Origin of the sequence: Pseudomonas sp. (genome assembly GCF_035512415.1) — a bacterium.
Taxonomy (GTDB): Bacteria; Pseudomonadota; Gammaproteobacteria; order Pseudomonadales; family Pseudomonadaceae; genus Aquipseudomonas.
Genome location: NZ_DATKDZ010000005.1, coordinates 1 through 56589, shown reverse-complemented (window position 1 = coordinate 56589; position 56589 = coordinate 1). Strand labels below are relative to the sequence as shown.

Annotated in this window: 52 protein-coding genes and 2 pseudogenes (1 of these 54 only partly in view); 27 read left to right on the top strand and 27 right to left on the bottom strand. The window is 62.8% G+C overall.

Annotated features, from left to right (window positions below):
* The 4 genes from VMP31_RS01585 to rpsU all read right to left on the bottom strand — a co-directional run.
* Positions 1-236, bottom strand: the beginning of a protein-coding gene (locus tag VMP31_RS01585) for an EAL domain-containing protein (RefSeq protein ID WP_325503384.1). It extends 3499 nt beyond the left edge of the window; 236 of the gene's 3735 nt are visible here — the first part of the coding sequence; the start codon lies at positions 234-236; its stop codon lies beyond the left edge, outside the window.
* Positions 237-343: 107 nt separating this feature from the next.
* Positions 344-2191, bottom strand: a complete 1848-nt coding sequence (gene rpoD, locus VMP31_RS01580) for an RNA polymerase sigma factor RpoD (RefSeq protein WP_325503382.1) — start codon at positions 2189-2191, stop codon at positions 344-346.
* 67 nt (positions 2192-2258) lie between these two features.
* Positions 2259-4247 (bottom strand): DNA primase, encoded by a 1989-nt coding sequence (dnaG, locus tag VMP31_RS01575; RefSeq protein WP_325503380.1) that lies wholly within the window; start codon positions 4245-4247, stop codon positions 2259-2261.
* A 141-nt stretch (positions 4248-4388) separates the two neighbouring features.
* A complete protein-coding gene (gene rpsU, locus VMP31_RS01570; RefSeq protein ID WP_003296736.1) occupies positions 4389-4604 on the bottom strand; it encodes a 30S ribosomal protein S21 in 216 nt (71 codons plus the stop codon).
* Between the two features lie 206 nt (positions 4605-4810).
* Between rpsU and tsaD the strand changes: the two genes are divergently transcribed.
* The gene (tsaD, locus tag VMP31_RS01565; protein ID WP_325503378.1) at positions 4811-5836 is read left to right on the top strand and encodes a tRNA (adenosine(37)-N6)-threonylcarbamoyltransferase complex transferase subunit TsaD; all 1026 of its coding nucleotides are present in this window, start codon (positions 4811-4813) and stop codon (positions 5834-5836) included.
* Positions 5837-5861: 25 nt separating this feature from the next.
* On the opposite strand, the gene plsY is transcribed toward tsaD, so the two are convergent.
* Positions 5862-6431 carry a glycerol-3-phosphate 1-O-acyltransferase PlsY gene (gene plsY, locus VMP31_RS01560; protein ID WP_325503376.1) on the bottom strand — a complete coding sequence of 190 codons (570 nt, stop codon included), beginning with the start codon at positions 6429-6431 and terminating at the stop codon, positions 5862-5864.
* Between the two features lie 74 nt (positions 6432-6505).
* On the opposite strand from plsY, the gene folB reads away from it, so the two are divergent.
* Together folB and folK are read left to right on the top strand one after the other, a co-directional pair.
* Positions 6506-6862 carry a dihydroneopterin aldolase gene (folB, locus tag VMP31_RS01555; protein WP_325503374.1) on the top strand — a complete coding sequence of 119 codons (357 nt, stop codon included), beginning with the start codon at positions 6506-6508 and terminating at the stop codon, positions 6860-6862.
* On the top strand, positions 6853-7392 hold the full coding sequence (gene folK / locus VMP31_RS01550) for a 2-amino-4-hydroxy-6-hydroxymethyldihydropteridine diphosphokinase (RefSeq protein WP_325503372.1): 540 nt from the start codon (positions 6853-6855) through the stop codon (positions 7390-7392). Before folB ends, folK begins: the two co-directional genes overlap by 10 nt.
* 33 nt (positions 7393-7425) lie before the next feature.
* On the opposite strand, the gene VMP31_RS01545 is transcribed toward folK, so the two are convergent.
* From VMP31_RS01545 to VMP31_RS01490, 12 genes are all read right to left on the bottom strand, one after another.
* A complete protein-coding gene (locus tag VMP31_RS01545; RefSeq protein ID WP_325503370.1) occupies positions 7426-8694 on the bottom strand; it encodes a multifunctional CCA addition/repair protein in 1269 nt (422 codons plus the stop codon).
* A 118-nt stretch (positions 8695-8812) separates the two neighbouring features.
* Positions 8813-9325, bottom strand: coding sequence for a hypothetical protein (locus VMP31_RS01540; protein WP_325503368.1), 513 nt, complete (start codon positions 9323-9325; stop codon positions 8813-8815).
* 113 nt (positions 9326-9438) lie between these two features.
* A complete protein-coding gene (locus tag VMP31_RS01535) occupies positions 9439-11004 on the bottom strand; it encodes a SpoVR family protein (RefSeq protein ID WP_325503366.1) in 1566 nt (521 codons plus the stop codon).
* Positions 11005-11014: 10 nt separating this feature from the next.
* Positions 11015-12286 carry a YeaH/YhbH family protein gene (locus VMP31_RS01530; RefSeq protein ID WP_325503364.1) on the bottom strand — a complete coding sequence of 424 codons (1272 nt, stop codon included), beginning with the start codon at positions 12284-12286 and terminating at the stop codon, positions 11015-11017.
* A 101-nt stretch (positions 12287-12387) separates the two neighbouring features.
* Positions 12388-14310, bottom strand: a complete 1923-nt coding sequence (locus VMP31_RS01525; RefSeq protein WP_325503362.1) for a PrkA family serine protein kinase — start codon at positions 14308-14310, stop codon at positions 12388-12390.
* Between the two features lie 352 nt (positions 14311-14662).
* On the bottom strand, positions 14663-14992 hold the full coding sequence (glpE, locus tag VMP31_RS01520; protein ID WP_325503360.1) for a thiosulfate sulfurtransferase GlpE: 330 nt from the start codon (positions 14990-14992) through the stop codon (positions 14663-14665).
* Positions 14989-15810, bottom strand: a complete 822-nt coding sequence (locus tag VMP31_RS01515; protein ID WP_325503358.1) for a symmetrical bis(5'-nucleosyl)-tetraphosphatase — start codon at positions 15808-15810, stop codon at positions 14989-14991. Before VMP31_RS01515 ends, glpE begins: the two co-directional genes overlap by 4 nt.
* Positions 15810-16190, bottom strand: a complete 381-nt coding sequence (apaG, locus tag VMP31_RS01510; protein WP_325503356.1) for a Co2+/Mg2+ efflux protein ApaG — start codon at positions 16188-16190, stop codon at positions 15810-15812. Before apaG ends, VMP31_RS01515 begins: the two co-directional genes overlap by 1 nt.
* Positions 16191-16207: 17 nt before the next feature.
* Positions 16208-17026 (bottom strand): 16S rRNA (adenine(1518)-N(6)/adenine(1519)-N(6))-dimethyltransferase RsmA, encoded by an 819-nt coding sequence (rsmA, locus tag VMP31_RS01505; protein ID WP_325503354.1) that lies wholly within the window; start codon positions 17024-17026, stop codon positions 16208-16210.
* Positions 17027-17123: 97 nt separating this feature from the next.
* On the bottom strand, positions 17124-18116 hold the full coding sequence (pdxA, locus tag VMP31_RS01500; protein WP_325503352.1) for a 4-hydroxythreonine-4-phosphate dehydrogenase PdxA: 993 nt from the start codon (positions 18114-18116) through the stop codon (positions 17124-17126).
* A gap of 138 nt (positions 18117-18254) precedes the next feature.
* Positions 18255-19523 carry a peptidylprolyl isomerase gene (locus VMP31_RS01495; RefSeq protein ID WP_414705416.1) on the bottom strand — a complete coding sequence of 423 codons (1269 nt, stop codon included), beginning with the start codon at positions 19521-19523 and terminating at the stop codon, positions 18255-18257.
* 4 nt (positions 19524-19527) lie between these two features.
* Positions 19528-22278 carry an LPS-assembly protein LptD gene (locus VMP31_RS01490; protein ID WP_325503348.1) on the bottom strand — a complete coding sequence of 917 codons (2751 nt, stop codon included), beginning with the start codon at positions 22276-22278 and terminating at the stop codon, positions 19528-19530.
* A 126-nt stretch (positions 22279-22404) separates the two neighbouring features.
* Here VMP31_RS01490 and VMP31_RS01485 point away from each other — a divergent pair, with 126 nt between their 5' ends.
* The 3 genes from VMP31_RS01485 to VMP31_RS01475 are packed head-to-tail and all read left to right on the top strand — an operon-like array spanning position 22405 to position 24870.
* On the top strand, positions 22405-23430 hold the full coding sequence (locus VMP31_RS01485; RefSeq protein WP_325503346.1) for an aminoglycoside phosphotransferase family protein: 1026 nt from the start codon (positions 22405-22407) through the stop codon (positions 23428-23430).
* Positions 23427-24104 (top strand): N-acetylmuramate alpha-1-phosphate uridylyltransferase MurU, encoded by a 678-nt coding sequence (gene murU, locus VMP31_RS01480; protein WP_325503344.1) that lies wholly within the window; start codon positions 23427-23429, stop codon positions 24102-24104. Before VMP31_RS01485 ends, murU begins: the two co-directional genes overlap by 4 nt.
* A 1-nt stretch (position 24105) precedes the next feature.
* Positions 24106-24870 carry a DnaJ domain-containing protein gene (locus VMP31_RS01475; protein ID WP_325503989.1) on the top strand — a complete coding sequence of 255 codons (765 nt, stop codon included), beginning with the start codon at positions 24106-24108 and terminating at the stop codon, positions 24868-24870.
* Between the two features lie 214 nt (positions 24871-25084).
* On the opposite strand, the gene VMP31_RS01470 is transcribed toward VMP31_RS01475, so the two are convergent.
* A complete protein-coding gene (locus tag VMP31_RS01470; RefSeq protein WP_325503342.1) occupies positions 25085-26083 on the bottom strand; it encodes an alpha/beta hydrolase family protein in 999 nt (332 codons plus the stop codon).
* 214 nt (positions 26084-26297) lie between these two features.
* Here VMP31_RS01470 and VMP31_RS01465 point away from each other — a divergent pair, with 214 nt between their 5' ends.
* From VMP31_RS01465 to trpC, 14 genes and pseudogenes are all read left to right on the top strand, one after another.
* On the top strand, positions 26298-28634 hold the full coding sequence (locus tag VMP31_RS01465; RefSeq protein WP_414705415.1) for a PAS domain-containing sensor histidine kinase: 2337 nt from the start codon (positions 26298-26300) through the stop codon (positions 28632-28634).
* On the top strand, positions 28631-29260 hold the full coding sequence (locus VMP31_RS01460) for a response regulator transcription factor (RefSeq protein WP_325503340.1): 630 nt from the start codon (positions 28631-28633) through the stop codon (positions 29258-29260). The genes VMP31_RS01465 and VMP31_RS01460 overlap by 4 nt, the downstream gene beginning before the upstream one ends.
* Positions 29261-29422: 162 nt before the next feature.
* The gene (locus VMP31_RS01455) at positions 29423-30532 is read left to right on the top strand and encodes an ABC transporter ATP-binding protein (RefSeq protein WP_325503338.1); all 1110 of its coding nucleotides are present in this window, start codon (positions 29423-29425) and stop codon (positions 30530-30532) included.
* 44 nt (positions 30533-30576) lie between these two features.
* Complete coding sequence (locus VMP31_RS01450; protein ID WP_414705414.1) at positions 30577-31611, top strand: ABC transporter substrate-binding protein; 1035 nt, start codon at positions 30577-30579, stop codon at positions 31609-31611.
* Positions 31612-31730: 119 nt separating this feature from the next.
* Complete coding sequence (locus VMP31_RS01445; protein WP_325503336.1) at positions 31731-32990, top strand: ABC transporter permease; 1260 nt, start codon at positions 31731-31733, stop codon at positions 32988-32990.
* A gap of 194 nt (positions 32991-33184) precedes the next feature.
* Entirely contained in the window at positions 33185-34012 is an 828-nt protein-coding gene (locus tag VMP31_RS01440) for an ABC transporter permease (protein ID WP_325503334.1), read from the top strand.
* 30 nt (positions 34013-34042) lie between these two features.
* Complete coding sequence (gene gabD, locus VMP31_RS01435; protein ID WP_325503983.1) at positions 34043-35494, top strand: NADP-dependent succinate-semialdehyde dehydrogenase; 1452 nt, start codon at positions 34043-34045, stop codon at positions 35492-35494.
* 98 nt (positions 35495-35592) lie between these two features.
* Positions 35593-36873, top strand: coding sequence for a 4-aminobutyrate--2-oxoglutarate transaminase (gabT, locus tag VMP31_RS01430; RefSeq protein ID WP_325503332.1), 1281 nt, complete (start codon positions 35593-35595; stop codon positions 36871-36873).
* A gap of 128 nt (positions 36874-37001) precedes the next feature.
* A complete protein-coding gene (gene rpe / locus VMP31_RS01425; RefSeq protein WP_325503330.1) occupies positions 37002-37676 on the top strand; it encodes a ribulose-phosphate 3-epimerase in 675 nt (224 codons plus the stop codon).
* A pseudogene (locus VMP31_RS01420) lies at positions 37673-38554 on the top strand (phosphoglycolate phosphatase). The gene rpe and the pseudogene VMP31_RS01420 overlap by 4 nt, the downstream one beginning before the upstream one ends.
* A 67-nt stretch (positions 38555-38621) precedes the next feature.
* Positions 38622-40115, top strand: a complete 1494-nt coding sequence (gene trpE, locus VMP31_RS01415) for an anthranilate synthase component I (protein ID WP_325503326.1) — start codon at positions 38622-38624, stop codon at positions 40113-40115.
* An 11-nt stretch (positions 40116-40126) separates the two neighbouring features.
* On the top strand, positions 40127-40723 hold the full coding sequence (locus tag VMP31_RS01410; RefSeq protein ID WP_325503324.1) for an aminodeoxychorismate/anthranilate synthase component II: 597 nt from the start codon (positions 40127-40129) through the stop codon (positions 40721-40723).
* Positions 40720-41766, top strand: coding sequence for an anthranilate phosphoribosyltransferase (trpD, locus tag VMP31_RS01405; protein ID WP_325503322.1), 1047 nt, complete (start codon positions 40720-40722; stop codon positions 41764-41766). The genes VMP31_RS01410 and trpD overlap by 4 nt, the downstream gene beginning before the upstream one ends.
* A complete protein-coding gene (trpC, locus tag VMP31_RS01400) occupies positions 41763-42599 on the top strand; it encodes an indole-3-glycerol phosphate synthase TrpC (protein WP_325503320.1) in 837 nt (278 codons plus the stop codon). The genes trpD and trpC overlap by 4 nt, the downstream gene beginning before the upstream one ends.
* Positions 42600-42658: 59 nt before the next feature.
* Here the strand turns inward: trpC and crp are convergent, their stop codons facing one another.
* On the bottom strand, positions 42659-43303 hold the full coding sequence (gene crp / locus VMP31_RS01395; protein WP_136664372.1) for a cAMP-activated global transcriptional regulator CRP: 645 nt from the start codon (positions 43301-43303) through the stop codon (positions 42659-42661).
* A 234-nt stretch (positions 43304-43537) separates the two neighbouring features.
* On the opposite strand from crp, the gene VMP31_RS01390 reads away from it, so the two are divergent.
* Positions 43538-43963 (top strand): OsmC family protein, encoded by a 426-nt coding sequence (locus VMP31_RS01390; protein ID WP_325503316.1) that lies wholly within the window; start codon positions 43538-43540, stop codon positions 43961-43963.
* A 71-nt stretch (positions 43964-44034) separates the two neighbouring features.
* Here VMP31_RS01390 and coq7 read toward each other — a convergent pair whose 3' ends face one another.
* Together coq7 and VMP31_RS01380 are read right to left on the bottom strand one after the other, a co-directional pair.
* The gene (gene coq7, locus VMP31_RS01385) at positions 44035-44682 is read right to left on the bottom strand and encodes a 2-polyprenyl-3-methyl-6-methoxy-1,4-benzoquinone monooxygenase (RefSeq protein WP_325503314.1); all 648 of its coding nucleotides are present in this window, start codon (positions 44680-44682) and stop codon (positions 44035-44037) included.
* Between the two features lie 94 nt (positions 44683-44776).
* Positions 44777-45115 carry a histidine triad nucleotide-binding protein gene (locus VMP31_RS01380; protein ID WP_325503312.1) on the bottom strand — a complete coding sequence of 113 codons (339 nt, stop codon included), beginning with the start codon at positions 45113-45115 and terminating at the stop codon, positions 44777-44779.
* Between the two features lie 79 nt (positions 45116-45194).
* Between VMP31_RS01380 and VMP31_RS01375 the strand changes: the two genes are divergently transcribed.
* Positions 45195-46676, top strand: a complete 1482-nt coding sequence (locus VMP31_RS01375) for an AAA family ATPase (RefSeq protein WP_325503310.1) — start codon at positions 45195-45197, stop codon at positions 46674-46676.
* 96 nt (positions 46677-46772) lie between these two features.
* Here the strand turns inward: VMP31_RS01375 and VMP31_RS01370 are convergent, their stop codons facing one another.
* From VMP31_RS01370 to hemJ, 3 genes are all read right to left on the bottom strand, one after another.
* Positions 46773-47729, bottom strand: coding sequence for a DUF805 domain-containing protein (locus VMP31_RS01370; RefSeq protein ID WP_325503308.1), 957 nt, complete (start codon positions 47727-47729; stop codon positions 46773-46775).
* 207 nt (positions 47730-47936) lie between these two features.
* On the bottom strand, positions 47937-48899 hold the full coding sequence (locus VMP31_RS01365) for a nitronate monooxygenase family protein (RefSeq protein WP_325503306.1): 963 nt from the start codon (positions 48897-48899) through the stop codon (positions 47937-47939).
* Positions 48900-48971: 72 nt separating this feature from the next.
* Complete coding sequence (gene hemJ / locus VMP31_RS01360) at positions 48972-49400, bottom strand: protoporphyrinogen oxidase HemJ (protein ID WP_325503304.1); 429 nt, start codon at positions 49398-49400, stop codon at positions 48972-48974.
* Positions 49401-49535: 135 nt separating this feature from the next.
* On the opposite strand from hemJ, the gene argC reads away from it, so the two are divergent.
* From argC to erpA, 4 genes are all read left to right on the top strand, one after another.
* Complete coding sequence (argC, locus tag VMP31_RS01355) at positions 49536-50570, top strand: N-acetyl-gamma-glutamyl-phosphate reductase (protein ID WP_325503302.1); 1035 nt, start codon at positions 49536-49538, stop codon at positions 50568-50570.
* Positions 50571-50629: 59 nt separating this feature from the next.
* Positions 50630-51304, top strand: a complete 675-nt coding sequence (locus VMP31_RS01350; RefSeq protein WP_325503300.1) for a DUF6776 family protein — start codon at positions 50630-50632, stop codon at positions 51302-51304.
* Between the two features lie 9 nt (positions 51305-51313).
* A complete protein-coding gene (locus VMP31_RS01345) occupies positions 51314-51724 on the top strand; it encodes a polymer-forming cytoskeletal protein (RefSeq protein ID WP_325503298.1) in 411 nt (136 codons plus the stop codon).
* A gap of 82 nt (positions 51725-51806) precedes the next feature.
* Positions 51807-52157: an iron-sulfur cluster insertion protein ErpA gene (gene erpA / locus VMP31_RS01340; RefSeq protein ID WP_325503296.1), complete on the top strand. Its 351-nt coding sequence runs from the start codon at positions 51807-51809 to the stop codon at positions 52155-52157.
* Positions 52158-52215: 58 nt separating this feature from the next.
* On the opposite strand, the gene VMP31_RS01335 is transcribed toward erpA, so the two are convergent.
* Together VMP31_RS01335 and VMP31_RS01330 are read right to left on the bottom strand one after the other, a co-directional pair.
* Positions 52216-53307 carry an anhydro-N-acetylmuramic acid kinase gene (locus tag VMP31_RS01335; RefSeq protein WP_325503294.1) on the bottom strand — a complete coding sequence of 364 codons (1092 nt, stop codon included), beginning with the start codon at positions 53305-53307 and terminating at the stop codon, positions 52216-52218.
* Positions 53308-53312: 5 nt separating this feature from the next.
* Complete coding sequence (locus VMP31_RS01330) at positions 53313-54731, bottom strand: peptidoglycan DD-metalloendopeptidase family protein (protein WP_325503292.1); 1419 nt, start codon at positions 54729-54731, stop codon at positions 53313-53315.
* Between the two features lie 213 nt (positions 54732-54944).
* Here VMP31_RS01330 and tyrS point away from each other — a divergent pair, with 213 nt between their 5' ends.
* Positions 54945-56144, top strand: coding sequence for a tyrosine--tRNA ligase (gene tyrS, locus VMP31_RS01325; RefSeq protein ID WP_325503290.1), 1200 nt, complete (start codon positions 54945-54947; stop codon positions 56142-56144).
* Between the two features lie 225 nt (positions 56145-56369).
* Here the strand turns inward: tyrS and VMP31_RS01320 are convergent.
* Positions 56370-56589 (bottom strand): annotated as a pseudogene (locus VMP31_RS01320) (hypothetical protein); the annotation flags it as partial.

Below are 56589 nucleotides of genomic sequence, written 5' to 3'. Positions count from 1 at the left end.
GGCTGCAGTTTGATCTGCAGGCGCTGTTCGATCAGCCGTACATAGTCGGCGGAGAGGCCCAGGTAGCGGCCTTGCTCATCCCGAAACTCGAAGGGTGGCCAGGCCCCGTCGACGCCCAGGCGCAGCTCGGGGTTGGCCGCGAGCCAGGCCTGTTCTTCGGCACTCAGTTCAAGGCCGACGGCGGGCGCAGCCCATAGAGCCAGACACAACAAGAGGGTGGCCGCAACGCGCTGCATGGGCGTGCTCGTTTTCAGGGACGATATGCAGCAGTGTAGACCGGCAAATGGGGCTTGGTAGCGTCGCCATAACGCAAAACCCCCGGTAGGGCCGGGGGTTTTGTGTGTTACTCGTCGAGGAAGGAGCGTAGGTGCTCGCTTCTCGTCGGGTGGCGCAGCTTGCGCAGCGCCTTGGCTTCGATCTGACGAATCCGCTCGCGGGTGACATCGAACTGCTTACCGACTTCCTCGAGGGTGTGGTCGGTATTCATGTCGATGCCGAAGCGCATGCGCAGTACCTTGGCTTCCCTTGCGGTGAGGCCGGAGAGTACTTCGCGGGTGGCTTCCTTGAGGCTTTCCACGGTCGCCACGTCGATCGGCGATTGCATGGTGGAGTCCTCGATGAAGTCGCCCAGGTGCGAATCTTCGTCGTCGCCGATCGGGGTTTCCATGGAGATCGGCTCTTTGGCGATCTTCAATACCTTGCGGATCTTGTCCTCGGGCATCTCCATGCGCTCACCCAGCTCTTCCGGGGTCGGTTCGCGACCCATTTCCTGCAACATCTGCCGGGAAATGCGGTTGAGCTTGTTGATCGTCTCGATCATGTGCACCGGAATACGGATGGTGCGCGCCTGGTCGGCGATGGAGCGAGTAATCGCCTGACGAATCCACCAGGTGGCATAGGTCGAGAACTTGTAGCCGCGACGGTATTCGAACTTGTCCACCGCCTTCATCAGGCCGATGTTGCCTTCCTGAATCAGGTCGAGGAACTGCAGGCCGCGGTTGGTGTACTTCTTGGCGATCGAGATCACCAGACGCAGGTTGGCTTCAACCATCTCTTTCTTCGCGCGGCGGGCCTTGGCCTCACCGATCGACATGCGACGGTTGATGTCCTTGATTTCAGCCAGGGTCAGCTCGCACTCGGCTTCCAGGGCAGACAGCTTCTGCTGGCAGCGCTGGATGTCGCCTTGCAGGGTGCCGATGGCTTCGGCGTACTTGGCCTTGCCTTTGGCCAGGCCAACAGACCACTCGACATCGATTTCATTGCCCGGGAACAGGCGCAGGAAATCGGCACGTGGCATACGTGCATCACGCACGCAGAGCTGCATAATGGCGCGTTCCTGGGCACGCAGACGCTCAAGGGACCCACGTACGCGCACCACCAGGGCTTCGTACTGCTTGGGCACCAGCTTGATCGGCATAAACAGCTCGGCCATTTCTTTCAGCGCGGCAATGCCTTGCTTGCTGTTACGGCCGTGCTTTTTGAGGGCTTTCTTGGCCAGGTCGAGCGCGTCGCCAATCGCGGTGAAGCGGCGCAGGGCCTCTTCAGGATCCGGACCGCCGTCGCCTTCCTCTTCCTCGTCGTCGCTGTCGTCACCGTCTTCTTCATCGTCCTTGTCGTCAGCGGCGTCGCCGTCCTTTGCAGGGACGGGGGCGGCGGCTTCGGCAGGTACGATGCCGTCATCCGGATCGATATAGCCACTGAGCACTTCAACCAGGCGGCCACCTTCGGTGGTCACACGGGTGTATTCGCCGAGAATGCTGTCGACCGTGCCGGGGAAATGAGCGATAGCGCCCATAACCTCACGAATGCCTTCCTCTATGCGTTTGGCGATTTCGATCTCGCCTTCGCGGGTCAGCAATTCCACGGTGCCCATTTCACGCATATACATGCGCACTGGGTCCGTCGTGCGGCCGATATCGGTCTCCACCGCTGCCAGCGCTGCAGCGGCTTCTTCAGCGGCTGCCTCGTCGGTATCGGCGTCGGCCAACATAAGGGCGTCCGCATCCGGAGCACTCTCGTGTACGGGGATCCCCATGTCGTTGATCATGCGGATGATGTCTTCCACCTGCTCCGGATCAGAAATATCTTCCGGCAGGTGGTCGTTGACCTCTGCGTAAGTCAGATACTTCTGCTCACGACCCAGGGTGATCAACTCTTTGATACGAGACTGCTGTTGCGCTTTTCCGGACATAACACCCTATCCACTGAAGGTCTTGGCGGGCAAAAAACAAGCCGCGGATTATACCCGAGTAACACCCCTAAGCGCCAGTTGGACTCGGGATTACCGGTGATGCATTACGGCTCAGCAAGCTGCGCAGCTGATCTTTCTCTTCTGCGCTTAACTCACTTTGACGGGCTTTGCGCAGCAAATGTTCCAAACTGCGCTCGCGTTGGCGGGCTACTAGACTAGTTATAGTGTCGAAAAACTGTTGTTCAAGGTTGTCGGCCGAAATCAGCCACTCCTTTTCCGCCAGGGCGCGTAGTAGACGGCCCTGTTCGGTGCCATGCCAGCGTGCGATCAGTTGCAGTGAGCGCAGGTTGGGGTTTTTCTGCAGGGCACCAAGCAGGGCGACCAGCAGCTGGGCGTAGGTGTCGTCTTCGGCGGCGAAGTGGCTGACATCTTCGACCTTCTGCGCCAGTTGCGGATGGTGCAAAAGGGTGCGCAGGGCGCTCAGATGTGGCGATTCGACGCTGACAGCGGTGCGTGGCGCGCGCGGGGCGAACTCGCCCTGGCCCTTCTTGTTCCACTTGCCGCCTTCTTTCTTCCAGTTGCCTTTGCCTTTTCCGCTGTTGTGTTCGAATTGCGGCGCGGGGCTGGGGTTTTCGTATTCGTTGCGGCTCGGCTCGACATCGTAGTAAGCGCTGTCGGGGATATCTGAATAGTCCGGGTAATGGCTGGGCGCGGATGGCGCGCTGCTTGCCGGGGCGCTGCTGCTGCGGCTGGCTGGCGCGGCCTGGCTGGGAGCTTCGCCGGCCAGGCCGGTGATTTCGCTGAGGCGCTGGCGCATCAGGGCGCGCAGGTTGTTGCCGGGGATCTTGTCGATCAGCGGCGCGGCCAGGGTCATCAGGTGCGCCTTGCCTTCCAGAGAGCGTGGGTCGGCTTCTTCACAGAGTTGCTGGAAGAAGTAGTCAGCCAGTGGCTGCGCGTGCTGGTTGATGCGGGCGCGGAAGGCGTCGGTGCCTTCGCTGCGTACCAGGGTGTCCGGGTCTTCGCCGTCGGGCAGAAACAGAAAGCGCGCGCGGCGACCGTCCTGCAAGCTCGATAGGGTCGCCTCCAGGGCGCGCCAGGCAGCGTTGCGACCGGCGGCGTCGCCATCGAAGCAGAACAATACGCTGGGTACCACGCGAAACAGGCGCTTGAGGTGTTCTTCGCTGGTGGCGGTGCCGAGGGTGGCGACGGCGTTGCGCAGGCCTTGTTGGGCGAGGGCGATGACGTCCATATAGCCTTCGACCACCATGATCTCGTCGAGGTCGCGGTTGTGCTTGCGGGCTTCGAACAGGCCGTAGAGTTCCTGGCCCTTGTGGAATACCGGGGTTTCCGGGGAGTTCAGGTATTTTGGCTTCTCGTCACCGAGCACCCGGCCGCCAAAGGCAATCACCCGGCCGCGGCTGTCACGGATGGGGAACATGATGCGGTCGCGGAAGCGGTCGTAGCGCTTGCCGGTTTCGGCGTTTTCCACCAGCAGACCGGCGTCGATCATGGCCTTCTGTTGCAGGCTGTCGCTGGCCAGGTGCTTGTGCAGGTTGTCCCAGCCGGGCGGGGCGAAGCCCATGCCGAAGTCGCGGGCGATCTCGCCGGACAGGCCGCGGCCCTTGAGGTAGTCGATGGCGGCCTTGCGCTGCGGGTGGCTCTTCAGGGCCTGCTTGTAGAATTCGGCGGCGGCGGTCAGCAGTGGGTAAAGCGGCGAATCTGTGGGTTGGCGCGGCTTGTTGTTGCGTCCGCCTTCCTCGCGCGGCACTTCCATGCCGGCGCGCTTGGCCAGGTCCTCGATTGCCTGGGGAAAATCCAGTTGGTCGTGGTCCATGACAAAACCCAGGGCGTTGCCGCCGGCCCCGCAGCCAAAACAGTAATAGAACTGTTTGTCCGGGCTGACGCTGAACGAGGGGGTCTTTTCTTTATGGAAGGGGCAGCAGGCGGTGTAGTTCTTGCCAGCCTTTTTCAGCTGGATGCGCGAACTGACCACGTCGACGATATCGGTGCGGTTGAGCAGATCATCGATAAAAGACTGTGGGATCAGGCCGGCCATAGGTGCTCAGGGTACTGCCATGCAGGTGTGCGCGACAGGTATGGGCGGAAACTAAAAGACTCCGATCGTCACCCGAAGGTGGCGCGGAGTCTTAAAGCGAAACCCGGCCGAGGCCGGATGTCGGGCGTTGCTTGTACTGAATTAGTACAGGCGAACGCTGCGGCGCTGTTCGCGCTGTACTTTCTTGGCGTGACGCTTAACAGCGGCTGCTGCTTTGCGCTTACGCTCGGAAGTCGGCTTTTCGTAGAATTCACGGCTGCGAACTTCAGCCAGAACACCGGCTTTTTCGCAGGAGCGCTTGAAACGACGCAGAGCTACGTCGAAGGGTTCGTTCTCTTTAACTTTGACGGCTGGCATCCAGGGCTTACCTTCTTTATTACCGGGGGTAACGTTACTCCGGGCAGATGGCGCTGGAGAACGTAGGTTTTTAAGGGTTGCGGATGTTACCGTCTCATCGCGCGGAATGCAAAGCCTCTGATCGAAAAGCGCTGGTCGGCTCGCCTCGGGGCCTATTATTATGCGCGCCTTCTGCTGTTTAGCCCCTCGAAATCAAGGCGTTGCCCATGCTGGTACTGGGATTGGAAACCTCCTGCGACGAGACCGGTGTCGCGCTCTACGACAGCGAGCGCGGCCTGCTGGCCGATGCCCTGTTTAGCCAGATCGATCTGCACCGGGTGTACGGCGGCGTGGTGCCCGAGCTGGCCTCGCGTGACCACGTCAAACGCATGCTGCCGTTGATCCGCCAGGTGTTGAGCGAGGCCGGCAAGAGCAAATCCGATATCGATGCGATTGCCTATACCGCCGGTCCCGGTCTGGTTGGCGCGCTGCTGGTGGGGGCGTCCTGTGCCCAGGCCCTGGCCTTTGCCTGGGACATTCCGGCCCTGGGTGTACACCATATGGAAGGCCACCTGCTGGCCCCCATGCTGGAAGAAAATCCGCCGGCGTTTCCGTTCGTCGCTTTGTTGGTCTCTGGTGGCCATACCCAGCTGGTGCGCGTCGATGGTATCGGCCAGTACCAACTGCTCGGCGAGTCCCTGGACGACGCTGCAGGCGAGGCATTCGACAAGACCGCCAAGCTGATGGGCCTGCAGTATCCGGGCGGCCCGGAAATCGCGCGGCTGGCGGAAAACGGCACGCCGGGGCGCTTCAAGTTCCCCCGGCCGATGACCGACCGGCCGGGGCTGGAGTTCAGCTTCAGCGGCCTCAAGACCTTTACCTTGAATACCTGGCAGCAGTGCCGCGCCGCGGGTGACGAGGGCGAGCAGACCCGTTGCGATGTCGCCCTGGCCTTTCAGCAGGCGGTGGTCGACACCCTGACCATCAAGTGCAAGCGCGCCCTCAAGCAAACCGGTTTGCGCAACCTGGTGATCGCTGGCGGCGTGAGCGCCAACAAGGCGCTGCGCCTGTCGCTGGAAAGCATGCTCGGCGAACTGAAGGGGGAGGTGTTCTATGCCCGCCCGGCCTTCTGCACCGACAATGGCGCGATGATCGCCTATGCCGGCTGCCAGCGGCTGCTGGCCGGGCAGCATGAGGACCTGAGCATCAAGGTGCAGGCGCGTTGGCCGATGGAGCAGTTGCCGGCGCTTTAGCATGAGCCTGGCTCAGCCTGGCTATTTAAAAATGCCGCTCACGGCCGGCGAACAGATCGCGTAAGTTGCTCCGGTGCCGCCAGACGATCAGGCCAGTGAGTACGCTGACCGGTACCAGTGCCGCGGGTTGTTGCCAGGCCAGCAGGGGCAGGGTCAGGGGCGTAGCTATTAGCGCCGCCAGCGAGCTAGTGCGCGTCATGGAGAAGGTCAGCAGCCAGGCGCAGATGGCCAGCAGCGCAGCGGGCGGGTAGAGTCCCAGCAGCATGCCTGCGGCGGTGGCGACACCCTTGCCGCCGCGGAAGCGAAAGTACACCGGGTAGAGGTGGCCGATGATGGCTGCCAGACCTATCCAGGCCTGCTGTTGCAGGTCGAAGCCGAGCAGGGCGGCGATCAGCACGGGCAGCAGGCCCTTGAGCAGATCGCCGAGCAGGGTCAGCAGGGCTGCGCGTTTGCCCGCCAGCCGCAACATATTGGTGGCACCCGGGTTGCCCGAACCACTGGCGCGCGGGTCCGGTCCGCCGGCCAGGCGGCTGAGCAGTATGGCGAAGGACAACGAGCCGAGCAGGTAGGCGAGGAGCGCCAACAGCCAAAACATGGTATCCATTCCGGGGCAAGGGAGCCCCGATTCTAACTAGGTGCGCCAGTATTGTCGTGCCGCGGAGAGCGTGCTTGGACACAGTTTTTATCGAGGGGCTGGAAGTCGATACGGTGATTGGTGCCTACGACTGGGAGCGCACCATTCGCCAGTGTTTGCGCCTGGACCTGTACCTGGGTTGGGACAATCGCCCGGCAGCGGCCGGCGATGAGCTGGACAAGGCGCTGGACTATGCGGCCGTGGCCACGCGGGTGCAGGCCTTTGCCAGTGAGGCGCAGTTTATTCTGGTGGAAACCTTCGCCGAGCGCCTGGCCGAGCTGCTGATGGCGGAGTTCCAGATTCCCTGGCTGCGGATCAAGCTGACCAAGCCCGGCGCGGTGCCGGCAGCCAGCGGTGGGGTCGGTGTGGAGATCGAGCGCGGATGTCGCTAACGCCAGTTCTGTTGGGCCTGGGCAGCAATGTCGAGCGCGAAGTGCACCTGCGTGCTGGCCTCGAAGCGCTCGCCGGCCTGCTCAGTGAGATGCGCTGCTCGCCGGTGTTCGAAAGCCAGGCGGTGGGTATCAAGAGCGGGCCGTTCTTCAATCTGGTAGTTGCTGGTTACAGCGACTTGCCGCTGGGTGAGCTGGACCGTCGATTGAAGTTTATCGAAGCCGACAATGGCCGCTATGCGCCGGAGCGCAAAGGTTTACCGCTGGATATCGACGTGCTGCTGTATGGCGATCTGGTCGGCAACTTCGATGGCCTGATCCTGCCTCGGGCTGAAATCCTCAAGAACGCCTTCGTGCTCTGGCCGCTTTCGCTATTGGTGCCGGCGCGTTTGCACCCGGGCGAGCAGCGCAGTTTCGCCGATCTGTGGCAGACGGCGCAGATCGAGCAGCAGTTGCAGCCGGTGGCGTTCCAATGGCGTGACGCCGAGTTGACGCCTGCCGAACTGATCCAGGCCTTCCAGCCACAGGCGTAGGGTGGACATGCCGCGGCGCGGCTTGTCCACCGATTAGCCTGTGGATGGTGGACAAGGCTGCGCCATGTCCACTCTACCCTCCATTGCTTTTTTGTAGGCCTTCAGCGCGTTTAAGCGTTCGAGTTTTAGCGCTTCGCCCAACTCTGGGCCTGTGAACCCCTGCTCCAGCAGCGGCTGCACCGCCACCGCGCGGGCCGCGTGCATGGCTCCGCGCAGGTAGTCGGCTTGCGGGTAGTCGCGCTGTTCCAGGCCCAGGCGGCCGCGGGCGTCCATCTCGCAGGCGGCGATAAATTCCTCGAAGCGCTGCGGACGGCGGAATACGTCGAAGCCTTGCAGCAGTTGGAGCAGGGTCGAGGCCTTCAGCTCCAGGGCGCGATGGCCGTGGGTATGGAATTCGCCGACCTGCAGGGCCAGCTCCTGGCAATCCTTGGGCACCTTGCAGCGCTGGTTGATCGCGCGGATCAGCTTGAGGCCCTTGTGCTCATGGGCTATATGTCGCGGCCACTCGGCCTCGGGCGTCAGGCCCTTGCCGACATCGTGCAGCAAGCAGGCCCAGCGTACAGTCAGCGGTTGCTGGTGTTCGGCGCACTGGCGCAGCACGCTGAGCACATGCACGCCGGTATCGATTTCCGGGTGATGGGCGGCCGGCTGCGGAATGCCGAACAGCGTGTCGACTTCCGGCAGCAGAACTGCGAGCGCGCCGCAGTCGCGCAGCACCTGGATAAATACATCCGGGCGCGGCTCCAGCAGGGCGCGGGAGATTTCCTTCCAGCTGCGTTCGGGCGTCAATGCGCTTAACTCGCCGGACTCGCTCAGTTCGCGCATCAGCGCCATGGTTTCTGCCGCGACGGTGAAACCCAGTGGCGCGTAACGGGCAGCGAAGCGGGCGACGCGCAGCACCCGCAGCGGGTCTTCGGCAAAGGCCGGGGACACATGGCGCAGCACCTTGGCCGCCAGGTCGCGCTGACCGCCATAGGGGTCGATCAACTGGCCGTGGTCGTCTTCAGCCATGGCGTTGACGGTCAGGTCGCGGCGGATCAGGTCTTCTTCGAGGGTCACCTCCGGGTTGGCGAAGAAGGTGAAACCGCCATAGCCGCGGCCGCTCTTGCGCTCGGTGCGGGCCAGTGCATATTCCTCGCCGCTTTGTGGATGCAGAAACACCGGAAAGTCCGCCCCCACCGGGCGATAGCCCTGCCCCAGCATCTGCTCGGCGCTGCCACCGACCACTACCCAATCGATCTCGCTGACCTCGCGGCCCAACAGGCGATCACGTACTGCGCCGCCCACTTTGTAAATCTGCATCATTGTTCCTCCGCTAAGTGGGGAGGATAGCGGCTGGCCGCTAACGAGGGGTAGCCTGGATGCAGTTCTGGGGATTTTCAGCGTGACCCCGGATTGCATCCGGGCTGCGGACTGTCTGTCAGATGGCCGCTTCGGGGATCTGCTGCAGTAGCGCCTGGGTGGCGCGCTCGAGCAGTTCGGCGCTGTCTTTGGCGGGGCTCAGGCCGGTGCTGATCAGGCCTTCCCAGAGGGTTTTCTGCTCTGGGGTGGTCAGGCGGATACGCAGGGTGCCGGTGCTGTCGCGCAGGCGATGGAGCGCCTGGTAGGGGCCGAGCGGTGTCGGCGGGGCGGCTTCGACGTGGAAGTCCAGGGGGCTGTCCTGCACGGCCAGCCAGTAATAGACCAGGATCTGTGCCTCATGGCTGGCGTGATAGCCGCGCTGGGTAAGGCCTTCGCGCAGCAGCTGGTCGAGCTGGCGGTAGCGATTGGCGAAGGGTAACGGGCCGTTGACCGCCTGTTCGGCGGCGATCAGTTCGAAGCCGCGGCTTTGCGTCAGCTCGGGGCTGGCCAGGGTGATCACCTGGACGTGGGGCGGCTGGCTGCTGCAGGTGGCCAGGGCCAGGCACAGCAGTAGAACGATAAACAGACGCATAAGGACATTCCCAGGGAGACAAGAGGCTGTTGCCGTTTCGTTCGCGGTTCGCGATGAAACGGCAGCAGACCCTGTCGTTCATGCTGGGTGGCGTGGGCATGGGGCGCAACCGATCAAATGGGCGGGATGATCAGGTCCAGGCGCGGGTAATCGCCCTCATGTTCCACTTCGTTCTTCGGTGGCACGTGCTGGGTGTTGATCAGCTTGTCGTCTTGCATGATCTGCAGGTGGATATCGAAGCCCCACAGGCGGTGCAGGTGCTTGAGTACTTCGTCGGTGGAGTTGCCCAGGGGTTTGCGGTCGTGCTGCTGGTGGCGCAGGGTCAGGGAGCGGTCGCCGCGCCGATCGATACTCCAGATCTGCACATTGGGCTCGCGGTTGCCCAGGTTGTACTGCGCGGCCAGGGTTTCACGAATCTGCTGGTAGCCGGGCTCGTCGTGGATCGCCGGGACATACAGCTCGTCCTTCTGGTCGTCATCGAGAATGCTGAACAGTTTGAGGTCGCGGATCACCTTGGGCGACAGGTACTGCAGGATAAAACTCTCGTCCTTGAAGCTCTTCATGGCGAACTTGAGGGTGCTTAGCCAGTCGCTGCCGGCGATATCGGGGAACCAGCGGCGGTCTTCATCGGTGGGCTCCTCGCAGATACGGCGCAGGTCGCGGTACATGGCAAAGCCCAGGGTGTAGGGGTTGATGCCGCTGTAATAGGGGCTGTCGAACGGCGGCTGATAGACCACGCTGGTGTGCGACTGGAGGAACTCGATCATAAAGCCGTCGGTGACCAGGCCCTCGTCGTACAGGTCGTTCATCAGGGTGTAGTGCCAGAAGGTGGCCCAGCCCTCGTTCATCACCTGGGTCTGGCGTTGCGGGTAGAAGTACTGGGCGATCTTGCGCACGATGCGGATCACCTCGCGCTGCCAGGGCTCTAGCAGCGGGGCATGTTTTTCCAGGAAGTAGAGGATGTTTTCCTGCGGTTCTGCGGGGAAACGCTTGTTGTCCTTGTCACCGCCCTTGCTGGCGTTCTTGGGGATGGTGCGCCAGAGGTCGTTGATCTGTTTCTGCAGGTGCTCCTCGCGGTCCTTCATGCGCCGCCGCTCTTCCTCGGCGGAGATCGGGTAGGGACGCTTGTAGCGGTCGACGCCGTAGTTCATCAGCGCATGGCAGGAGTCGAGCAGGTCTTCCACCGCGTCGATGCCGTGGCGTTCTTCGCATTGCATGATGTACTGCTTGGCGAACACCAGGTAATCGATAATCGAGCTGGCATCGGTCCAGGTGCGGAACAGGTAGTTGCCCTTGAAGAAGCTGTTGTGGCCGTAGCAGGCGTGGGCGATCACCAGCGCCTGCATGCAGATGGTGTTCTCTTCCATCAGGTAGGCGATGCACGGGTCGGAGTTGATCACGATCTCGTAGGCCAGGCCCATCTGTCCGCGCTTGTAACCTTTCTCGGTAGCGAGAAAGTGCTTACCGTAGGACCAGTGGTGATAGCCCAGGGGCATGCCCACCGAGGCGTAGGCGTCCATCATCTGCTCGGCGGTGATCACCTCGATCTGGTTGGGGTAGGTGTCCAGCGCATAGCGTTCGGCGATACGGCCGATTTCGCGGTCGTAGGCGCGGACCAGTTCGAAGGTCCACTCCGAGCCGGTGGACAGCGGCAGGCGCTTTTTCTCGGTTGCGGTCATGGCACGGCCCTCAGGTCGTCATTCGGCGCTGGAACAGTTCGCGGAACACCGGGTAGATATCGCCGGCCGATACCAGCTGTTGCTGGGCAAAGGTATCGGCGAAGCTCTCGGCCACCTGTTCGTACTCGTACCACAGCGCCTGGTGCTCGCGCGGGGTGATCTCGACGTAGGTGAAGTACTGCACGAACGGCATGATCTGCTTGATCAATATATCGCGGCACACGGGCGAGTCATCATTCCAGTTGTCGCCATCCGATGCCTGGGCGGCGTAGATATTCCACTCGTTGAGCGGGTAGCGCGTGGTCATGATCTCCTGCATCAGCTTGAGTGCGCTGGAGACGATGGTGCCGCCGGTCTCGCGGGAGTAGAAGAACTCCTCCTCATCCACCTCGCGGGCGCTGGTGTGATGGCGGATAAACACCACCTCGATCTTGTCGTAATTACGTTTGAGGAACAGGTACAGGAGGATAAAGAAGCGCTTGGCGATGTCCTTGGTCGACTGGGTCATGGAGCCGGAGACGTCCATCAGGCAGAACATCACCGCCTTGGAGCTGGGGTTGGGCTGCTTGACCAGCAGGTTGTACTTGAGGTCGAAGGTGTCGAGGAAGGGCACCCGCTTGACCCGCGCGCGCAGCTTGACGAGTTCCTCTTCGAGGGCCTGGATATCGCCGAAGTTGTCCGGCTGTTCCACGCGCAGGCGTTGCAGTTCGCTTTCCGCGGTTTTCAGCCTGGCCCGGCTGCTGCCGGACAGGGCGATGCGCCGGGCGTGGGCCGAGCGCAGGGTGCGGACGATATTGATCCGTGACGGGTTGCCCTCGTTGCTGATGCCGGCGCGTACATGCTTGAAGGTGTCGCTGCCGGTCAGGTGGCGTTTGACCAGGTTGGGCAGCTCCAGGTCCTCGAACATAAAGTCGAGGAATTCCTCCTGGGTGATCTGAAACACGAACTCGTCCATACCTTCGCCGGAGTTGCTCGCCTTGCCTGCACCCTGACCGCCGCCACCGCCTTGCGGGCGGGCAATCTTCTCGCCGGTAGTGAATTCGCGGTTGCCGGGGTGCACGGTGGTCTGGCGGCCGCCGCGGCCGTGGTGCAGCACCGGCTCGTCGATATCGCGGCCGGGAATGCTGATCTGTTCGCCGTGCTCCATATCGGTGATGGAGCGGCGGCTGACGGCTTCCTCCACCGCCTTCTTGATATGGTCACGGTAGCGCCGCAGAAAGCGTTGGCGGTTGACCGTGCTCTTGTTCTTGCCATTCAGACGTCGATCGATCACATGGCTCATGGGCCCCTCCGGGGAGCTGCAAGCCACAAGCCGCAAGCTGCAAGGGCGACCACGAGTGGCCGCGTCTATTTGCAGCTTAAAGCTTGCTGCTTATGGCTGCTTTACTGCGATTTACGAACCCGTAGATACCACTCGGACAGCAGGCGCACCTGCTTGTCGGTGTAGCCGCGTTCGACCATGCGAGTGACGAAGTCGTTGTGTTTCTGTTGGTCCTCCTTGCTGGCCTTGGCGTTGAAGCTGATAACCGGCAGCAGGTCTTCGGTGTTGGAGAACATCTTCTTCTCGATGACCACGCGCAGCTTCTCGTAGCTGAGCCAGGTGGGGTTCTTGCCGTTGTTGTTGGCCCGGGCGCGCAGCACGAAGTTGACGATTTCGTTGCGGAAATCCTTGGGGTTGCTGATGCCGGCCGGTTTTTCGATCTTCTCCAGCTCTTCGTTGAGCGCCACGCGGTTGAGGATTTCGCCGGTTTCCGGGTCGCGGTATTCCTGATCCTGAATCCAGAAGTCGGCGTACAGCACATAGCGGTCGAAGATGTTCTGCCCGTATTCGCTGTAGGACTCCAGGTAGGCGGTCTGGATTTCCTTGCCGATAAACTCGATATAGCGTGGTGCCAGGTACTCCTTGATAAAGCGCAGGTAGCGCTCGCGCACCTCGGCGGGGAACTGTTCCTGCTCGATCTGCTGCTCCAGCACATAGAGCAGGTGCACCGGGTTGGCGGCGATTTCGTGGGGGTCGAAGTTGAACACCTTGGACAGAATCTTGAAGGCGAAGCGGGTCGACAGACCGTTCATACCCTCGTCGACGCCAGCCGTATCGCGGTATTCCTGAATCGACTTGGCCTTGGGGTCGGTGTCCTTGAGGTTTTCGCCGTCATACACGCGCATCTTCGAGTAAACGTTGGAGTTTTCCGGCTCCTTGAGGCGGCTCAGCACCGAGAACTGGGCGAGCATCTTCAGGGTGTCCGGGGCGCAGTGGGCCTTGGACAGGGAGCTGTTGGCCAGCAGCTTGTCGTAGATCTTGATCTCGTCGGTCACGCGCAGGCAGTAGGGCACCTTGACGATATAGATACGGTCGATAAAGGCTTCGTTGTTCTTGTTGTTGCGGAAGCTGTGCCACTCCGATTCGTTGGAGTGGGCCAGGAGGATGCCGTTGTAGGGAATCGCGCCGAGGCCTTCGGTGCTGTTGTAGTTGCCTTCCTGGGTGGCGGTCAGCAGCGGATGCAGCACCTTGATCGGGGCCTTGAACATCTCGACGAATTCCATCAGGCCCTGGTTGGCCCGGCACAGCGCACCCGAGTAGCTATAGGCGTCGGCGTCGTTCTGCGGGAATTCCTCCAGCTTGCGGATATCCACCTTGCCCACCAGCGAGGAAATGTCCTGGTTGTTCTCATCGCCCGGCTCGGTCTTGGCCACGGCAATCTGGTTGAGGATCGAGGGGTACAGTTTGACCACGCGGAAATGGCTGATATCGCCGCCGTATTCCTGCAGGCGCTTGGTTGCCCAGGGCGACATGATGCTGCTCAGGTAGCGCCGCGAAATGCCGTACTCCTCTTCGAGGATGGCACCGTCCTCGGCGTCGCTGAACAGCCCCAGAGGCGACTCGAACACCGGCGAGTCCTTGATCGCATAGAAGGGCACCTTCTCCATCAGGTGCTTGAGTTTTTCCGCCAGGGAGGACTTGCCGCCGCCGACCGGGCCGAGCAGATAGAGGATCTGTTTCTTCTCTTCCAGGCCCTGGGCGGCATGGCGGAAGTAGGAAACGATCTGGTCGATGCACTCTTCCATACCATGGAAGTCGGCGAAGGCCGGGTAACGGCGGATCACCTTGTTGGAGAAGATTCTGGAAAGCCGCGGATCGGTCGAGGTGTCGAGCAGTTCTGCCTCGCCAATGGCCAGCAGCAGGCGTTCGGCTGCCGAGGCATAGGCGCTGCGATCCTGCTTGCACAGTTCGAGGTACTCCTGGAGGGTGAGTTCCTCCTGTCGAGTCGCTTCGAAACGTTGCTGGAAGTGGCTGAAAATGCTCATGACTTCACCTCGCTCGATGCTGGGAGCCGGTGCCATATCGGTTGTACGGGGCTATTGATCAGCTGACGCGTCAGCCGAGAAGAGTCCCCCAGTACAGCAAAAGTCTACCGATGGCCCGGGTGCCGGTTGGCCGGCGCTACCTTTTTTTGGATGGCCTGAGCTAAAGGATAGTTCGGTTTCAGCGAGAGAAAGGCGCGCTTAACGATAACAGGATATTACCGTTGGTCGGGATGCCCGGCAGGCCAGGGCGGGCGCGGCCTGCCGGGGGTGGAAAAAAATCCCTGGGAGCCATTTTTAACGTCGCGCAGCGACGGCCCGCTGGGTGGCCGCCAGGGATGGCAGGCTATTAAAATTATTCCGCGCCGCCCTGGGCGGTGTCCGCGGGGAAGGTGGCGCGCCACAGTTCAAAACCGCCGTCCAGGCTGTAGACCTCGCTGAAGCCCTGGCCCACCAGATAGGCCGCTGCACTCTGGCTGGAGTTGCCGTGGTAACAGGCGACGATCAGCGGCGCGTCGAGATCGGCCTTGGCGATAAAGTCGTGCAGCGAGTGGTTGTCCAGGTGCAGCGAGCCGCTGATATGGCCGGCGGCAAAGCTCTGCGGATCGCGGATGTCGACCACTACCGCGCCATGTTGGCGCAGAGCCTGGGCCTGCTCGGGGGGAATGCGTTTGAACTCGCTCATGCTTGCTCCTTACAGTCGCAGCGCTGTTGTTCGCCGCTGTCGATATTCACCAGGGTCATCTGGCCGCCCCAGACGCAGCCGGTATCCAGGGCTAGCACCTTGGGCTCCGAGCATTGGCCTTCCAGCGCTGCCCAGTGGCCGAAGATGATGCGGTGGTTGCGGGTCTTGCGCTGCTTGTAGCTAAACCAGGGCGCGTAGCCCGCGGGGGCGCTGCCGACGCCTTCCTTGCTGCTCAGGTCGAGGGTGCCGTCGGCCTTGCAGAAGCGCATGCGGGTGAAATAGTTGGTGATCACCCGCAGGCGAGCCACGCCGTTCAGGTCCTTGTCCCACTTGGCCGGCTCGTTGCCGTACATGCCATCGAGAAACAGCGGGAAGCGCGCGTCGTCGCGCAGCGCTTCCTCGACTTCGGCCGCGCGCCTGAGGGCTTTATGCAGTGTCCACTGCGGCGGGATGCCGGCATGCACCAGGGCGGTGTCGCGTTCGGCATCGTAATGCAGCAGCTTCTGCCGGCGCAGCCAGTCGAGCAGATCGGCGGCATCCGGAGCCTCGATGATCTCGCGCAGGGTGTCGCCCTTTTTCAGGCGCTCGATATTGTGCGCCACGGCCAGCAGGTGCAGGTCGTGGTTGCCCAGCACGCAGGTCAGGGCGTCGCGCATGCCATAGAGAAAGCGCAGGGTTTCCAGGGACTGCGGCCCGCGGTTGACCAGATCGCCGACCAGCCACAGTTTGTCCTGCGCCGGGTCAAAGGCCACGCGCTCAAGCAGGCATTGCAGGGGTTTCAGGCAGCCTTGCAGATCGCCAACGGCATAAGTGGCCATCAGTGCAGCGAGCCCGGCACCGCCAGGCGGAAGGGGGCGATGGTGGCGTCGAAGCGTTTGCCGTCTTCAGCGAGCATCTGGTAGCTGCCCTGCATGGTGCCGACACGGCTGCTCATCACCGTGCCGCTGCTGTAGGTGTGGCTGTGGCCCGGTTCGATCAGCGGTTGCTGGCCAATCACGCCGGAGCCGCGCACTTCCTGCACGCGGCCGTCGCCGTTGGTGATGATCCAGTGGCGCGAGAGCAGCTTGGCCGGCACCTGACCGTTGTTGCTCACCGTCACTGTGTAGGCGAAGGCGAAGCGGTTCTGTTCCGGCTGCGACTGCTCTGGCAGGTAGCGGGTGACGACGCTGACGTCGACCTGATAACGGGGATCACTCATAAGAGGGGCTCGCTGGGCTACTGCTCATTTTGGTCCGCACTGCTGGGTTGTATGGCCAATTGGTCCGCGAGGCGGACAAAGGCGGCCAGGTCCAGTTGTTCGGGGCGCAGGCTGCCGTCTACTTCGGCGGCTTCGATGGCGCTGGCTGGCAGCAGGGCCTTGAGGGTGTTGCGCAAGGTTTTGCGGCGCTGGTTGAAGGCTTCGCGCACCACGCGTTCGAGCAGGTGATGGTCCTTGGCCGGGTGCGGCAGCACCTCGTGGGGTACCAGGCGGACGATCGCCGAGTCGACCTTGGGCGGTGGGTTGAAGGCACCGGGGCCGACGTTGAACAGATGTTCCACGCGGCAGTGGTACTGCACCATGATCGACAGGCGGCCCCAGTCACCACCACCCGGTGTGGCGGCCAGGCGTTCGACAACTTCTTTCTGCAGCATAAAGTGCATGTCGCGGATCAGCGCGGCATTGCTCAACAGGTGGAAGATCAGCGGCGTGGAGATGTTGTACGGCAGGTTGCCCACTACCCGCAGGCTGCGCGGTGCGGCCTGCAACTGGTTGAAGTCGAATTTGAGCGCGTCGCCCTGGTTCAGGCGAAAGCGCGGGTTGTTGCCGAACTGGTGCTGCAGGATCGGGATCAGGTCGCGGTCCAGTTCGATCACATCGAGCTGCGCGCCGCTATCGAGCAGGCCCTCGGTCAGTGCGCCCTGGCCCGGGCCGATCTCCAGCATATGCTCGCCTTCGCGGGCATGGATGGCGCGCAGGATGCGGTGGATCACCCCGGCGTCATGCAGGAAGTTCTGGCCAAAGCGCTTGCGCGCGCGGTGTTGGTATTCGGACATCAAGGGCAGCTCCAGGCCTCAAGCTGCAAGCTTAAAGCGTAAACAAAGAGCGGCAGTTTAACAGCATTGGCGGCGCAAGCCGTAGCGCCGCCAATGCTCAGGCGCGGCTGGCAGCCATCTGGTAGGCGGTTTCCAGGGCCACCTGCAGGCTGCCGCTGTCGATCCGGCCGCTGCTGGCCAAGTCCAGGGCGGTGCCGTGATCCACAGACGTGCGGATGATCGGCAGGCCCAGGGTGACATTGACCGCCGCGCCGAAACCCTTGTACTTGAGCACCGGCAGGCCCTGGTCGTGATACATGGCCAGCACCGCATCGCAGTGCTCCAGGTGCTTGGGGGTGAACAGGGTGTCGGCTGGCAGCGGACCGATCAGCTCGATACCTTCGCCGCGAAGCTGCTCGAGGGTCGGTTCGATGATCTCGATTTCCTCGCGGCCCAGATGGCCGCCTTCGCCAGCATGGGGGTTGAGGCCGCAGACCAGAATGCGTGGTCGGGCGATGCCGAATTTCGTGCGCAGGTCATGGTCGAGAATGCGTGTGACCCGCGCCAGGCGCTCGGGGGTGATGGCGGCGGCGACGTCCTTGAGCGGCAGGTGGGTGGTCACCAGGGCCACGCGCAGACCGTGGGTGGCGAGCATCATGACTACCTGTTCGGTGGCGGTCAGCTCGGCGAGAAACTCGGTATGCCCGGAGAAGGCAATCCCGGCCTGGTTGATCACACCCTTGTGCACCGGGGCGGTGATCATCCCGGCGAAGTGCCCGTCGAGGCAGCCCTGGCCGGCGCGGCTCAGGGTTGCCAGCACATAGGCGGCGTTGCCCTGGTCCAGTTGCCCGGCCTGCACCGGCGTGCCCAGCGGGGTATCCCAGACATACAGGCTGCCGGCGGGGGCGGGTTGCTGCGGCCAATTGCCGGGGCCGACGTCCAGCAGCTGAATTCTCAGGTCCAGCTGCTGCGCGCGTTCGGCCAGTAGGGCGGTGCTGGCGATGGCGACAAGTGCGTGCGGCTGGGCTGCGCGAGCCAGCAGCAGGCACAGGTCGGGGCCAATGCCGGCGGGCTCGCCGGGGGTTAATGCGAAAAGGCGGGAAGTGGTCATCGGCTGGCTCTCGCGGGTAATCCGTCAACGGGGTTGGGGCGACGCTTGATGGTAGCGTCGGGGCGCTAATAAAGGACGAAAAAAAGCCCGACTCGCGCAGTGCGCTGAGTCGGGCTGGGTCACCTGAGAGCTGGCCGCTTAGAGCTTGCTCTCGACATAGGCTTCATCGCGGATCTGACGCAGCCAGACCTGCAGCTCTTCGTCGTACTTGCGGTTACGCAGCAGGGTCAGGGCCTGTTGCTCGCGGTACTGGGCGCTGCTGTCAGTGGCGCGGCGACCCATGACTTCCAGGACGTGCCAGCCGAAGGGGCTCTGGAACGGCTTGGACAGCTCGCCCGCCGGGGTGTTGTTCATCACTTCGCGGAACTCGGGAACCAGAGCGTTGGGGTCGATCCAGTTAAGCACACCGCCGTTAAGGGCCGAGCCCGGATCTTCGGAGAAGCTCTTCGCCAGCTCGCTGAAATCTTCGCCGGCCTGGATGCGCTGATACAGGCGCTCAATCAGGCGTTTGGTTTCGGCTTCGCTGCGGATCTCACTGGGCTTGATCAGGATATGTCGGACATTGACCTCGTCGCGTACCTGGCTGTCGCCGCCGCGCTTCTCCAGCACCTTGAGCAGGATAAAACCGCCCGGGGTGCGCATCGGTTCGGTGACATCACCCGCCGACAGGCTGGTCAGCATGGTGTCGAACGGCGGTGGTAGCTGGCCAGCTTTGCGCCAGCCCATTTCGCCGCCTTCCAGTGCGGTTTCGCTGGCCGAACGGGCAATGGCCAGCTGGGCGAAGTCGGCACCTTGCTGCAATTGCTCGTACAGCTCGCGGGCCTGGCGCTCGGCGGCCTGGATGTCCTGCGAGGACGCGCCTTCGCTGACCGGGATCAGGATATTGGCCAGTCGGTACTCTTCCGACAGCTGCATCTTGCCCATGTCCGAGGCGAGGAAGTTCTGCACTTCCTGATCGGTCACCTGGATGCGCTCGGCGACGCGGCGCTGACGCACACGGCTGATGATCATCTCGCGGCGCACCTGGTCGCGGGCATCAACATAGGACAGACCGTCGGCCGCCAGGGCCGCGCGGAACTGGTCGATATTCATGCCGTTGCGCTGGGCAATGGTGCCGATGGCTTGGTTGAGCTCTTCATCGGTGATGCGAATGCCGGAGCGATCACCGATCTGCAGCTGGATATTCTCGATGATCAGGCGTTCCAGCACCTGCTGGCTGAGCACGTGCTCAGGGGGCAAGGCCGCGCCGCGCTTGGCGATGGTTTGCTGCACCTCGCGCAGGCGGGAGTCGAGCTGGCTCTGCATCACCACGTCGTTGTCGACAATCGCTACCACGCGGTTGAGCGGTTGTACTTCGGCTTGCGCCGCAGCACCCAGAAACAGCGCGCCCAACAGCAGCGGGCGCATGCAATCAGAAAGCTTTGTCTTCACGTTCACGATAACCTTGAATGCCTTCGTCGAGGAAAGTCTCGACCTTATTACCCACTACACCGCCCAGACCCTTGAGTACGATCTGCAGGAAGATGCCACGATCCGGCTCGTCGTTGAGCGAGGGATTCAGGCTGACTTCGTCGTAGTCGATCCAGTAACGGTTGATCAGGCGCAGTTTCCAGCAGCAGCTGTCGTACTCGAAGCCGGCGAAGGCCTCCAGGGTACGGTCGCGGCCGTAGTCATACTGCCAGCGGGAAATCACGCTCCACTGCGGCACGATCGGCCAGATGACCGAGAAATCGTGCTGACTGATCTTGTAGTAGTCCTTGATGTAGTTGGGAGAGCCTTCGGTGCCATAGTCCGGATTGTTGGTCCAGGTGGCGCTGTCGCGGTCATAGCGCATGGTGTCGTTTTTATAACGATACCCGGCGTTGACCACCTTGTTCGGATTGTCTTCGGGCTGGTAGTGGAACATCGCGCTACCCGAACGAGTCCTGTGAGTATCCGGGTCCCAGTTGAAGTCCGAGCTCAGGCGCCAGTCGCGGTTGAAGCGATACATATACTGCAGCGCATAAGGCGACTGCGAGGTCTGTGCGTCCGGGCGGGTACGGTAGTCGATGCCCGGCATCTGTACCTTGCGGTCTTCGAAGTAGAAGGCCTGGCCGATGCTGAAGCGCTGGCGCTCGAAGCCGTTGCTTTCGATCCAGCGGTTGGTTACGCCCAGCGACAGTTTGTTCTCGTCGCCGATACGGTCCTTGCCGGAGAAACGGTTCTCGCGGAACAGCGAGGCGTAGTTGAAGGTGCTTTCGCTGGTGTCGAACACCGGGATATCGGTCTGGTCTTCCTCGGGAACATTAAGGTAGAACAGGCGCGGTTCCAGGGTCTGGCGGTAGTTTTTGCCGAACCATTGGGTGTCGCGGTCGAAGTACAGGCCGCTGTCCAGGCTAAACATGCCAACGCCACGCGTCTGGCTGCTCTTGTAGCTCTGTTCGGCCAGCAGGCTGTTCTTGCCCTGGCTATCCAGACTCAGGTCGTAGTTGGTGTGCAGGTATTTGACCTTGGGCGTAAGGAAGCCCCAACTCCAGTTCAGCGGCAGGCTGACAGCGGGCTCAACATGCAGGCGCTCACCATTGGCGCGGGCCAGGCCGCGCAGGCGAGTGTCGTACCAAGGCTCGTCATCTGGCTGGTAATTACCCGAGCGCAGGTTGCGATCGAAATGCACATACTCGGTGCCGTAGCTGATATTCAGCCCCGCCGGCTCGAAGGGCAGCTTGCCGTCCAGAGTCAGCTGCGGCAGACGGTTGTACGGCGTGACGTCGGTGATATTGGCCAGTTCGTAGGCGTGAGCATTGAGACGCGCCGTGTAGCCGTTGCCGCGATAGGTCAGGGTGCCGCGCTGATCGACATAGCTGGTGGAGCCGATGCCGAGGTCGCTGTCCAGATCCTGGAAGTAATAAGGATCGCTGATGTCGGTGTAGTCGACCTCGGCCAGCAGGCGCGAGTCCAGACCGGTCTTGTGCTGCCAGCTGTACATCCAGCGCTGGTCTTCATACTCGGACTGCAGCTTGCGATCGTCGTTGCTGTCGTCGAGGTAGGCCGCGCCGAACTGACCTTCGCTGCTTTTGGTCAGGTAGCGGAACTCGCCTTCCATCAACAGACCACGGTCGGTCATATAGGTCGGGTAGAGCGTGGCATCGTAGTTCGGTGCCAGGTTGAAGTAATACGGCGTTTGCAGGCTCAGGCCATTGTCACTGGAGCTGCTGAGGCTCGGTGGCAAGAAGCCGGACTGGCGGCGATCGTCGATCGGGAAATAGATATAGGGGGTGTAGAACACCGGAATGTTCTTCACCCGTAGGGTCACGTTGGTCGCGGTGCCGAAACCGGTAGCCGGGTTCAGGGTGACGTTGTTGCCCTTCAGGTGCCAGGCATTGCTGCCCGGTTCACAGCTGGTATAGGTGCCGTCTTTCAGGCGGATAACAGCGCTTTCTTCACGCTTGGCGTAGAGCGCGCTACCGCGGGTATGGCTCTTGTGCAGCACATACTCGGCGTTCTCGACCTTGGCTTCGCCGTTGTCCAGTTGCAGCTCGGCGCGGTCGCCGACCACCAGCATGCCCTGGTCGCGCAGGCGCACGTTGCCGATCAGCTCGCCGCGGTTTTCCGCCTGATGCAGGTTGGCTTCGTCGGCTTCGATCTGCATACCGGCCTGGCGCAACACCACATCGCCGGCCAGAGTGGCGACTTGCTCTTCCTGCTCATAGCGCGAAGCCTTGGCCGAAACGAACATCGGCGATTCGTCCATCGGCGTGGTGTCGTCCATGCCGGGCCGCTGCGGCTCGACATAGGCACCGGCGCAGTACGGACCGGCCTCGGCCAGCTGCGCCGCGCTGAGGTTTTCTCGCGGCACCCAGTCAAGGTGGCTATAGTCGGCACTGCGCGAGGCCAGACCTTTGCCACGGCTTTCGGTGACCAGGGTCGTTTTAGCGACTTCTTCCTGGGCCTGGCCGCCGCTACTGGCGTCAGCACCGGCTACCGTCGCACGCGGCGCTGGTCGTGCCGGCAAGGCTGCCGCACTGGCTTTAGGCGCGCACGCCCAACCGCCAGAGGCGGAAACCTGGCAGTCATACTGCTCGGCCGCGAATGCGAAAGGAACGGCTACGGGCTGCAGCGCCAGAAGGCTGCCAGTGACCAGTAGAGGGAATTTTTTACGAAACGCGGGGTATTTTACTGCCATCTTATTTTTTCCGGGCTTCCTGCGCGCCATTGGCCCTGAGGCCGCACGCCTCTCGATGGGCTTGAAAAGATGCTGGATAATAAAGCATGACCCGCGCAACGGCTAGCGCCGTCGGAGACCCTTGTAATGCCTGATCAAGATGTACGCCTGAAACACCTGGAAAACTGGCTCCAACCACAACTGGCTGCGCTGTTTGCGGCACACGGCTGGGGCGCTGTACCCGCGGCCACGCTGACCTCTGCCAGCAGCGACGCGAGCTTTCGGCGTTATTTCCGCTGGCAGGCTGGCGAGCGCAGCCTGATCGTGATGGATGCGCCACCGCCGCAGGAAAACTGCGCGCCCTTCGTCAATATCGCCGCCTTGCTGGCCGAGGCGAGCCTTAATGTGCCGCAGATTCTCGCTGCCGACCTGGAACATGGCTTTCTCTTGCTTAACGATCTGGGCCGGCAAACCTATCTGGATGTGATTACCGCGGAGAATGCCGACCCCCTGTTCGCCGATGCTCTGCAGGCGCTGCTGGCCCTGCAGCAGTTGCCGCTGGACCGCGGGCTGCCGAGTTACGACGAGGCCTTGCTACGCCGCGAACTGCAGCTGTTCCCCGAGTGGTATGTGCAGCGCCATCTGGGTATCGAGTTCGACGCGACTCAGCAGGCGGCGTGGCAGCGGGTCAGCCAATTGCTGATCGACAGCGCCCTGGCTCAGCCCAAGGTGCTGGTGCATCGCGACTATATGCCGCGCAATCTGATGCACAGCGCGCCCAACCCGGGCGTGCTGGATTTTCAGGATGCGGTCTACGGCCCAGTGACCTATGACGTCACCAGCCTGTTCAAGGATGCCTTCTTGAGCTGGCCCGAGGCGCGGGTACGCGGCTGGCTGGAAAATTACTGGCAACAGGCGCGGGCCGCGGGTGTCCCGGTGCAGGCTGAGTTTGAGGGTTTCTTGCGCGCCAGCGATCTGATGGGGGTACAGCGCCACCTCAAGGTCATCGGGATATTCGCGCGCATCTGCCATCGCGATGGCAAACCCAGATACCTGGGCGATGTGCCGCGTTTCTTTACCTATATAGAAGCAGTGTTGGCGCGGCGGCCGGAACTGGCTGAGTTGGGTGAGTTGCTGGCCAGCCTGCCGCGCGTCGCCCAGGTGCCAGCATGAAGGCGATGATCCTGGCGGCAGGCAAAGGCGAGCGCCTGCGCCCACTGACCCTGCATACGCCCAAACCGCTGGTGAAAGCCGGCGGTGTGCCACTGATCGAGTACCACCTGCGTGGCCTGGCTGCCGCCGGTTTTACCGAGGTGGTGATCAACCATGCCTGGCTTGGCCAGCAGATCGAGGACCATCTGGGGGATGGCGTACGCTTGGGCTTGAGCATTGCCTATTCGGCCGAGGGCGAGCCGTTGGAGACCGGCGGCGGTATTTTTCAGGCCCTGCCGCTGCTGGGCGATCAACCGTTTGTACTGGTCAATGGCGATATCTTTACTGACTACCCCTTCGCCGAGTTGCGCCTCCCGCTCGCCGGTCTGGCCCATCTGGTGCTGGTGGATAACCCGGGGCATCACCAGGCGGGGGATTTCTGCCTGCGCGATGGTCAGGTTGACGATGCTCAGTCAGGCCAGGACCAACCGTGTCTGACCTACAGCGGTATCGCCGTGCTCTCGCCTGCCTTGTTTGATGGTTGCCAGGCCGGTGCCTTCAAGTTGGCACCGCTGCTGCGTGCAGCCATGGCCCGTGGGCAGGTCAGTGGTGAACGCTTTGCCGGCTGCTGGGTGGATGTTGGCACCCACGAGCGGCTTGCCGAAGTCGAGCAACTGCTCGCGGCGAGGCACTGAGGTGCTCTGGCCGGTCACCGTGCTGGGGGCTGTCACGGGCCTGGCGATCGCCAGCATTCCCGGGGCTCTGCTGGGCGGTTTGCTCGGCCAGGTGCTGGACCGGCGCCTGCGCCTGAGCAACTGGGCAGCCCTGCGCGAGCGACTCGGCGGCAAGGCCGCGCCGCGTGATGACGAGCTGCTGTTTATCCTTATCGGCCGCCTGGCCAAGTGCGACGGCCGGGTGTTGCAGGTGCATATCCAGCAGACCCGTTCGGAAATGCAGCGCCTGGGCCTGGATACCGAGGCGCAGCGCCGGGCCATTGCCGCCTTTGCCCGGGGCAAGACTGGTCGCGATAACCTGCGCGCACCGCTGCGGCGTCAGCGCGCCCATAGCGACGCGATATTGCGCGCCTGTTGGCGCATGGCCTGGGTCGATGGACGGGTCAGCCAGGCCGAGCGCGAGCTGATTCTGCTGTGGGGAAAATGGCTGGACGTGCCCGCGGCCGCCCAGCAAGCGCTGAGCGATGCCTATGCGCCGCGCCAGCAGGGGCCATTGGCGTCGACGCTCGGCAGCGGTTACCAGCAGGCCCTGACATTGCTGGGGGTGGCGGTTGATGCGGAGCCGGCGCAGATCAAGAAGGCCTATCGTCGTCTGTTGAGCCGCCATCACCCGGACAAGCTGGCCGGCAGCGGGGCAACCCCGGAGCGGGTGCGCGAAGCCACCGAACGCACCCGTGAACTGCATCAGGCCTATGACCTGATTCGCCAGCGTCAGGGCTTTCGCTAGGCCATGTAGCCGTTACGATTAGCCCCCTCATCCGAACGCGGCCCGCCCTAGCCCCTCTCCCGGAGGGCGAGGAGAGCAAACCGCGCCTGACACTACAGCGCGTAAAAGGTACATAGTTTTTCGTTAGGCCATGCACCAATAGCCTGTGCCGCTGAGCGTGAGCAGGCCTGGGGCCGTAGGGTGCGCTGTGCGCACCAACGTTCGTTGCCTGCCTTTACTTGGCCTGAATCTTTAGCGTCAGCCAGCCCCTGATGCGGCGATACAGCTGTTCATGTTCCGCCTCGAGGTTGCCGGGCAGGGCCTTCATCGCGATCTGGATATAGGTTGGGTGCTTCTGTCGTTTGCTCGCCTGCATGCGCCGGGTGGCGGCCTGGCGGTCGAGCAGTTGGTCCTTGTAGTAGAAGTCGCCGGTGGCCAGTTGCAGTTGCGGGATCAGCTCATCCAGCGGTGGGGTATAGCCGGCGGGCACGCTGGCGGCCACCACCAGCAGATTGCGAACCTCGGCTGGCTGGCGTTCGGCCAGGTAGCGGGCGGCCCAGTAGGCACCGCTGCCATGGCCGAGCAAAACGATACTTCTGGCCTGTTGCTCGGCGGCAAAGGCGATTGCCGACTCGATCCGTGTCAGCACCCGTTCGGCGTGGGCCTTTTGCTGTTCTTGCGCCGTGGGCGGTGCGTCTGCCGCCGGGGCCGGTACGGGCTCTTCGGCGCTAGCTGGCGCGCTGTCCTGCACCTCTTCCTGCGCGGTATCGACGCTGACCGGCGCGGGCTCGGCGACCAGTTCGGTGCTGCGCGGCGTAGGCATGTCGCTGTTGGGGTCCGGCAGGCTCAGGCTCAGGCTGTGCCAGCCGGCGTTGGGCAGTTTTCGCCGCAGCGGGCCGACACTCTGGGCGCTGTCGGGGTTGCCATCGTCCCCCGGCAGAAGAATCACCACGCCGCTGGGCGTGCCGACATTGGCCGGCAGCCAGAGCGCGAGAAAGCGCTCATCCGCCGCCTGCAGGTGCTGCTGCTCCTTGGTCTGCAGGCGCTGTTCGAGGGCCAGGGCCTCGGCCTCACTGCGCTCGGCGAGGGGCGGGCGCTGCAGCTCCTCGGCTGCCGGGTCCGGCTGCTCGCCGCTGGTTGTGTCCGGGGCGGTCTGCTGGGCCAGCAGCGGTGTGGCCAGCAGCGTCAGCAGCAGGGTCGAGGTTGCCGTCAGGCTGGGGATCAAGCGGGGCATCGGGCATTCCTCGATAAGGTTGGGCCCTCAGAGCCTAATCCCTGGGCGTGTCTTTGTCAGGTGTGGGTTGGTCTTAGCAGGCGAAGACTGGAGTAAGGTATGACGCAGAGGGGCTCAAGCCCCCTGGTGGTCAATTTTCAGGAGTGTCCCGGCGTTGTCACGCATTTTGCTTTTTCTCTTTTTGTGGCCCGCGGCGCTCTGGGCGGACAGCTCGGTGTTGCCGTTGCGTCCGGCTTTTAACGCCGAACAGCGCAGCTGGTTACAGGCCCATGACGAGCTGCGCGTGGGGCTGATCATGCAGGCACCCTGGGCACAGTTCGACCGTCGCCAGCAGCGCCTGTCCGGAGCCAATGTCGAGCTGATGAGCCGGCTGCTGCAGGGCATGGGGGTAAAGCCGCAATGGCTGCGCTTTACCGATCAGGATGAGCTGGAGGCGGCCCTGCAGCGCGGCGAGGTGGACCTGGCCCCGGGGCTGCAACAGACGCCTAAGGGCTTGCGCCGCTGGCTGTATTCGGACCCCTATATGCGCGTGCCGCACCTGGTGGTGGGCGAGCGGCGCGGTAGCAGCGCGGTGGATCTGGACCGGGTTGGCCGCGACGAAAAGGTTGCCCTGCGTTCGCCCAGTGCGGTGGTGGAATACCTGCGCAACACCCACGGCAACCTGGAGCTGCAGGCGGTGGGCAGCGAACGCAGTGCGCTGAATCTGCTGCTGCGTCAGGAGGTCAGCTATGCGGTGGTGGATGAGGCGCGCCTGAGCCTGTTGCTGCGCGAGCCGCAATTCGCCGGCCTGAGCATCGTCGGCGATATCGGCCTGCCGCAGCTGTTGCGTATTGCCAGTCGGCGCGATGCACCGATCCTTGCCGAGATCGTCGAGCAAACCCTGCAGGCTCTGCCTGGCGGCGAGCTGGAGCGGTTGCAGGAACGCTGGTTTCCGCTCAATACCCGCCAGCTCGGCAACCCTCTGGCGTTCTGGAAAGGCCTGGCCCTGCTGCTCGCTATCGGCGGGCTGGCGGCCTGCGCGATCATCCTGCATCTACGCCAGCAACGCCGTAGCCTGGAGCGTCAGCTGCTCGCTGCGCGTACCGTACTGAGCCAGCGCGAGGTGGCCGAGCAGGCCCTGCGCCTTAGCCAGTTCTCCATCGACCACAGCACCGTGGGCATCCTCTGGGTCAACTGGGACAGCCATGTGCGCTATGCCAACCTGGCCGCCGAACGCATGCTCGGTTATGCCGTGGGGGCGCTGGTGGACCTGCCGCTGGCGCGCCTGGAGCCGAGCCTGAGTATGGACCGCTGGCTCAGCCTGTGGCGTCAGGCCCGTGGCAGCGACGAGGCCATGCCGGGGTTCGAGATCGACTGCCAGCGCGCGGACGGCAGCCGTTTGCCGGTGGATATTTCCCTGAGTTTTCTGCGCTTCGACCAATCCGAATACCTGGTGGTGTTTCTCACTGACGTCACCGAGCGGCGGCGCACCCAAGCCGCCTTGCAGGAAAGTGAGGCGCGCCTCAAGGGCATTGCCGGCAATGTTCCGGGCCTGGTGTTTCGTCTGGAGCGGGCCGCTGCCGAGCAGGCGGTGGAGTTCGCCTATATCAGCGAAGCCAGCCAGGATCTGGTGGGCTACCCCGCCGCCGAACTGCAGCGCGCCGATCGCGGCATTCGCAGCCTGGTGCACCCCGAGGATCAGGCCAGCTATCGTCGTACCCAGGATGCCGCCCTGCTCGGCGACAGCGACTGGCAGTGGCAGGGGCGCATCCTCACCCGCGCCGGGCAACTGCGCTGGGCCGATATCAAGGCCACCGCCCGCCGCCTCGGCGCAGGGCGGGTGGTGTGGGACGGGATCGTCTGGGACATCACCGAGAACAAGCAGGTGGAGCTGGAACTGGCCGACTCCCGCGCACGTCTACGCGAACTGGCCGCCCACCTGGAGAGCGTGCGCGAGGAGGAGAAGGCGCGTATCGCCCGCGAGGTGCACGACGAACTGGGCCAGGTACTGACCGTACTCAAGCTGGAAACCGCCATGTGCGAGCTGGCCTTCGCCGGCCAGGTCGAGGGTCTGGATGAGCGTCTGGGCAGCATGAAGAAACTGATCGCTCAGCTGTTCCAGCTGGTGCGCGATGTGGCCACCGCCCTGCGCCCGCCGATTCTCGATGCCGGTATCGCCTCGGCTATCGAGTGGCAGGTGCGGCGCTTCGAGGCGCGTACGCAGATCCCCTGTCTGGTGGACGTGCCGGATAACCTGCCGCCGCTCAGCGACGCCAAGGCCATCGGCCTATTCCGTATTCTTCAGGAAGCCCTGACCAATGTGATGCGCCACGCCGGTGCCCATAGCGTGCAGGTCTACCTGCGGGTTGAGGACGGCGAGCTGTGCCTATGCGTGATCGACGACGGCAAGGGCTTCGCCCCCGAGCAGCGCAAGGCGGGGCAGTCCTTCGGCCTGGTCGGCATGCAGGAGCGGGTTTTTATGCTCGGCGGCTGTTTGCAGATTGACAGCCAGCCGGGGGAGGGGACTACGCTGCTGGCGCGGGTGGCCCTGGATGAGGAGGTAACGACGTGATTCGGGTATTGGTGGCAGAGGACCACGCCATCGTGCGTGAGGGCATCAAGCAGCTGATCGGCATGGCGCGCGACCTCGAGGTGGTGGGGGAGGCGAGCAATGGCGAGCAGTTGCTGGAAACCCTGCGCAAGGTCGAGTGCGACGTGGTTCTGCTGGATATCTCCATGCCCGGGGTCAATGGCCTTGAGGCCATTCCGCGGATCCGCGCCCTGACCCGGCCGCCGGCGATTCTGGTGCTGTCCATGCACGACGAGGCGCAGATGGCCGCCCGCGCCCTGAAGATCGGGGCCGCCGGCTACGCCACCAAGGACAGCGACCCGGCACTGCTGATTGCGGCGATCCGCAAGGTGGCCGGGGGCGGGCGCTATATCGACCCCGAACTGGCCGACCGCATGGTCTTCGAGGTCGGCCTGACCGATTCGCGGCCGCCCCATGCGCAGCTGTCCGAACGCGAGTTCTCGGTGTTCGAGCGCCTGGTGCGCGGCGAAGGGGTCAACGATATCGCCCTGCACCTGGCGGTCAGCAACAAGACCGTGAGCACCCACAAGGCGCGTCTGATGCAGAAACTCGGCATCCATTCGGTGGCCGATTTGGTGCGCTATGCCATGGAGCACAAGCTCCTCTAAAGGCGCAATGGCCCAGTAAAGCCCTCGGATTTGTAGGGCAATCCCTACGCCAAGTTCTCCGCTCGCCTGATACAAGGTTGTCATCCCGCCCGATTCTGCTGGCCGTGCATCACCCCTAGTCTTGTACTCAACAGCGTGCAGACAACAACAAAGGGTGTGGCGATGACCGGGTCTCAGGCAAGCGATGTGTTGGTGAGCTTTCGTGGCGTGCAGAAGAGCTACGACGGCGAAAACCTGATCGTCAAAGATCTCAATCTGGATATCCGTAAGGGCGAGTTCCTCACCCTGCTGGGTCCCTCCGGTTCGGGTAAGACCACCAGCCTGATGATGCTGGCCGGTTTCGAAACCCCCACCGCCGGCGAAATCCTCCTCGACGGTCGCTCCCTCAACCGCCTGCCGCCGCACAAGCGCGACATCGGCATGGTGTTCCAGAACTACGCCCTGTTCCCCCATATGACCGTGGCCGAAAACCTCGCCTTCCCCCTGAGCGTACGCGGCATGTCGCGTACCGACAGCACCGAGCGGGTCAAGAAGGCCCTGTCCATGGTTCAGCTCGACAGCTTCCGCAATCGCTATCCGGGTCAGCTCTCCGGCGGCCAGCAGCAGCGCGTGGCCTTGGCCCGCGCCCTGGTTTTCGAGCCGCAGCTGGTGCTGATGGACGAACCCCTGGGGGCCCTGGACAAGCAGCTGCGCGAGCATATGCAGATGGAGATCAAGCACCTGCACCAGCGTCTCGGCGTGACCGTGGTCTACGTCACCCATGACCAGGGCGAGGCGCTGACCATGTCCGATCGGGTTGCGGTGTTCCACCAGGGCGAGATCCAGCAGATCGCCGACCCGCGCACCCTCTACGAGCAGCCGAGCAACACCTTCGTCGCCAACTTTATCGGCGAGAACAACCGCATCAGCGGCCAGCTGCTCAGCCAGGACGGCGATCGCTGCCTGATCGGCCTGAGTCGCGGCGAGCAGATCGAGGCCCTGGCGGTGAACGTCGGCGCGATTGGCGAGCAGGTCACCCTGTCGATCCGTCCCGAACGCGTGCGCCTCAATGGCCATAGCGAGGCCTGCCGCAACCGTTTCTCCGGGCGGGTGGCCGAGTTCATCTACCTGGGCGACCACGTGCGCATTCGCATGGAGGTCTGCGGCAAGAGCGATTTCTACGTCAAGCAGCCGGTGGCCGAGCTGGACGTAGAACTAAGCGTCGGCGATCTGGTGCCGTTGGGCTGGCATGTCGAACATGCCCGCGCCCTCGACCCGCTGCAGCCGGACTGAGTGATTAAAACCTGACCCCATGTGACACAGAGGAGATTACAACAATGATGAAATCCCTGAAGCTCGCGGCCCTGGCTGCTGGCGTGGCCTGTGCAATGCCGGCGCTGGCGGCCGATCTGACCGCCATCTCGTTTGGCGGCGCGAGCAAGGACGCGCAGGTCAAGGCCTTCTACGAACCCTTCGAGAAGACCACCGGCAACAAGATTATCGCCGGCGAATATAACGGTGAAATGGCCCGGGTCAAGGCCATGGTCGATACCCGCAGCGTCAGCTGGAACCTGGTGGAAGTGGAGTCCCCGGAGCTGGCCCGCGGCTGTGACGAGGGGTTGTTCGAAAACCTCGATCCGGCCCAGTTCGGCAACCCCGACGACTTTATCCAGGGGGCCATTCAGCCCTGCGGCGTAGGTTTCTTCGTCTGGTCCACGGTGCTCGCCTATAACGCCGACAAACTGGCCAGCGCGCCAAGCGGCTGGGCCGATTTCTGGGACGTCAAACAGTTCCCCGGCAAGCGTGGCCTGCGCAAGGGTGCCAAATACACCCTGGAGTTCGCCCTGATGGCCGACGGCGTTGCGCCGACCGAGGTGTACAAGGTGCTGGCGACCCGCGATGGCGTCGACCGGGCTTTCCGCAAGCTTGACGAGCTCAAACCGCATATCCAGTGGTGGGAAGCCGGTGCTCAGCCGCCGCAGTACCTGGCCTCGGGTGATGTGGTGATGAGTTCGGCCTACAACGGCCGGATCGCCGCCGTGCAGGCCGAGAGCAACCTGCAGGTGGTGTGGGCCGGCGGTATCTATGACTTCGACTCCTGGGCCATCCCCCGCGGTGCGAAGAATCAGGAAGAGGCCAAGCAGTTTATTGCCTTCGCGGTACAGCCCGAGGCGCAGAAGGTCTTTTCGGAAAACATCGCCTATGGTCCGGCCAACAAAAAGGCCATCGACCTGCTGGCACCGGAGCGTCTCAACGTGATGCCCACCACCCCTGAAAACATCAAGGACCAGGTGGCCATCGACGTGGTGTTCTGGGCCGACTACGGCGAGCAGCTGGAGCAGCGCTTTAACGCCTGGGCCGCACGCAACTAGCCCATTGGCTGCAGCTGGCCAGCGTGCCGACTGCAGCCTGCTTTACCCACCGCGTTGCCCCGGGCAGCGCGACCTGAATTCCTAGCCGCACTATGCGGTGCCTGCCTGCGGAGTTGTCCATGGCCAGTGTCCTGTCAGCCGCCGATAACGATTTTCAAGGCCCCGGCCCCAGCCTCAAACAGAAGCTGGCCCGTGCCGAGCGCTTCAATCGCCTGAAGTCCAAGGCCTTGATCCTGCCGCTGCTGGTGTTTCTGCTGCTGACCTTTATCGTGCCGATCGTGGCACTGCTCTGGCGCAGCGTGGACAACCCCGAAGTCATCACCAGCCTGCCGCGTACCGTCGAGGCCATCGAGCAGTGGAGCGGCAAGGCGCTGCCCGGCGAGCCGGTGTACCGCGCCATGGCCCTGGATATAGTCGCCGCGCGCAGCCAGCAGACCCTGGGCGATCTGTCCAAGCGGCTGAATATGGAAGTGGCCGGTTACCGCAGCCTGATCAACGTCACGGCGCGAGCCATGCCGTTCGCCAGCGAGCCGGAGTCCTACAAGGCCGCGCTGGAGAACCTCGACGAGCGCTGGGGTGACCCGGCCTACTGGCAGGTGGTCAAGCGCAATACCAGCAGCATCACGCCTTATTACCTGCTGGCGGCCCTGGACCACCGCATCGACGACCTCGGTGAACTGGCCAGTGCCAGCCCGGACCAGGCCATCTACCTGGACATCTTCGTGCGCACCTTCTGGATGAGTCTGGTGATTACCGCCATCTGTCTGGTGCTGGCCTACCCACTGGCCTACCTGCTGGCCAACCTGCCGACTCGGCAGAGCAACCTGCTGATGATTTTGGTGCTGCTGCCGTTCTGGACCTCGATCCTGGTGCGGGTGGCGGCCTGGATCGTGCTGCTGCAGTCCGGCGGCTTGATCAACAGTGCGCTGATGTCTGTCGGCATTATTGATGAGCCGCTGCAGCTGGTGTTCAACCGCAGCGGGGTCTATATCGCCATGGTGCACATCATGCTGCCGTTTATGATCCTGCCGATCTACAGCGTGATGAAGGGCATCTCGCCAACCTATATGCGCGCCGCGGTGTCCCTGGGCTGCCATCCGTTTGCCAGCTTCTGGCGGGTGTACTTCCCGCAGACCCTGGCCGGGGTCGGGGCGGGCTGCCTGCTGGTGTTTATCCTGTCGATTGGCTACTACATCACCCCGGCGCTGCTGGGCAGCCCGAACGATCAGATGATCAGCTACTTCGTCGCCTTCTATACCAACAGCTCGATCAACTGGGGCATGGCCACGGCCCTCGGCGGCCTGCTGCTCGGTGCCACCCTGGTGCTCTACGTGGTGTACAGCTGGCTGGTCGGTGCCAGCAAGTTGCGGCTGGCTTAAAAAAACATCCTGCGCAGCAGGCATCTGATGCCCCTCTCCCCCCGGGAGAGGGTGCCCGCAGGGCGGGTGAGGGATAGTAGGCGCTACACGATCCGCTTCTGTTTCTCGGCCCGCAGGGCGGGTGAGGGATCGCAAGCGTTACACGGTCCGCTTTTGCTTCTCGGCTCCACCTAAAGATTGATTGGAGAACCTTTATGCTCAGCCCCTATATGTCGCCCATCGAACGCATCTGGTACTACAGCCTGCGCAGCCTCTGCGGCCTGGTGCTGCTGTTTCTGATCCTGCCGGTGCTGGTGATCATTCCGCTGTCGTTCAACTCCGGCAGCTTTCTGGTCTACCCGCTGCAGGGCTTTTCCCTGCGCTGGTACGAAGACTTCTTTACCTCCGCTGACTGGATGCGCTCGCTGAAGAACAGCCTGATCATCGCTCCGGCGGCCACGGCATTGGCCATGGTCTTCGGCACCCTGGCGGCCATCGGCCTGACTCGCGGCGAGTTCCGTGGCAAGGCCCTGGTGATGAGCCTGCTGATCTCGCCCATGGTGGTGCCGGTGGTGATCGTTGGTGTGGCCAGCTACCTGTTCTTCGCCCCGATGGGTTTGGGTAACAGCTACCTGTCGCTGATCGTGGTGCACGCCGTGCTCGGGGTGCCCTTCGTGATCATCACCGTGTCGGCCACCCTGCAGGGCTTCAACCATAACCTGGTGCGCGCCGCGGCCAGCCTCGGTGCCTCGCCGCTGACCGCCTTCCGCCGGGTGACCCTGCCGCTGATTGCGCCTGGGGTGATCAGCGGTGCGCTGTTCGCCTTCGCCACCTCCTTCGACGAGGTGGTGGTGACCCTGTTTCTCGCCGGCCCCGAGCAGGCCACCCTGCCGCGGCAGATGTTCAGCGGTATCCGCGAGAACCTCTCGCCGACCATCGCCGCCGCGGCGACCCTGCTGATCGGTTTCTCGATCCTGCTGTTGCTGACCTTGGAATGGTTGCGCGGGCGCAGCGAAAAACTGCGCACCCAGCAACCCACCTGATTCGCCGAACAACAAGAGAGCCCTATGAGCCTGCAACTCAACGACCCCAGCCTGCTGCGTCAGCAGGCCTATGTGAACGGCCAGTGGTGCGAAGCCGACAGCGGCGCGCGCACCGAGATCCTCAATCCGGCCAGCGGCGAGCTGATCGGCAGCGTGCCGAATATGGGCCGCGCGGAAACCCGTCGCGCCATCGAGGCCGCGCAAGCCGCGCAGCCGGCCTGGCGCGCGCTGACCGCCAAGGAGCGGGCGAATCGCCTGCGCCAGTGGTTCAACCTGATCATGGCCAACCAGGAAGACCTGGCGCGGATCATGACCGCCGAGCAAGGCAAACCCCTGGCCGAAGCCCGTGGCGAGATCGCCTATGCCGCCTCCTTTATCGAGTGGTTCGCCGAAGAAGCCAAACGCGCCTATGGCGATATGATTCCGGGCCATGCCCCGGACAAGCGCATCCTGGTGCAGAAAGAGCCGGTAGGCGTTACCGCCGCCATTACGCCGTGGAACTTCCCCAGCGCCATGATCACCCGCAAGGCCGGCCCGGCCCTGGCAGTGGGTTGCGCCATGGTGCTCAAGCCCGCGCCGCAAACGCCGTTCTCGGCCCTGGCCCTGGCTGCGCTGGCCGAACGCGCCGGCATCCCCGCCGGACTGCTGAGCGTGATCCCGGCCGACGTGGACGCCAGCCGCGAAGTGGGCGGCGAGCTGTGTGACAACCCCATCGTGCGCAAGCTGTCCTTTACCGGCTCCACTGGCGTCGGCATCAAACTGATGCAGCAGTGCGCGCCGACCCTGAAGAAACTCTCGCTGGAACTGGGCGGCAACGCGCCCTTTATCGTCTTCGACGACGCCGATCTGGATGCGGCAGTCGAAGGCGCGATCATCTCCAAATACCGCAACGCCGGGCAGACCTGCGTGTGCGCTAACCGCCTGTATGTGCAGGCCGGCGTGTTTGACGCCTTCGCCGCCAAGCTGCAGGCCGCGGTGGCCAAGCTCAAGGTCGGCAACGGCATGCTTGAGGGCATCACCACCGGCCCGCTGATCAATGCCGAGGCGGTGGCCAAGGTCCAGCGCCACCTGCATGACGCCCTGGAAAAGGGCGCGACCCTGCTGGCCGGCGGCAACAGCCTGGGCGGCAACTTCTTCGAACCCACCATCGTCACGGGCGTGACCGCGGAGATGGCGGTGGCCCGGGAGGAAACCTTCGGGCCGCTGGCACCGCTGTTCCGCTTTAGCGATGAGGCCGAGGTGATCCGCCAGGCCAACGACACCGAATTCGGCCTGGCCGCCTACTTCTACGCCCGCGACCTGGGCCGGGTGTTCCGCGTGGCCGAAGCTCTGGAGTACGGCATGGTCGGCATCAACACCGGTGTGATCTCCACCGAGGTGGCACCGTTCGGCGGCATGAAGTCCTCCGGTCTGGGCCGCGAAGGCTCCAAGTACGGCCTGGATGAGTATCTGGAAATCAAATATCTCTGCATGGGGATCTAGCCCGTAGGGTGTGCGGGGCCACCTAGGCCGTGCGCACCTTGTCCATTCTCCTGGTGCGCACGGCGCAACCTACCGTTCACGTTTCGTCTGAGGACCTTATGAGCAAGACCAACGAATCCCTGATGCAACGCCGCATGGCCGCCGTTCCGCGCGGTGTGGGCCAGATCCACCCGATCTTTGCCGAGTCGGCGAAGAACGCCACCGTGACCGACGTTGAAGGTCGCGAGTTTATTGATTTTGCCGGCGGTATCGCGGTGCTCAACACCGGCCACCTGCATCCGAAAGTGATTGCCGCGGTGCAAGAGCAGCTGACCAAGCTGACCCACACCTGCTTCCAGGTGTTGGCCTACGAGCCCTATGTGGAACTGTGCGAGAAGGTTGCCGCGCGCGTACCGGGCGACTTCGCCAAGAAGACCCTGCTGGTCACCACCGGCTCCGAAGCGGTGGAAAACGCCGTGAAGATTGCCCGTGCTGCCACTGGCCGCGCCGGCGTGATCGCCTTTACCGGTGGCTACCACGGTCGCACCATGATGACCCTGGGTCTGACCGGCAAGGTCGTACCTTACTCGGCAGGCATGGGCCTGATGCCCGGCGGTATCTTCCGCGCCCAGTACCCGTGCGCGCTGCATGGCGTCAGCACGGATGACGCGATCGCCAGTATCGAACGCATCTTCAAGAATGACGCAGAGCCGCGCGATATCGCCGCGATCATTATCGAGCCGGTGCAGGGCGAGGGCGGTTTCTACGTCGCGCCGAAAGACTTTATGCAGCGCCTACGCGGGCTGTGTGATCAGCACGGCATCCTGCTGATCGCCGACGAAGTGCAGACCGGTGCTGGCCGTACCGGCACCTTCTTCGCCATGGAACAGATGGGCGTCGCCGCCGACCTCACCACCTTCGCCAAATCCATCGCCGGCGGTTTCCCGGTGGCGGGCGTGTGCGGCAAGGCTGAATATATGGACGCCATCGCTCCGGGCGGTCTGGGCGGCACCTACGCCGGCAGCCCGATCGCCTGCGCCGCGGCCCTGGCCGTGATGGAAGTGTTCGAGGAAGAAAAGCTGCTGGACCGCTGCAAGGCTGTCGGCGAGCGTCTGGTCACCGGCCTTAAAGCCATCCAGACCAAGCACAAGAGCATCGGCGAGGTGCGCGCCCTCGGCGCGATGATCGCCATGGAGCTGTGCGAAGACGGCGATGTGCACAAGCCCAACGCCGCCCTGACCGGGCAGATCGTCGCCAAGGCCCGCGACAAGGGCTTGATCCTGCTGTCCTGCGGCACCTACGGCAACGTGTTGCGCGTGCTGGTGCCGCTGACCGCTGAAGACGCCCTGCTCGACAAAGGCCTGGCGATTATCGCCGAGTGCTTTGACGAACTGGCCTGACTCCGGGATTGTGCCGCGCGCCTCGGTGCGCGCGGCGCACCCTACAGTCGTCGACCATCGTCCCAGCGACGACTGAGAATGCCCTCGGGTACAATGCGCCACTTTCGTGAACGCCACCGAGGTGCGCCATGCAACCCTTCGCCATCGCCCCGTCGATCCTCTCCGCCGATTTCGCCCGTCTGGGCGAGGAAGTGGACAAGGTGCTCGCCGCGGGTGCCGACATCGTCCACTTCGATGTGATGGACAACCACTATGTGCCCAACCTGACCATCGGCCCGATGGTTTGCGCGGCGCTGCGCAAGTACGGCATCACCGCGCCCATCGATGCGCACCTGATGGTCAAGCCGGTGGACCGCATCATCGGCGACTTCATCGAAGCCGGTGCCAGCTATATCACCTTCCACCCCGAGGCCAGCGAGCATATCGACCGCTCCCTGCAGCTGATCAAGGCGGGCGGGGCCAAGGCCGGTCTGGTGTTTAATCCGGCCACGCCGCTGGATGTGCTCAAGCACGTGATGGACAAGGTCGACATGATCCTGCTGATGAGCGTCAACCCGGGTTTCGGCGGGCAGAAATTTATCCCCCACACCCTGGAAAAACTCAAAGAAGCCCGCGCCCTGATCGACGCTTCCGGCCGCGAGATTCGCCTGGAAATTGACGGCGGGGTCAATGTGCAGAACATCCGCGAAATCGCCGCGGCCGGTGCCGATACCTTTGTCGCCGGCTCGGCGATCTTCGGCCAGCCGGACTACAAGACCGTGATCGACGCCATGCGCGCCGAACTGGCCCAGGTTCGCGGGTGAGCATGCTGCGCGAGCTGTTCCAGGGTGAATTGCCAAGCCTGGTGATGTTCGACCTGGACGGCACCCTGGTGGACTCGGTGCCGGACCTGGCTGCGGCCATCGACCAGACCCTGGTGCTGCTCGGTCTGCCGGCGGCGGGCATCGAGCAGGTGCGCGACTGGGTCGGCAACGGCGCGCGGGTGCTGGTGCGCCGTGCCCTGGCCGGCGGTCTGCAGCACGAACATATAGATGACGCGCGGGGCGAGCAGGCACTGGAGCTGTTTATGCAGCTCTACGCCACCAGCCACGGGCTGACCCGGGTTTATCCCGGGGTGCGCGAAGCCCTCGACTGGCTGCGCGAACAGAAGGTCGAGCTGGCCATCGTCACCAACAAGCCTGAGCGTTTTGTCGCGCCGCTGCTGGATGAAAAAGGCCTGGGTGGTTATTTCCGCTGGATTATCGGCGGCGACACCCTGCCGCAGCAGAAGCCCGACCCTGCGGCGCTGCGCCATGTGCTGCAACTGGCGCGAATCGAGGCCGGGCAGGCGCTGTTTATCGGCGACTCGCGCAGCGATGTGCTGGCCGCCAAGGCCGCCGGCGTAGCCTGTGTGGCGCTGACTTATGGTTACAACCATGGTCGGCCGATTGCCGAGGAAAACCCGGCGCGGGTGCTGGATAACCTGCGCGAGTTGTTGCCGGCCGCCGCCCTCGGCGGCTGATTGGCGCAAAGCCCTGCTTTGCGGGGCTTGCCGGGTTGATTCGGCCTCTGGCCTGCGCTAGTGTGGCCGGACCTTACTCCTGCCTAAGAGAGCTCCGTGGTGGTTACCTGCACGCGCTGGTCCGCAAGAACCGGTATGAAAATCATCAAGGCCCTGGCCCGTTGGCGCTGGCGCCTCTGACCTGATCTTGGCCGCATAGTCGGCGCGTTTGCACTCGACCGTTTACCCTCAAGCCACGAGGCTGATCATGACCCGCGAAGAATTCCTGCGTTTAGCCGCTGCCGGCTATAACCGCATTCCTGTTGCCTGCGAAACCCTGGTGGATTTCGACACCCCGCTGTCCATCTACCTGAAGCTGGCCGATGAGGCCAATACCTACCTGCTCGAATCCGTCCAGGGCGGCGAGAAATGGGGGCGTTACTCCATTATCGGCCTGCCGGCCCGCACTGTGCTGCGTGCCTATGGCCATGAAGTGATCATCAGCGTCGACGGCGTTGAGGTCGAGCGCCATCAGTGCGAGGACCCGCTGGCCTTTGTCGAGCAGTTCCAGGCGCGCTACAAGGTGCCAACCCTGCCGGGCTTGCCGCGCTTCAACGGCGGCCTGGTGGGTTACTTCGGTTATGACAGCGTGCGTTATGTCGAGCCCAAGCTGGCCAAGGGTGTGAATCCCGATGCTCTGGGTACGCCCGATATCCTGCTGATGGTGTCCGATGCGGTGGTGGTGTTCGACAACCTGGCGGGCAAGATGCACGCCATCGTCCTCGCCGATCCGGCCCAGGCCGACGCGCTGGAACAGGGCCAGGCACGGCTGCAGGAGATCCTGCATAAGCTGCGTCAGCCAATTACCCCGCGCCTGGGTGTCGATCTGGCAGCGCCGGCCGGTGCCGAGCCGGACTTTGTTTCCAGCTTCAAGCGCGATGACTACGAAGATGCGGTCAGGGCAATCAAGGAGTACATCCTCGCCGGTGACTGCATGCAGGTGGTGATCTCCCAGCGCATGTCGATCCCGTTCAAGGCCGCGCCCATCGATCTGTACCGCGCGCTGCGCTGCATCAACCCGACGCCCTATATGTACTTCTTCAACTTCGGCGACTTCCATGTAGTCGGCAGTTCGCCAGAAGTGCTGGTGCGTCTGGAAGATGGCCTGGTCACCGTGCGGCCGATTGCCGGCACGCGCCCGCGTGGCGAGACCGAGGAGGCCGACCTGGCCTTGGAAGAAGACTTGCTGTCCGATGCCAAGGAAGTTGCCGAACACCTGATGCTGATCGATCTGGGTCGCAACGATGTCGGCCGCGTCGCCAGCACCGGCAGCGTCAAGCTCACCGAGAAGATGGTGATCGAACGCTATTCCAACGTCATGCATATCGTCTCCAACGTCACCGGCCAGCTGAAGGAAGGCCTGACGGCGATGGACGCCTTGCGCGCCATCCTGCCGGCCGGCACCCTGTCCGGCGCGCCGAAGATCCGCGCGATGGAAATCATCGACGAGCTGGAACCGGTCAAGCGCGGCGTCTATGGCGGCGCGGTGGGCTACCTGGCCTGGAACGGCAATATGGACACCGCCATCGCCATTCGTACCGCGGTGATCAAGGACGGCGAGCTGCATGTGCAGGCCGGTGCCGGCATCGTTGCCGACTCGGTGCCGGCCCTGGAGTGGGAAGAGACGCTGAACAAGCGTCGCGCCATGTTCCGTGCTGTGGCGCTCGCCGAGCAAACCGTCCCTGACCAGTCCAAGCGCTGAGGAGTCCCGCCATGCTTTTAATGATCGATAACTACGACTCCTTTACCTACAACGTGGTGCAGTACCTGGGCGAACTGGGTGCTGATGTGCAGGTGATCCGCAACGACGAACTGTCGATTGCCGAGATCGAAGCGCTGAATCCCGAACGTATCGTGGTCTCGCCCGGCCCCTGCACGCCGAGCGAGGCGGGAGTGTCCATCGAGGCGATCCTGCACTTTGCCGGCAAACTGCCGATTCTCGGTGTGTGCCTCGGCCATCAGAGCATCGGCCAGGCCTTTGGCGGCGACGTGGTGCGTGCGCGCCAGGTGATGCACGGCAAGACCAGCCCGGTGTTCCATCAGGATCTGGGCGTATTTGCCGGCCTGAATAAGCCGCTAACCGTGACCCGCTACCATTCCCTGGTGGTCAAGCGCGAAACCCTGCCCGATTGCCTGGAAGTCACCGCCTGGACTCAGCTTGAAAACGGCGAAGTGGACGAAATTATGGGCTTGCGCCACAAGACCCTGCATATCGAGGGCGTGCAGTTCCACCCCGAGTCGATCCTGACCGAACAGGGTCATGAACTCTTTGCCAACTTCCTCAAGCAACAAGGAGGCGTGCGCCCATGAATATCAAGGAAGCCCTTAACCGGGTGGTCAACCAGCTCGACCTGAATACCGCCGAGATGCAGGACGTGATGCGCGAGATCATGACCGGCCAGTGCAGCGACGCACAGATCGGTGCCTTTCTGATGGGCCTGCGCATGAAGAGCGAGACCATCGATGAGATCGTCGGTGCCGCGCAGATCATGCGTGAACTGGCCGCGCCGGTGCAGATCGACGCTGCTCATCTGGTCGACACCTGCGGCACCGGTGGCGATGGCATGAATATCTTCAACGTCTCCACCGCCGCCGCCTTCGTGGTCGCCGCCGCCGGCGGCCAGGTGGCCAAGCACGGCAATCGCGCGGTATCCGGCAAGAGCGGCAGCGCCGATCTGCTGGAAGCCGCCGGGGTCTACCTCAATCTGGCCCCCGAGCAGGTGGCGCGCTGCGTGGAGAGCGTCGGCGTCGGCTTTATGTTCGCCCCGGCCCACCATGGCGCGATGAAGTACGCCATCGGCCCGCGCCGCGAGCTGGGTCTGCGCACCATCTTCAATATGCTTGGGCCGATGACCAACCCGGCTGGGGTCAAACATCAGGTGCTCGGCGTATTCAGCAAGGCCCTGTGCCGACCGTTGGCCGAAGTGCTGCAGCGTCTGGGCAGCGAGCATGTGCTGGTGGTGCACGCCCAGGACGGCCTGGATGAGATCAGCCTGGCCGCACCGACCTTTGTTGCCGAGTTGAAGGATGGCGTGGTGAGCGAGTACAGCATTCAGCCGGAGGACTTCGGCATCAAGAGCCAGAGCCTGATCGGCCTGACTGTGGAGGATGCCGCCGAGTCTCTGACGCTGATCCGCGATGCTCTGACCAAGCGCAAGACCGAGCAGGGGCAGAAAGCGGCGGACCTGATCGCCCTGAATGCCGGTGCGGCGATCTACGCTGCCGATCTGGCTGCTACCCTCAAGGAGGGCGTACAGCGCGCCCATGATGCCCTGCATACCGGCCTGGCCTGGGAAAAACTGCAGGAACTGGTGTCCTTTACCGCGGTTTACAAGCAGGAGAATGCAGGGTGAGTATTCCAACGGTTCTGGAAAAGATCCTCGCCCGCAAGGCCGAGGAAGTCGCTGCACGCCGCGCCACCGTCAGCCTGGCCGAGCTCGAGCAGCAGGCCCGTAGCGCCGATGCCCCGCGCGGCTTCGCCAACGCCCTGCTGGCCCAGGCCAAGCGCAAGCAGCCGGCGGTGATCGCCGAAATCAAGAAGGCTTCGCCAAGCAAGGGCGTGCTGCGCGAGCACTTCGTGCCAGCCGAGATCGCCCAGAGTTATGCTGCCGGCGGGGCCACTTGCCTGTCGGTGCTGACCGATGTCGATTTCTTTCAGGGCGCAGACAGCTACCTGCAGGAGGCCCGTGCAGCCTGCTCGCTGCCGGTGATCCGCAAGGACTTTATGATCGACCCCTACCAGATCGTCGAAGCCCGCGCTCTGGGTGCCGATTGCGTGCTGCTGATCGTCTCGGCCCTGGATGATGGGCAGATGGCCGAACTGGCCGCCACCGCCAAGGCCTTCGACCTCGATGTGCTGGTGGAAGTGCACGATGGCGATGAGCTGGAGCGAGCGCTGAAGACCCTGGACACACCACTGTTGGGTATCAACAACCGCAACCTGCACACCTTCGAGCTGAACCTGGAAACCACCCTGGATCTGCTGCCGCGGATTCCCCGCGATCGCCTGGTGGTGACCGAGAGCGGCATCCTTAATCGCGCCGATGTTGAGCTGATGGAAATCAGCGAGGTGTATGCCTTCCTGGTCGGCGAAGCCTTTATGCGTGCCGACAATCCGGGGGCTGAGCTGGAGCGCCTGTTCTTTCCCGAGCGTAAGCGGGTAGTCGCTTCGCCCGACGTGGACTGACACACAGACATAAAAAAGCCGACGCATGCGTCGGCTTTTTTGTGTCTCTAGCATGCTGCTTAGCGCGTGCCGAACACCACCATGGTCTTGCCTTTGACGTTAACCAGGCCCTGTTCCTCCAGAGCCTTGAGCACGCGGCCGACCATCTCGCGGGAGCAGCCGACGATGCGGCCGATTTCCTGGCGGGTGATCTTGATCTGCATGCCATCCGGGTGGGTCATGGCGTCGGGCTGTTTGCACAGGTCGAGCAGGGTGCGGGCAACGCGACCGGTAACGTCGAGAAAGGCCAGGTCGCCGACCTTGCGCGTGGTGTTGCGCAGGCGTTCGGCCATCTGGCTGCCGAGGGCGTAGAGGATATCCGGGTCTTGCTGGGTCAGTTCACGGAACTTGGCGTAGCTCAGTTCCGCCACTTCGCACTCGGTCTTGGCCCGTACCCAGGCGCTGCGTTCCTTCTCGGTGCCGTCCTTTTCGAACAGGCCCATCTCGCCGAAGAAGTCTCCCGAGTTGAGGTAGGCGATGATCATCTCGCGGCCATCATCGTCTTCGATCAGGATGGTGACCGACCCCTTGACGATAAAGAACAGCGTCTCACAACGATCGCCAGCATAGATGATGGTGCTTTTCGCCGTATAACGGCGGCGGTGACAGTGTGCGAGGAGTTTGTCGAGGTTCTTTATTTTTGGTGTAAGGGTAATTGCGACCATGCCCGAGTCCCGAAATTTATAAGGTAAGCCTTTGTCCGACAGGCAGATTCTTCTTTTAGTTATCCATTCAAGTGTGCCAGTAAACCGGCGTCAGCTTAACAGAGCTTGTCTGCACAGGGCTTGTTTTGCGACGTAGCTAACATCTGACCGGGAACTCTGGGGTTCTTTGCCGGTATCGGGTTGCCAAAAGTGCTGTGCTAAGCTGCCTTCCTTTTTAACAGCGGAGCCTGAGTAATGAAAGCGCGCATTCAGTGGGCCGGTGAAGCCCTGTTTATCGGCGAATCGGGCAGTGGCCATGCGGTGGTGATGGATGGCCCGCCGGAGAGCGGTGGCCGCAATCTGGGTGTGCGCCCGATGGAGATGCTGCTGATCGGCCTGGGTGGCTGCAGCAACTTCGATGTGGTCAGCATCCTGAAAAAATCTCGCCAGGCGGTAGAGAGCTGCGAGGCCTTCCTCGAGGCCGAGCGCGCCACTGAAGAGCCCAAGGTATTTACCAAGATTCACCTGCATTTCGTGGTCAAGGGGCGCGGCCTGAAAGAAGCCCAGGTCAAGCGGGCGGTGGAGCTGTCGGCGGAGAAATACTGCTCGGCCTCGATCATGCTCGGCCGTGCCGGCGTCGAGATCAGCCACGATTACGAGATAGTCGAACTGGGCGCTTAAGTTGGCGGGAGGCAGTTAAAAAGAAGGGCACCCGCGGGTGCCCTTCTTTATGTGTGCAGACCTTGGTTGGGTCAGAGCCGATAGGTGCTTTTGGTCATCACCTTGGCCAGCAGGCTCATGCCGAACTTCACCGGTGCCGGGAAGCGCAGGCCGCCGGCCTCAAGGGCGCTGGTGGCGTGCTGCTCTTCGTCCGTGCGCATCTGTTCGAGGATGGCGCGGGACTTCAGGTCCCCCTCGGGGATCTGCTGCAGGTGTTCGTCGAGGTGCTTGACCACCTGGTCTTCGGTGGCGGCGACAAAACCCAGGCTGACCTTGTCGCTGATCAGGCCGGCGGCTGCGCCCACACCAAAGGACAAGCCATAGAACAGCGGGTTGAGAATGCTTGGCTGGCTGCCGAGCTGGCGGATGCGCTGCTCGCACCAGGCCAGGTGATCGATTTCCTCGTCGGCGGCATGCTCCATGGCCTTGCGCACCTGGGGCAACTTGGCGGTCAGGGCCTGGCCCTGGTACAGCGCCTGGGCGCAGACCTCGCCGGTGTGGTTGATGCGCATCAGGCCGGCGACATGCTGGGCCTGCAGTTCATCCAGTTCGGCTTCGGGCTGGACAATGGCCGGCGATGGTCTGCCAGGCTGGCCGCTGAACGGCAGCAGGGTGCGCAGGGCGGCATCGGCCTGCAGCAGTAGACGATCAACAGGTGAGAAATGACGTTCGTTGGCCATGGGGACCTCCGGCGCTGAAAACCTGGGCAGTTTACTCCAATCCACTGGATAAGGTTTGACCAGGATCAGCTCGCACGTGCTTCGGTGTTGTCCATCAGCCCGGCGGCCAGGTCATCTGGCGCTGGCCAAGCACGTGCATATGGATGTGGTGCACGGTCTGCCCGCCCAGGTCATTGCAGTTCATCACTACGCGAAAGCCTTCCTCGCAGCCCTGCTCCTTGGCCAGGCGTTGGGCGGTAAAGAGGATATGCCCGGCCAGCGGCTTATCAGCTTCGCTCAGGTCATTGAGGGTGCTGATATGTTTTTTCGGGATAACCAGAAAGTGCACCGGTGCCTGTGGGCCGATATCGTGGAAGGCGATTACCTGGTCATCTTCATAAAGCTTGCGCGCGGGGATTTCCCCAGCGACGATTCTGCAGAACAGACAGTCCATGGACAGTCTCCTGGCCTGTTGAAAGAGCCCTGAGTTTAACGGGCCCCAGTGCTGCCCGACCAGTGGACAAGGAGTGTGTGTGAAGAACGATATCCATGATCTGGGCCTGGTGCTCGATTCCAAGGCCCGGCTGATCCTGATCGAGTCCTGGGACGAGCCGCGGGTCCTGCAAACCCTCACCGGCCTGGCACTGCGCCGCGGCCTGGGGTTGCAGGTCTGGTCGGTGACCGAGGGCCTGCAGCGCCTCGGCTTGGCCGGCGACAGCCAGACCGACGACGCGACCCTGGAACCGGAGGCGGCGCTGCGCCTGATCAAGGCGGATTCGCAGCCGACCCTCTATGTCATGTGCGACCTGCATCCCTTCCTGGAGGACAACCCCAGGCTGGTGCGCCTGCTCAAGGAGGTCGCCATGCGCGAGCCGCCCGGCGGGCCGACCCTGGTGCTGGTCTCCCATGCCTGCAAGCTGCCGCCTGAGGTGCAGCGTTATGCGGCGCGCTTCAGTCTGGCGCTGCCCAGCGAAGACGAGTTGCTGGCGATTGTCCGTGACGAGGCCAGCGCCTGGAGTGCGCGCAATCGCAATGCCCGGGTGCGTACCGATAACCGTACCCTGCAGCAGGTGGTGAAGAACTTGCGCGGCCTCAGCCATGCCGAGGCCCGTGCCCTGGCGCGCAATGTGATCTGCGATGACGGGGCCATCACCCAGGAAGATATTCCCGAACTGAACAAGACCAAGTTCCAGCTGCTCGACCTGGAGGGCGTGCTGAGCTTCGAATACGACACCGCACGCTTTGCCGAGGTGGGTGGGCTGAGCAATCTCAAGCGCTGGTTGGCCGAGCGGCAGGGCATCTTCCTCGAGGGCAAAGGCAGCGATATGCCCAAGGGTGTACTGCTGGTCGGCGTACAGGGCGGCGGCAAGAGCCTGGCGGCCAAGGCCGTGGCCGGGCTCTGGGGGCTACCGTTGCTACGCCTGGACTTTGCCTGTCTGTACAACAAGTTCTTCGGCGAGACCGAGCGCAACCTGCGTGACGCTCTCAAGCTGGCCGAGCAGATGGCCCCCTGTGTGCTGTGGATCGACGAGATCGAGAAAGGCCTGGCCAGCGGCGATAACGACGGCGGCGTCAGCCAGCGGGTGCTCGGTACCCTGCTGACCTGGATGGCCGAGCGCAAGGCTCCGGTGTTTATGGTGGCCACGGCCAACGTGATCGCGCGGCTGCCGCCCGAGTTGGTGCGCAAGGGCCGTTTCGACGAGCTGTTTTTCGTCGACCTGCCCGATGCCGCGGTGCGTGGCGAGATCTTCCGCATTCACCTGGTGCGCCGGGAACTGGAACCGAATGGTTTCGACCTGGCGCTACTGGCGCAGGCCAGCGTCGGGTTTTCCGGGGCGGAGATCGAGCAGGTGGTGGTCAGCGCCCTGTATGCCGCGCAGGCGCAGCAGCAGACGGTCGATCAGGCATTGCTGCTGCGCGGCATCCAGAGCACCGCGCCGCTGTCGGTGATCATGGCTGAGGACCTTGAGGCCCTGCGCACCTGGGCGGATGGTCGGACGGTGAGTGCCGGTTAACAGACCATGGCCGCGGTCGGGGCAGATGGCCGATGGGGGGCGGGATGTAGTGGGGGGGGGAGCGATGGGGCCATTGTGGCCCCATTCGGCTGGCGATCAAAGGCCTGCGTCGGCGTAGCCCATATAGGCCGGCAGGGCGATGGCGGCAATGATGCTGATCAGGATAACGGCCAGCCAGAGTGCCGCCAGAACCTTGACCGCGGTGCTGTTAGGCGGTGGCGGTGGGCCGAAGCGGTTGGCCTCGGTGCTGCCGGGGATGATAAACAGCAGCAGGGAGAACACCCCACCCACCACCGGCACTAGGCTCAACAGCAGCAGCCAGCCGGACCAGCCGATATCGTGCAGGCGCTGCACGCCAAACATGATGCCGGCCACCATCACGGCGATACCCACTAGGGCCATCAGCAAGCCGCCAAGGATTTCCGATACGGCAAAGAAGCCTGCCGCGACGGCGAACACGGGCATACAGGCGAGCAGCAGGCCCATTGACCAGGCCAGGTACCGCAGGCGCCCGATTCGTCCGTCGGTGGTAAACACCTTCAGCTCGCTGAACTCCGGCAGGCTTTCGGCAACTGCCGCCTTGGGTGTGGCATAGGGTGTTGTGGCAGGGCCGGCATCCGCCGCTGCGCTGTCGCCAAACATGGCCTGACGGGCGACAAATTTCTCGATGATGATGCCGCAGGCGCTGCATTCGGCCGACTTGGTCTGCTGGTGGCCGCACTTGGGGCAGGTCATCTCGTTGGCGGGGATGGCCGCTGGCGCAGGCGTGCTGCTGATAGGCGGGTGGTCATCGCTGTTTACCAGGCTCAGGCCAGCCGCCAGGTCCTGTTCTTTGCGCACCTTGGCCCCGGCGCGCTGCAGGGCGCTGAGGTATTGATCGGCCTCGCTTTCGCTCAGGTTGCGCTTGATCTCGACGGCGCTGCCGCTAAAGAGCGCATTGATACGTGCGCCGTCGCTTTTGAACAGGCGTGAGAGGTTGTCCTTGACGGTTTCCAGGGCCGCGTCGGGCATCAGCTCGCCGCTGAAGACAATCTTGAAACGGGCTTGACTCATATCGGCTTCCTTGTCGGTGCCTGGGAGGGTTTCGCTACAGACTAGCTGGCCCACAGCCCAGTGAACAAGCAGCCTGAGCTGTAAATGTGGGCATCCATCACACTCTGTCCGCGCCGCCAAACCGGCCAACGGCCCGCCGGGTTTCGCGCCCAGCTGGCGGAAGGGGGGCGGCAAGTTCTGCTCTGGGCGTTGGCGGCGAGGCGGGCGTTATCGTGGCCAGCGTTGCTGCAGCTGCTGGGCCTGCTGGCAGGCGGTGCGGTATTCGCTGTCCAGGCGTGCGATCAACTGCTCGACGCTCGGCAGGTCGCCGATCCCGCCAACGCCCTGGCCGGCAGACCACACGGTTTTCCAGGCCTTGGCTTCCTCGTCCATCGGCTTGAGCTTCTCGCCGTAATTGATCTCGCCCTTGCTCTGCAATTGCTTGAGGTCATAGCCGGCCAGTTCCAGGCTCTGGCGCATAAAGCTCGCCGGCACCCCGGAGACGGCGGGGGTATGGATGATGTCGGCGGCCTGGGCGTCGAGCAGCATCTGTTTGTAGGCCTCTGATGCGGCATTTTCCTGGGTGGCGATCAGCCGGGTACCGAGGTAGGCCAGATCTGCCCCCAGCAACTGCGCGGCAAGCACCTCGTGGCCCCGGTTAAGGCAGCCGGCCAGCAGCAGAGTCTTGTCGAAGAACTGGCGAATTTCCGCGATCAAGGCGAAGGGGCTCCAGGTGCCGGCATGCCCGCCTGCGCCGGCAGCCACCGCGATCAGGCCGTCGACCCCGGCGGCAGCCGCCTTCTCGGCATGCCGACGGGTGGTGACATCGTGAAACACCAGGCCTCCATAACTGTGCACCGCATCTACCACTTCCTTCGCCGCACCCAGGCTGGTGATGACGATAGGCACGCGGTGTTCGACGCAGATGGCCAGGTCCGCCTGCATGCGTGGGTTGCTGCCATGCACGATCAGGTTGACCGCATAGGGCGCGCACTGCGCGTCCAGGCCGGCTTCGATCTCTTCCAGCCAGGCCTTGAAGCCGCTGCTTTCACGCTGGTTGAGGGCGGGGAAGCTGCCGACTATGCCGCCGCGGCAACAGGCGAGCACCAGCTGCGGGTTGGAGACCAGAAACATCGGCGCGGCGACCACTGGCAGGCGCAGACGTTGTTCGAGCAGGGCAGGTAGGGACATGGGCGTTTCCTATGGGCTGGGCAAGGCAGGCTTGGAAGGCGCGCTACGTGCAGCGCGACGTGCGATGTGCGGTCAGAAGGGTTTGACCACCACCAGGATAACGATGGCCAGCAGTGCCAGGACCGGGGCTTCGTTGAGCCAGCGGTAGAACACATGGCTGCGACGGTTCTCGCCGCGGGCGAAGGCCTTGAGCTGGGCACCGCACATCAGCTGATAAGCCACCAGTACGAGCACCAGGCTGAGCTTGGCGTGCATCCAGCCCTGGCTGAAGTAATAAGCAGGATTGAGGCTGAGCAGCCACAGGCCGAGGGCGATGGTGGCGATCATCGAGGGCCACATGATGCCGCGGTACAGCTTGCGTTCCATGATGCAGAAGCGCTCGCGGCTGGCGGAGTCTTCGCTCATGGCGTGGTAGACGAATAGCCGTGGCAAATAGAACAGCCCGGCGAACCAGCAGACCATGGCGATAATGTGCAGGGCTTTGAGCCACAGATAGAGCATTGTTCGATCCTGGGGAAATAAAGTGCCCCGATAGTAGTGCTCACCGCACTATCCGTCATCCTGGCGGTTGGCCCCTGGCCGAAGCGGCCTTATCATCGGCAGCTTTCCAATGACGTTATTGCAAAGGGGCAAGTGATGATCAAGGTCGGAATCGTCGGCGGCACGGGTTATACCGGTGTCGAGTTGTTGCGTTTGCTGGCGCAGCACCCGCAGGCGCAAGTGCAGGTGATTACCTCGCGCTCCGAGGCGGGCATGCGCGTCGACGAGATGTACCCGAACCTGCGCGGTCATTACGACGGCCTGGCCTTCAGCGTGCCGGATGTGGCGACCCTGGGCGCGTGCGACGTGGTGTTCTTCGCTACGCCCCATGGCGTCGCCCATGCCCTGGCGGGTGAGTTGCTGGCGACGGGAACCAAAGTGATCGACCTGTCCGCCGATTTCCGCCTGCAGGATGCCGAGGAGTGGGCTCGCTGGTATGGCCAGCCTCACGGTGCGCCGGACCTGCTGCCGGAAGCGGTATACGGCTTGCCGGAAGTCAACCGTGAAGCCATCAAACAGGCGCGCCTGATCGCCGTGCCAGGCTGCTACCCGACCGCTGCGCAGCTGGGCTTGATCCCGCTGCTGGAAGCCGGCCTGGCCGATGCATCGAGCCTGATTGCCGACTGCAAGTCCGGGGTCAGCGGTGCCGGGCGCGGTGCCAGCGTCGGCTCGTTGTTCAGCGAAGCCGGGGAAAGCATGAAGGCCTATGGCGTCAAGGGCCATCGCCATCTGCCGGAAATTCGCCAGGGCTTGCGCCGCGCCGCCGGCGGCGACGTGGGCTTGACCTTTGTGCCGCACCTGACGCCGATGATCCGCGGTATCCACGCCACCCTCTATGCCGCCGTGGTGGATCGCTCGGTGGACCTGCAGGCCTTGTATGAGCAGCGTTATGCCGATGAGCCCTTCGTCGATGTAATGCCGGCCGGCAGCCACCCGGAAACCCGCAGTGTGCGCGGTGCCAACGTTTGCCGGATTGCCGTGCACCGTCCCCAGGATGGCGATCTGGTGGTGGTGCTGTCGGTGATCGATAACCTGGTCAAAGGCGCTTCGGGGCAGGCGGTGCAGAATATGAACATTCTCTTTGGCGTGGATGAGCGCCTCGGTCTGTCCCACGCAGCCATGTTGCCCTGATGGCGGGGTGGGAGGTCCGCCCCAGCAACCCCGCGCAAGCCAGGCGCACGCGTCTGGTCTTGTTGCTGTTGCTACTGGCGGTGCCACTGGCGTTCTATGCCGGTAGCTGGTGGCAGGCGCGGACGACCCAGGGGCTGGTCGAAGGCCAGCAACCTTTGCAGGCGCACGTGTTTGAGCAGGAACAGGAGCTGGACGCGCTACGCCAGCGCCTGGCTGTCGTCAGCAGCGGGGAAAAGGTTGCCCAGCAGGCCAATGAGCAGAGCCGCCTGACCATCAAGCTGCTGGAAGAGCAGATCTACAAGCAGCAGCAGGATCTGGCGTTCTATAAGGGCGTCCTCGCCCCTGCCACTCGTCGTGAAGGGCTGCGCATCAAGACCTTTGAGGTGCAGGCCACGGACACCCCCGGGCTTTTCCGCTACAAGATACTGCTGAGCCGGGTCGGCAAGGGCGACAAGCCGCTAGAGGGGCAGTTGCGGGTCACCGTGACAGGACAGCGGGCCGGCAAAGAGGTCGCCCTCGAACTGGCGGACTTGACCGAGGGCCTGGACGATGCCTTGCCTGGCCAGGCGATTCCTTTCGCGTTCAAGCACTTTCAGGCGATTCCCGAGGCGGGGCGTTTTGCCGAGTTGAGGTTGCCCCAGGGATTTGTTCCGCGTGAGGTCAAGGTGGCGGCCGAAGTGCAGGGTGAAAAAAAGCCGCTGCTGCGTACATTCAAATGGGGCGAAGAGGAGTGATTCTTCCTGATGTGGAATAAAGACAAGAGCAAGACCGATCTGCAACGCTTTAACGGCAAGACCAGCCTGATTGCCGTGGGGGCCGAGTTGCAGGGCAACCTGCGTTTTCAGGGTGCGGTGCAGGTCGATGGCAAGGTCAGCGGCAACCTGCTGGCCAGCGAAGGCATGGTGCGGGTCAGTGTGCAGGGACAGGTTGAAGGCGAGATCCGCGCCCCCCATGTACTGATTGACGGTGAGGTGATTGGCGATGTCCATGCCAGCGCTCATCTGGAGCTGGGGGCTCGGGCCCGAGTGCGCGGCAATTTGTATTACGGCCTGATGGAAATGGCCATGGGCGCGCAGATCGAAGGGCGGCTCTGCCACCTGCGCGACGAGGTGCGACCGCTGGAGTTACCGGAAAACCTCGATTTGGCAGAATAGTTGACCGCTTTTCTCAGGTAAGCGGATAATGCCAGCCACAACGCAGTATGAGTATGGCGCTTAGCGCCGGGAGTTAGTCAGCATGAGCGTCGAAACCTTCACCCCTACGGCCCTGGTCTTCACTCAGGGCGCGGCGAACAAGGTGAAGAACCTGGTCGATGAAGAGGGCAATCCGCGCCTGAAGTTGCGCGTATTCGTCACGGGGGGCGGCTGTTCTGGTTTCCAGTATGGTTTTACCTTCGATGAAGAGGTTGCCGAGGACGACACCATAGTCGAGCGCGAAGGCGTGAGCCTGGTGGTCGACCCGATGAGTTTCCAGTATCTGGCCGGTGCCGAAGTCGATTATCAGGAAGGTCTGGAAGGCTCGCGTTTCGTGATCAAGAATCCGAATGCTGCCACCACCTGCGGTTGCGGCTCCTCGTTTTCGATCTGATCAGGACTTCGCTTTATTGCAACGCCGTGCCCTGTGCACGGCGTTGTTGTTTCTGCGTTCAGGCGGGGTAGATGGCCCCGAGAATGCGCAGGCCTTGCGCGCCTGTGACGCTGGGGCGGTTGGCGGGAATGCCTTCCAGGCAGCAATGCGCCAGCCAGGCAAAGGCCATGGCTTCCACCCAGTCTGCGGGTACGCCGTGGGCGTCGGTGCTGCTGACGCGGCTGTTCGGCAGTAGGGCGGACAAGCGCTGCATCAGGGTCAGGTTGCGTGCGCCACCACCGCATACCAGCAGCTCGTCGGTGTGCTGCTGGGCGGCTTGTAGGGCTGCGACAACGCTTTGCGCGGTCAGCTCGAGCAGGGTTGCCTGCACGTCTTCGGCGGCATAGCGGGGAAGGGCTGTCAGGTGCAGATCCAGCCAGGGCAGATTGAATAGCTCGCGGCCGGTACTTTTCGGTCCCTGGGTCTGGAAAAAGGCATCACCGAGCAGGGCTTTCAGCAGCTCCGGCTGTACTTGGCCGGTTGCTGCCCATTGGCCGTCCTGGTCGTAGTCTGCGCCCTTGTGGCGGTGAATCCAGGCATCCAGCAGGGCATTGCCGGGGCCGCAATCGAAGCCGTGCACCGGCTTGTCGATCTCGAGCAGACTCAGGTTGCTGAAACCGCCGATATTGAGAATTGCCCGACGGCTCTGCGCGCGGGCGAACAAGGCCTCATGGAAGGCCGGTACCAGCGGTGCACCTTGACCGCCAGCAGCCAGATCACGGCGGCGGAAATCGCTGATCACGCAGATCCCCGTGAGCTCGGCGAGCAGGGCCGCATTGCTGATCTGAATGGTGAAGCCTCGGGCAGGCTCGTGGCGAACGGTCTGGCCGTGGCTGCCGATCGCGCGTATGGCTTGCGGAGTAAGTTCGTGCTGCTGCAGCAGATCGGCAATGCCTTGTGCGGCGAGCCGCGTCCACTGCTGTTCGGCAATGGCGGCCCGCGCCAGCTCGTCGGGCCCAGGGCTGCACAGGGCCAACAGTTCGCTGCGCAGCGCTGTAGGCATCGGCAGATAGCGGGTGCCGAGCAGGCTGGTGCTGTGGTCTTGTTGGATCAGGGCGATGTCCAGTCCGTCCAGGCTGGTTCCGGACATCACACCAAGGTAGAGAGGCATTGTGCTCAGCGCTGGTTGAGGGCGAGCGCTGTGGATTTTTCCTTGTCCATCTGGGCCATCAAGGGTTTGCTCAGCTGCATAAAGCGCGCTTTCTCGCTGCTGGCAATGGGGTCGGCCATCGGCAGCTTCTGGCTCAGCGGGTCGACGTGAACGCCATTGATCTGGAATTCATAATGCAGGTGCGGCCCGGTGGACAGCCCGGTGGTGCCGATATAGCCAATGATCTGACCCTGCTTGACGTTCGAGCCGTTGCGAACACCTTTGGCGAAGCCTTGCATATGCGCATACAGGGTGCGATAGCGCTGGCCGTGCTGAATGATCACGGCATTGCCATAGCCACCATGACGGCCCGCCAGGGTAACGCGGCCATCGCCAGCGGCCTTGATCGGTGTACCGCGTGGCGCGGCGTAGTCGACACCCTTGTGCGCGCGGATCTTGTTCAGCACGGGGTGGCGGCGGCCAGTGGAGAAGCGCGAGCTGATGCGGGCAAAGTCCACTGGCGTGCGGATAAAGGCCTTGCGCATGCTCTCGCCACTAGCGCTGTAGTAGCTGGTGGTGCCTTGCTTGCTGGTATAGCGTACGGCGGTGTAGGTCTTGCCGCGGTTGGTGAAGCGGGCGGAGAGAATATTGCCGGTGCCGACCCGCTTGCCGTTGACCACTTTTTCTTCGTAGATCAGCTCGAATTCGTCGCCTTCGCGAATATCCATTGCAAAATCGATGTCATAGCCGAAGACGTTGGCCAGCTCCATGGTCAGGGCGTGGGACAGGCCTGCACGCTTGGCCGAGAGGAACAGAGAGCTGCGGATTACGCCGTGTGTGTAGGTGCTCTGGACCTCGGGTTTGACCAGTTCGCGCTCGAAGCTATAACCCTTCTCGGTTTTCGCCAGGGCGATGCTTTCCAGGTCGCTGAGCTTACTGTTAAGGCGCTCAAGCTGGCCTTCGGCATCCAGTTGGAAGTCCAGTTGCTGGCCCACTTTTAAACGGGTGAACTGCTTGGCCTCTTTGCTGCTGCTCAGTACCTGATGCAGTGTGGTCGCAGGCAGACCTACCTTGGCAAAAATGGTGGACAGGGTATCGCCCTGGCCGACCTGGATGCTGCGCTGCAGTGGATCTGTCTCGGCGACAGGCTCGATCGGCTGTGCTTGTTCTTGCGCCGTTTCGGCCTGGCGGGTAGGGGTGTCTGCTGTGCTGCTGAAGGGCAAGGCGTCTTGCTTGAGGGGCAGGCTGCCGCTGGATTGGGAGTCGTCCGACTGTTCGCTGAATTCGGAGCCGGTCTCCAGCTCGAGATTGATAAAGGTTTTCTTGGCTTCTACTTCGCGGGAGGGGAACACCAGCAGGGCCAGGCTGAGCAGGGCGGCGACACCGCTGGCGGCCAGGATATGGCTCTTGGGGTAAAGCGGAGGGGCTTTAGTCGTATGGGTCATAGGTGGCTTTTGACTTTTAAAGATGAGAAGAAATAGATGAAGAAAATGATGAATATGCACTAACTGTATAAAATATAACCAAATCGTGTGCTAGGCAACCCCGGTTGTCGCTGAGTGCTCTTAAACTGTGCGGTCGGCGGGCAGAACTTGTGATTTGTCTGCGATCTTGTATGGTTGGTTCCCTTTCGTTTTTGAGTGGTCGTGAGTCCTGTCATGAAGTCGGTTGAAGAGCAGTTGGCGCTGATCAAGCGCGGTGCGGAAGAGGTTCTGGTTGAGGCCGAACTGGTTGAGAAGCTCAAGCGTGGTCAGCCCCTGCGTATCAAGGCAGGCTTTGATCCGACGGCCCCTGATTTGCACCTGGGGCATACCGTCCTTATTAACAAGCTGCGTCAGTTCCAGGAACTGGGGCATCAGGTGATCTTCCTGATCGGCGATTTTACCGGAATGATCGGTGATCCCAGTGGCAAGAGCGCCACGCGCCCGCCCCTGACTCGCGAGCAGGTGCTGGAGAACGCGGAGACCTATAAAACCCAGGTGTTCAAGATTCTCGATCCGGCGAAAACCGAGGTCGCATTCAACTCCACCTGGATGGACAAGATGGGGCCGGCCGATTTCATTCGCCTGACCTCGCAGTACACCGTCGCGCGCATGCTCGAGCGCGATGACTTCAGCAAACGCTATTCGACCAATCAGCCAATCGCTATTCATGAGTTCCTCTATCCGCTGGTACAGGGCTATGACTCGGTCGCCTTGCGTGCGGATGTCGAGCTGGGCGGCACTGACCAGAAATTCAATCTGCTGATGGGGCGCGAGCTGCAGCGTGGCTACGGCCAGCCGTCGCAGTGCATCGTCACCATGCCGCTGCTGGAGGGTCTGGACGGCGTGAAGAAGATGTCCAAATCCTTGGGCAACTACATCGGTATCCAGGAAGCTCCGGGCGTCATGTACAACAAGCTGGTCTCCATGCCGGATGCCCTGATGTGGCGCTATTTCGAATTGCTCAGCTTCCGCTCCATGGAGGAGATCGAGCAGTTCAAGCTGGATGTCGAGCAAGGGTCCAACCCGCGTGACATCAAGATCAAGCTGGCCGAAGAGATTGTCGCCCGCTTTCATGGTGAAGACGCCGCGCTCAATGCCCATCGCTCGGCAGGCAATCGTATGAAGGAAGGCGAGCTGCCGGAGGATCTGCCAGAGATCGAGGTGCTGTCTGTCGAGGATATGCCGATTGCGGCGCTGCTGAATAAAGCGGGCCTGGTGAAGAATGCCGCCATGGCGCGTGATCTGCTGGGGTCCGGCAGTGTGCGCGTGGATGGCGAGGTGGTCGATCGCTCCTTTATATATAAGGTGGGTGCGGCGCACGTCTGTCAGGCTGGCAAGAAGGCGTTCGCGCGTATCACGCTTAAGGCCGAGTAATTTGCGTGGTGTCTGTGCGACAAGGCCGTTGAAGCGTCAGCTTCAACGGCCTTGTCGTTTCTCGGGTGGTGCGCATCGAGTGCTGGCATGGTTGCAGCCCTTGATTTAGTGGTTATTGAAACAAAAGCATAACAATTGGTTGACCTTGCTCCGCTTGCCCCTATAATGCGCACCTCTTCCGGCGCAGATCTCTCGGAAAACTTATTCTAAAACAATAAGTTAGCTTTAAAAGAGAGGTTGCAAAGCAGCGTAAGCTGTGTAGAATGCGCCGGGCTGACAGGGTGGTGGTTTGATCCTGTTGGTGGCTTCGATCAGGTAGATCGGCAGCGGTTGAAGAGGTGGTTGACAGCGGTTTGAAACGCTGTAGAATTCGCCTCCCGCTAACGAGAAGCTGGATGTTGGTCGGGGATGCAAGTGGTTGAGTAGAAAGAACTTCTTCGGAAAG

Coding starts and splice junctions, on each gene's coding strand:
- rpoD (WP_325503382.1), bottom strand. CDS start 2,191: ATGTCCGGAAAAGCGCAACAGCAGTCTCGTATCAAAGAGTTGATCACC.
- dnaG (WP_325503380.1), bottom strand. CDS start 4,247: ATGGCCGGCCTGATCCCACAGTCTTTTATCGATGATCTGCTCAACCGC.
- rpsU (WP_003296736.1), bottom strand. CDS start 4,604: ATGCCAGCCGTCAAAGTTAAAGAGAACGAACCCTTCGACGTAGCTCTG.
- tsaD (WP_325503378.1), top strand. CDS start 4,811: ATGCTGGTACTGGGATTGGAAACCTCCTGCGACGAGACCGGTGTCGCG.
- plsY (WP_325503376.1), bottom strand. CDS start 6,431: ATGTTTTGGCTGTTGGCGCTCCTCGCCTACCTGCTCGGCTCGTTGTCC.
- folK (WP_325503372.1), top strand. CDS start 6,853: ATGTCGCTAACGCCAGTTCTGTTGGGCCTGGGCAGCAATGTCGAGCGC.
- VMP31_RS01545 (WP_325503370.1), bottom strand. CDS start 8,694: ATGCAGATTTACAAAGTGGGCGGCGCAGTACGTGATCGCCTGTTGGGC.
- VMP31_RS01540 (WP_325503368.1), bottom strand. CDS start 9,325: ATGCGTCTGTTTATCGTTCTACTGCTGTGCCTGGCCCTGGCCACCTGC.
- VMP31_RS01535 (WP_325503366.1), bottom strand. CDS start 11,004: ATGACCGCAACCGAGAAAAAGCGCCTGCCGCTGTCCACCGGCTCGGAG.
- VMP31_RS01530 (WP_325503364.1), bottom strand. CDS start 12,286: ATGAGCCATGTGATCGATCGACGTCTGAATGGCAAGAACAAGAGCACG.
- VMP31_RS01525 (WP_325503362.1), bottom strand. CDS start 14,310: ATGAGCATTTTCAGCCACTTCCAGCAACGTTTCGAAGCGACTCGACAG.
- glpE (WP_325503360.1), bottom strand. CDS start 14,992: ATGAGCGAGTTCAAACGCATTCCCCCCGAGCAGGCCCAGGCTCTGCGC.
- VMP31_RS01515 (WP_325503358.1), bottom strand. CDS start 15,810: ATGGCCACTTATGCCGTTGGCGATCTGCAAGGCTGCCTGAAACCCCTG.
- apaG (WP_325503356.1), bottom strand. CDS start 16,190: ATGAGTGATCCCCGTTATCAGGTCGACGTCAGCGTCGTCACCCGCTAC.
- rsmA (WP_325503354.1), bottom strand. CDS start 17,026: ATGTCCGAATACCAACACCGCGCGCGCAAGCGCTTTGGCCAGAACTTC.
- pdxA (WP_325503352.1), bottom strand. CDS start 18,116: ATGACCACTTCCCGCCTTTTCGCATTAACCCCCGGCGAGCCCGCCGGC.
- VMP31_RS01495 (WP_414705416.1), bottom strand. CDS start 19,523: ATGCGCCCGCTGCTGTTGGGCGCGCTGTTTCTGGGTGCTGCGGCGCAA.
- VMP31_RS01490 (WP_325503348.1), bottom strand. CDS start 22,278: ATGGCAGTAAAATACCCCGCGTTTCGTAAAAAATTCCCTCTACTGGTC.
- VMP31_RS01485 (WP_325503346.1), top strand. CDS start 22,405: ATGCCTGATCAAGATGTACGCCTGAAACACCTGGAAAACTGGCTCCAA.
- murU (WP_325503344.1), top strand. CDS start 23,427: ATGAAGGCGATGATCCTGGCGGCAGGCAAAGGCGAGCGCCTGCGCCCA.
- VMP31_RS01470 (WP_325503342.1), bottom strand. CDS start 26,083: ATGCCCCGCTTGATCCCCAGCCTGACGGCAACCTCGACCCTGCTGCTG.
- VMP31_RS01455 (WP_325503338.1), top strand. CDS start 29,423: ATGACCGGGTCTCAGGCAAGCGATGTGTTGGTGAGCTTTCGTGGCGTG.
- VMP31_RS01450 (WP_414705414.1), top strand. CDS start 30,577: ATGATGAAATCCCTGAAGCTCGCGGCCCTGGCTGCTGGCGTGGCCTGT.
- VMP31_RS01445 (WP_325503336.1), top strand. CDS start 31,731: ATGGCCAGTGTCCTGTCAGCCGCCGATAACGATTTTCAAGGCCCCGGC.
- VMP31_RS01440 (WP_325503334.1), top strand. CDS start 33,185: ATGCTCAGCCCCTATATGTCGCCCATCGAACGCATCTGGTACTACAGC.
- gabT (WP_325503332.1), top strand. CDS start 35,593: ATGAGCAAGACCAACGAATCCCTGATGCAACGCCGCATGGCCGCCGTT.
- rpe (WP_325503330.1), top strand. CDS start 37,002: ATGCAACCCTTCGCCATCGCCCCGTCGATCCTCTCCGCCGATTTCGCC.
- trpE (WP_325503326.1), top strand. CDS start 38,622: ATGACCCGCGAAGAATTCCTGCGTTTAGCCGCTGCCGGCTATAACCGC.
- VMP31_RS01410 (WP_325503324.1), top strand. CDS start 40,127: ATGCTTTTAATGATCGATAACTACGACTCCTTTACCTACAACGTGGTG.
- trpD (WP_325503322.1), top strand. CDS start 40,720: ATGAATATCAAGGAAGCCCTTAACCGGGTGGTCAACCAGCTCGACCTG.
- crp (WP_136664372.1), bottom strand. CDS start 43,303: ATGGTCGCAATTACCCTTACACCAAAAATAAAGAACCTCGACAAACTC.
- VMP31_RS01390 (WP_325503316.1), top strand. CDS start 43,538: ATGAAAGCGCGCATTCAGTGGGCCGGTGAAGCCCTGTTTATCGGCGAA.
- coq7 (WP_325503314.1), bottom strand. CDS start 44,682: ATGGCCAACGAACGTCATTTCTCACCTGTTGATCGTCTACTGCTGCAG.
- VMP31_RS01380 (WP_325503312.1), bottom strand. CDS start 45,115: ATGGACTGTCTGTTCTGCAGAATCGTCGCTGGGGAAATCCCCGCGCGC.
- VMP31_RS01370 (WP_325503308.1), bottom strand. CDS start 47,729: ATGAGTCAAGCCCGTTTCAAGATTGTCTTCAGCGGCGAGCTGATGCCC.
- VMP31_RS01365 (WP_325503306.1), bottom strand. CDS start 48,899: ATGTCCCTACCTGCCCTGCTCGAACAACGTCTGCGCCTGCCAGTGGTC.
- hemJ (WP_325503304.1), bottom strand. CDS start 49,400: ATGCTCTATCTGTGGCTCAAAGCCCTGCACATTATCGCCATGGTCTGC.
- argC (WP_325503302.1), top strand. CDS start 49,536: ATGATCAAGGTCGGAATCGTCGGCGGCACGGGTTATACCGGTGTCGAG.
- VMP31_RS01345 (WP_325503298.1), top strand. CDS start 51,314: ATGTGGAATAAAGACAAGAGCAAGACCGATCTGCAACGCTTTAACGGC.
- erpA (WP_325503296.1), top strand. CDS start 51,807: ATGAGCGTCGAAACCTTCACCCCTACGGCCCTGGTCTTCACTCAGGGC.
- VMP31_RS01335 (WP_325503294.1), bottom strand. CDS start 53,307: ATGCCTCTCTACCTTGGTGTGATGTCCGGAACCAGCCTGGACGGACTG.
- VMP31_RS01330 (WP_325503292.1), bottom strand. CDS start 54,731: ATGACCCATACGACTAAAGCCCCTCCGCTTTACCCCAAGAGCCATATC.
- tyrS (WP_325503290.1), top strand. CDS start 54,945: ATGAAGTCGGTTGAAGAGCAGTTGGCGCTGATCAAGCGCGGTGCGGAA.